Source organism: Corynebacterium sp. HMSC075F02 (genome assembly GCF_001838335.1).
In the GTDB taxonomy this organism is placed as follows: domain Bacteria; phylum Actinomycetota; class Actinomycetes; order Mycobacteriales; family Mycobacteriaceae; genus Corynebacterium; species Corynebacterium jeikeium_D.
On sequence record NZ_KV836311.1, the window covers coordinates 173,578 to 231,248 of the forward strand.

General features: G+C 58.7%; 50 protein-coding genes and 1 pseudogene. 3 read left to right on the forward strand and 48 right to left on the reverse strand.

Annotation, left to right across the window (positions count from 1 at the left end; genetic code table 11):
* Nucleotides 1-139: 139 nt before the first annotated feature.
* The 3 genes from HMPREF2920_RS05335 to HMPREF2920_RS05345 are packed head-to-tail and all read right to left on the reverse strand — an operon-like array spanning nucleotide 140 to nucleotide 1,934.
* The gene (locus HMPREF2920_RS05335; RefSeq protein WP_070547097.1) at nucleotides 140-859 is read right to left on the reverse strand and encodes a hypothetical protein; all 720 of its coding nucleotides are present in this window, start codon (nucleotides 857-859) and stop codon (nucleotides 140-142) included.
* Nucleotides 856-1,575 (reverse strand): AAA family ATPase, encoded by a 720-nt coding sequence (locus HMPREF2920_RS05340; protein ID WP_070854077.1) that lies wholly within the window; start codon nucleotides 1,573-1,575, stop codon nucleotides 856-858. The genes HMPREF2920_RS05335 and HMPREF2920_RS05340 overlap by 4 nt, the downstream gene beginning before the upstream one ends.
* The gene (locus HMPREF2920_RS05345) at nucleotides 1,572-1,934 is read right to left on the reverse strand and encodes a GntR family transcriptional regulator (RefSeq protein ID WP_070549601.1); all 363 of its coding nucleotides are present in this window, start codon (nucleotides 1,932-1,934) and stop codon (nucleotides 1,572-1,574) included. Before HMPREF2920_RS05345 ends, HMPREF2920_RS05340 begins: the two co-directional genes overlap by 4 nt.
* A 134-nt stretch (nucleotides 1,935-2,068) precedes the next feature.
* Here HMPREF2920_RS05345 and zwf point away from each other — a divergent pair, with 134 nt between their 5' ends.
* The 3 genes from zwf to pgl are packed head-to-tail and all read left to right on the forward strand — an operon-like array spanning nucleotide 2,069 to nucleotide 5,504.
* Complete coding sequence (gene zwf / locus HMPREF2920_RS05350) at nucleotides 2,069-3,673, forward strand: glucose-6-phosphate dehydrogenase (RefSeq protein ID WP_016422737.1); 1,605 nt, start codon at nucleotides 2,069-2,071, stop codon at nucleotides 3,671-3,673.
* 50 nt (nucleotides 3,674-3,723) lie between these two features.
* Entirely contained in the window at nucleotides 3,724-4,740 is a 1,017-nt protein-coding gene (locus HMPREF2920_RS05355; RefSeq protein WP_016422736.1) for a glucose-6-phosphate dehydrogenase assembly protein OpcA, read from the forward strand.
* Nucleotides 4,737-5,504, forward strand: coding sequence for a 6-phosphogluconolactonase (gene pgl / locus HMPREF2920_RS05360; RefSeq protein ID WP_070854078.1), 768 nt, complete (start codon nucleotides 4,737-4,739; stop codon nucleotides 5,502-5,504). The genes HMPREF2920_RS05355 and pgl overlap by 4 nt, the downstream gene beginning before the upstream one ends.
* A 117-nt stretch (nucleotides 5,505-5,621) precedes the next feature.
* Here pgl and secG read toward each other — a convergent pair whose 3' ends face one another.
* The 45 genes and pseudogenes from secG to aspS all read right to left on the reverse strand — a co-directional run bounded on the left by secG (nucleotide 5,622) and on the right by aspS (nucleotide 57,456).
* Complete coding sequence (secG, locus tag HMPREF2920_RS05365) at nucleotides 5,622-5,858, reverse strand: preprotein translocase subunit SecG (protein ID WP_005510775.1); 237 nt, start codon at nucleotides 5,856-5,858, stop codon at nucleotides 5,622-5,624.
* Nucleotides 5,859-5,947: 89 nt separating this feature from the next.
* Nucleotides 5,948-8,776, reverse strand: a complete 2,829-nt coding sequence (gene ppc / locus HMPREF2920_RS05370; protein WP_070854079.1) for a phosphoenolpyruvate carboxylase — start codon at nucleotides 8,774-8,776, stop codon at nucleotides 5,948-5,950.
* Between the two features lie 202 nt (nucleotides 8,777-8,978).
* Complete coding sequence (tpiA, locus tag HMPREF2920_RS05375) at nucleotides 8,979-9,767, reverse strand: triose-phosphate isomerase (protein WP_049190741.1); 789 nt, start codon at nucleotides 9,765-9,767, stop codon at nucleotides 8,979-8,981.
* Between the two features lie 69 nt (nucleotides 9,768-9,836).
* Nucleotides 9,837-11,048 (reverse strand): phosphoglycerate kinase, encoded by a 1,212-nt coding sequence (gene pgk, locus HMPREF2920_RS05380; RefSeq protein WP_048731880.1) that lies wholly within the window; start codon nucleotides 11,046-11,048, stop codon nucleotides 9,837-9,839.
* A gap of 110 nt (nucleotides 11,049-11,158) precedes the next feature.
* Nucleotides 11,159-12,163, reverse strand: a complete 1,005-nt coding sequence (gene gap / locus HMPREF2920_RS05385; RefSeq protein WP_048731894.1) for a type I glyceraldehyde-3-phosphate dehydrogenase — start codon at nucleotides 12,161-12,163, stop codon at nucleotides 11,159-11,161.
* A 183-nt stretch (nucleotides 12,164-12,346) separates the two neighbouring features.
* A complete protein-coding gene (gene whiA / locus HMPREF2920_RS05390; RefSeq protein ID WP_048731892.1) occupies nucleotides 12,347-13,345 on the reverse strand; it encodes a DNA-binding protein WhiA in 999 nt (332 codons plus the stop codon).
* A 191-nt stretch (nucleotides 13,346-13,536) separates the two neighbouring features.
* Nucleotides 13,537-14,484, reverse strand: a complete 948-nt coding sequence (gene yvcK, locus HMPREF2920_RS05395) for a gluconeogenesis factor YvcK family protein (protein WP_048731879.1) — start codon at nucleotides 14,482-14,484, stop codon at nucleotides 13,537-13,539.
* A gap of 23 nt (nucleotides 14,485-14,507) precedes the next feature.
* Nucleotides 14,508-15,398: an RNase adapter RapZ gene (rapZ, locus tag HMPREF2920_RS05400; RefSeq protein ID WP_005510809.1), complete on the reverse strand. Its 891-nt coding sequence runs from the start codon at nucleotides 15,396-15,398 to the stop codon at nucleotides 14,508-14,510.
* A 112-nt stretch (nucleotides 15,399-15,510) separates the two neighbouring features.
* Nucleotides 15,511-17,559: an excinuclease ABC subunit UvrC gene (uvrC, locus tag HMPREF2920_RS05405; protein WP_049193720.1), complete on the reverse strand. Its 2,049-nt coding sequence runs from the start codon at nucleotides 17,557-17,559 to the stop codon at nucleotides 15,511-15,513.
* A gap of 29 nt (nucleotides 17,560-17,588) precedes the next feature.
* Nucleotides 17,589-18,083 carry a PH domain-containing protein gene (locus HMPREF2920_RS05410; RefSeq protein ID WP_069358696.1) on the reverse strand — a complete coding sequence of 165 codons (495 nt, stop codon included), beginning with the start codon at nucleotides 18,081-18,083 and terminating at the stop codon, nucleotides 17,589-17,591.
* A gap of 2 nt (nucleotides 18,084-18,085) precedes the next feature.
* The gene (ribH, locus tag HMPREF2920_RS05415; protein WP_016422726.1) at nucleotides 18,086-18,568 is read right to left on the reverse strand and encodes a 6,7-dimethyl-8-ribityllumazine synthase; all 483 of its coding nucleotides are present in this window, start codon (nucleotides 18,566-18,568) and stop codon (nucleotides 18,086-18,088) included.
* Nucleotides 18,569-19,831, reverse strand: a complete 1,263-nt coding sequence (locus HMPREF2920_RS05420; RefSeq protein WP_016422725.1) for a bifunctional 3,4-dihydroxy-2-butanone-4-phosphate synthase/GTP cyclohydrolase II — start codon at nucleotides 19,829-19,831, stop codon at nucleotides 18,569-18,571.
* Nucleotides 19,832-19,842: 11 nt separating this feature from the next.
* A complete protein-coding gene (locus HMPREF2920_RS05425) occupies nucleotides 19,843-20,430 on the reverse strand; it encodes a riboflavin synthase (RefSeq protein ID WP_048731872.1) in 588 nt (195 codons plus the stop codon).
* A 69-nt stretch (nucleotides 20,431-20,499) separates the two neighbouring features.
* A complete protein-coding gene (gene ribD, locus HMPREF2920_RS05430; protein ID WP_016422723.1) occupies nucleotides 20,500-21,552 on the reverse strand; it encodes a bifunctional diaminohydroxyphosphoribosylaminopyrimidine deaminase/5-amino-6-(5-phosphoribosylamino)uracil reductase RibD in 1,053 nt (350 codons plus the stop codon).
* 16 nt (nucleotides 21,553-21,568) lie between these two features.
* Complete coding sequence (rpe, locus tag HMPREF2920_RS05435) at nucleotides 21,569-22,237, reverse strand: ribulose-phosphate 3-epimerase (RefSeq protein ID WP_016422722.1); 669 nt, start codon at nucleotides 22,235-22,237, stop codon at nucleotides 21,569-21,571.
* 11 nt (nucleotides 22,238-22,248) lie between these two features.
* Nucleotides 22,249-23,706, reverse strand: a complete 1,458-nt coding sequence (locus HMPREF2920_RS05440) for an RsmB/NOP family class I SAM-dependent RNA methyltransferase (RefSeq protein WP_016422721.1) — start codon at nucleotides 23,704-23,706, stop codon at nucleotides 22,249-22,251.
* A complete protein-coding gene (fmt, locus tag HMPREF2920_RS05445) occupies nucleotides 23,707-24,681 on the reverse strand; it encodes a methionyl-tRNA formyltransferase (protein ID WP_070604553.1) in 975 nt (324 codons plus the stop codon).
* Between the two features lie 94 nt (nucleotides 24,682-24,775).
* Nucleotides 24,776-25,279, reverse strand: a complete 504-nt coding sequence (def, locus tag HMPREF2920_RS05450; RefSeq protein ID WP_016422719.1) for a peptide deformylase — start codon at nucleotides 25,277-25,279, stop codon at nucleotides 24,776-24,778.
* Between the two features lie 60 nt (nucleotides 25,280-25,339).
* A complete protein-coding gene (locus HMPREF2920_RS05455) occupies nucleotides 25,340-27,376 on the reverse strand; it encodes a primosomal protein N' (protein WP_070604551.1) in 2,037 nt (678 codons plus the stop codon).
* Nucleotides 27,377-27,425: 49 nt separating this feature from the next.
* Nucleotides 27,426-28,643, reverse strand: a complete 1,218-nt coding sequence (metK, locus tag HMPREF2920_RS05460) for a methionine adenosyltransferase (protein ID WP_070438390.1) — start codon at nucleotides 28,641-28,643, stop codon at nucleotides 27,426-27,428.
* A gap of 118 nt (nucleotides 28,644-28,761) precedes the next feature.
* Nucleotides 28,762-30,042 carry a bifunctional phosphopantothenoylcysteine decarboxylase/phosphopantothenate--cysteine ligase CoaBC gene (coaBC, locus tag HMPREF2920_RS05465; protein ID WP_070547083.1) on the reverse strand — a complete coding sequence of 427 codons (1,281 nt, stop codon included), beginning with the start codon at nucleotides 30,040-30,042 and terminating at the stop codon, nucleotides 28,762-28,764.
* A gap of 27 nt (nucleotides 30,043-30,069) precedes the next feature.
* Nucleotides 30,070-30,348 (reverse strand): DNA-directed RNA polymerase subunit omega, encoded by a 279-nt coding sequence (gene rpoZ, locus HMPREF2920_RS05470; RefSeq protein ID WP_005510796.1) that lies wholly within the window; start codon nucleotides 30,346-30,348, stop codon nucleotides 30,070-30,072.
* A gap of 117 nt (nucleotides 30,349-30,465) precedes the next feature.
* A complete protein-coding gene (gene gmk, locus HMPREF2920_RS05475; RefSeq protein ID WP_070438382.1) occupies nucleotides 30,466-31,038 on the reverse strand; it encodes a guanylate kinase in 573 nt (190 codons plus the stop codon).
* 5 nt (nucleotides 31,039-31,043) lie between these two features.
* Nucleotides 31,044-31,370 carry an integration host factor, actinobacterial type gene (mihF, locus tag HMPREF2920_RS05480; protein ID WP_016422714.1) on the reverse strand — a complete coding sequence of 109 codons (327 nt, stop codon included), beginning with the start codon at nucleotides 31,368-31,370 and terminating at the stop codon, nucleotides 31,044-31,046.
* A 421-nt stretch (nucleotides 31,371-31,791) separates the two neighbouring features.
* On the reverse strand, nucleotides 31,792-32,661 hold the full coding sequence (gene pyrF, locus HMPREF2920_RS05485; RefSeq protein WP_070438379.1) for an orotidine-5'-phosphate decarboxylase: 870 nt from the start codon (nucleotides 32,659-32,661) through the stop codon (nucleotides 31,792-31,794).
* 1 nt (nucleotide 32,662) lies between these two features.
* Complete coding sequence (gene carB / locus HMPREF2920_RS05490; protein WP_049193726.1) at nucleotides 32,663-36,022, reverse strand: carbamoyl-phosphate synthase large subunit; 3,360 nt, start codon at nucleotides 36,020-36,022, stop codon at nucleotides 32,663-32,665.
* Between the two features lie 24 nt (nucleotides 36,023-36,046).
* On the reverse strand, nucleotides 36,047-37,279 hold the full coding sequence (gene carA / locus HMPREF2920_RS05495; RefSeq protein WP_255465687.1) for a glutamine-hydrolyzing carbamoyl-phosphate synthase small subunit: 1,233 nt from the start codon (nucleotides 37,277-37,279) through the stop codon (nucleotides 36,047-36,049).
* Between the two features lie 38 nt (nucleotides 37,280-37,317).
* On the reverse strand, nucleotides 37,318-38,679 hold the full coding sequence (locus HMPREF2920_RS05500) for a dihydroorotase (RefSeq protein ID WP_070854080.1): 1,362 nt from the start codon (nucleotides 38,677-38,679) through the stop codon (nucleotides 37,318-37,320).
* The gene (locus HMPREF2920_RS05505) at nucleotides 38,680-39,633 is read right to left on the reverse strand and encodes an aspartate carbamoyltransferase catalytic subunit (protein WP_016422709.1); all 954 of its coding nucleotides are present in this window, start codon (nucleotides 39,631-39,633) and stop codon (nucleotides 38,680-38,682) included.
* The gene (gene pyrR / locus HMPREF2920_RS05510) at nucleotides 39,630-40,199 is read right to left on the reverse strand and encodes a bifunctional pyr operon transcriptional regulator/uracil phosphoribosyltransferase PyrR (protein ID WP_016422708.1); all 570 of its coding nucleotides are present in this window, start codon (nucleotides 40,197-40,199) and stop codon (nucleotides 39,630-39,632) included. The genes HMPREF2920_RS05505 and pyrR overlap by 4 nt, the downstream gene beginning before the upstream one ends.
* A 434-nt stretch (nucleotides 40,200-40,633) precedes the next feature.
* Nucleotides 40,634-41,155: pseudogene (gene nusB / locus HMPREF2920_RS05515) on the reverse strand (transcription antitermination factor NusB); the annotation flags it as partial.
* Nucleotides 41,156-41,203: 48 nt separating this feature from the next.
* On the reverse strand, nucleotides 41,204-41,767 hold the full coding sequence (gene efp, locus HMPREF2920_RS05520) for an elongation factor P (RefSeq protein WP_016422706.1): 564 nt from the start codon (nucleotides 41,765-41,767) through the stop codon (nucleotides 41,204-41,206).
* Nucleotides 41,768-41,854: 87 nt separating this feature from the next.
* Nucleotides 41,855-43,027 carry a M24 family metallopeptidase gene (locus HMPREF2920_RS05525; RefSeq protein ID WP_016422705.1) on the reverse strand — a complete coding sequence of 391 codons (1,173 nt, stop codon included), beginning with the start codon at nucleotides 43,025-43,027 and terminating at the stop codon, nucleotides 41,855-41,857.
* Nucleotides 43,024-43,500, reverse strand: coding sequence for a type II 3-dehydroquinate dehydratase (aroQ, locus tag HMPREF2920_RS05530; protein ID WP_070854081.1), 477 nt, complete (start codon nucleotides 43,498-43,500; stop codon nucleotides 43,024-43,026). Before aroQ ends, HMPREF2920_RS05525 begins: the two co-directional genes overlap by 4 nt.
* Nucleotides 43,497-44,606 carry a 3-dehydroquinate synthase gene (gene aroB, locus HMPREF2920_RS05535; RefSeq protein ID WP_069358704.1) on the reverse strand — a complete coding sequence of 370 codons (1,110 nt, stop codon included), beginning with the start codon at nucleotides 44,604-44,606 and terminating at the stop codon, nucleotides 43,497-43,499. The genes aroQ and aroB overlap by 4 nt, the downstream gene beginning before the upstream one ends.
* Before the next feature lie 87 nt (nucleotides 44,607-44,693).
* The gene (locus HMPREF2920_RS05540; protein WP_048731844.1) at nucleotides 44,694-45,215 is read right to left on the reverse strand and encodes a shikimate kinase; all 522 of its coding nucleotides are present in this window, start codon (nucleotides 45,213-45,215) and stop codon (nucleotides 44,694-44,696) included.
* A gap of 40 nt (nucleotides 45,216-45,255) precedes the next feature.
* On the reverse strand, nucleotides 45,256-46,443 hold the full coding sequence (aroC, locus tag HMPREF2920_RS05545) for a chorismate synthase (protein ID WP_187269731.1): 1,188 nt from the start codon (nucleotides 46,441-46,443) through the stop codon (nucleotides 45,256-45,258).
* 94 nt (nucleotides 46,444-46,537) lie between these two features.
* Complete coding sequence (locus HMPREF2920_RS05550) at nucleotides 46,538-47,149, reverse strand: prepilin peptidase (RefSeq protein WP_016422700.1); 612 nt, start codon at nucleotides 47,147-47,149, stop codon at nucleotides 46,538-46,540.
* 26 nt (nucleotides 47,150-47,175) lie between these two features.
* On the reverse strand, nucleotides 47,176-47,991 hold the full coding sequence (locus HMPREF2920_RS05555) for a shikimate dehydrogenase (RefSeq protein WP_016422699.1): 816 nt from the start codon (nucleotides 47,989-47,991) through the stop codon (nucleotides 47,176-47,178).
* Between the two features lie 14 nt (nucleotides 47,992-48,005).
* A complete protein-coding gene (gene mltG, locus HMPREF2920_RS05560; protein ID WP_048731838.1) occupies nucleotides 48,006-49,232 on the reverse strand; it encodes an endolytic transglycosylase MltG in 1,227 nt (408 codons plus the stop codon).
* Nucleotides 49,233-49,493: 261 nt separating this feature from the next.
* Entirely contained in the window at nucleotides 49,494-49,997 is a 504-nt protein-coding gene (gene ruvX / locus HMPREF2920_RS05565) for a Holliday junction resolvase RuvX (protein WP_016422697.1), read from the reverse strand.
* 37 nt (nucleotides 49,998-50,034) lie between these two features.
* Complete coding sequence (gene alaS / locus HMPREF2920_RS05570; RefSeq protein ID WP_016422696.1) at nucleotides 50,035-52,695, reverse strand: alanine--tRNA ligase; 2,661 nt, start codon at nucleotides 52,693-52,695, stop codon at nucleotides 50,035-50,037.
* 128 nt (nucleotides 52,696-52,823) lie between these two features.
* Nucleotides 52,824-54,149, reverse strand: coding sequence for a replication-associated recombination protein A (locus HMPREF2920_RS05575; RefSeq protein WP_224433708.1), 1,326 nt, complete (start codon nucleotides 54,147-54,149; stop codon nucleotides 52,824-52,826).
* Nucleotides 54,150-54,297: 148 nt separating this feature from the next.
* Nucleotides 54,298-55,479: a phosphotransferase family protein gene (locus HMPREF2920_RS05580; protein ID WP_016422694.1), complete on the reverse strand. Its 1,182-nt coding sequence runs from the start codon at nucleotides 55,477-55,479 to the stop codon at nucleotides 54,298-54,300.
* A gap of 147 nt (nucleotides 55,480-55,626) precedes the next feature.
* On the reverse strand, nucleotides 55,627-57,456 hold the full coding sequence (gene aspS / locus HMPREF2920_RS05585; RefSeq protein ID WP_016422693.1) for an aspartate--tRNA ligase: 1,830 nt from the start codon (nucleotides 57,454-57,456) through the stop codon (nucleotides 55,627-55,629).
* Nucleotides 57,457-57,671: the final 215 nt, after the last annotated feature.

The following is a 57,671-nucleotide window of genomic DNA, read 5'->3' on the forward strand; positions in this document are numbered from 1 at the left end:
ATAAACTTGCACAGTTTCACATCTGCAGCCCGTAACTTTTGGGGTTGTCAGTTTCGGTTCGCCTGTTGTGTTACTTAACCCGCATGTTCAACGTTGGACATGAAAAAGCTCCCCTGCGCGGGGAGCTTTTCTATTGGTGCTAGGACGTGGCGAAGGTGGGACGCACAGAGGGCAGTGGGCGTTTGTCTTCCTTTAAAGCCCAGGCCATCACGAACGCAGAGATTACGGCGATGATTGAGGCAAAGATCGGCACAGCCGGCCAGGGGGCACCCGGTACGGAGTCGGTCACGTCCAGCAGATAGCTGAAGAGGAAGAGCGTGGCCAGGGCCAGGCCAATGGTAATTGATCCTGCACGAGTGCCCTTCGCGCCGGCGACGGTGCCGACTGCGGTGCTCGCCACGGTAGTCATGAGGAAGCTCAAGAAGACGCACAGCGCGGTGAGCAGAACTGTGGTGTAGTTCTGCCCGGAATCCTCAATCATGTACAGCTCCCCGTTAGTGTCCGGAAACAGGGCCGGTCCGGAGGTGACAATGAAGCTATCGAATCCGCGGTAGTAACCGGACTTGTTCTGCTCGATGACCATCGCCGTGACGATGAAGGCGGTAGCCACCAACGATGTGCCCAAGATTGCGATGATTGCGGAGCGTACCCAGCGGGCGGTGCTCACGCCGTAGTCACGCAGGGTGACCGAACGCCGGGCTGTGATGAGGAAGAGGATGCCCAGCGCGATAATGCCAAGCAAGGTGTTGCCGGTTCCGCTGCCTACGAGCATGCGCCCGAAGGCCGAGTACAGGATGGCCACGGCGGCAACACCGAGGAAGGTTTTCTTGTTGGTCGCGATGAAAGCTCCGGTGCTCATTTCTTGCTCCGTTCGATGTAGGAGGAGGTGCTTGCGAGGTCGATGAGGGCCGCGGGGTCGAGGTAGCTCACCTCAACGCCGAGGGCGCGGGCATGCGCAGCGGCAGACGAACTGAGCTCTGTAGCCAGGATTGCCTCGCAGCGCTCGCCGAGGGTTTTCTTAGCGAGCACTGGGCCGGCCACCTGCGCCACGAGATCCGTAGGGCCTCGCAGCACCGGATGGCTAGCGCGCAGCTTATCGACGTCATAGGGCCCGTACGCATCCTGCTTGTGGATGACAATCAAGGTGTCGACTAGGCCGGCTAGATCCTGGGAGTGCTGCGAGGTGACCACAAGGTTGGCCGATTCGGCCGAGTCGATAAGCATGCCGCGCAATGTGGCGCGGTGCTCGACATCGAGGCCGTTGAAGGGCTCGTCGAAAAGCAATGCTTCCTTGCCCGATGCCAGGGTGGCAGCGGCGATAAGCAGCTGGCGCTGGCCCAGGCTGAGCTTTTTGATAGGGGTGTCAGCGGGGAAATCGAGGAGGGACTCCGCGTGGGGCACATCGAGCTGATCCCAGCCGGTGCGCAGGATCTGGAAATATTCGCGCGGGGTGGCACCGAAGACCTGGGTGTCGGGTGCAGCCTTCGCCAGGGCCGCCGTAGGCATCTGCGCGAGGGTACGCAGGTAGTAAGTCTTGCCGGCGCCGTTGGGGCCAATCACGCCGTAGATGCTCATTTCTCCTCCTCCAGCATGGCGATGATGTCGTGGAGCGTGAGGCCGAGAATGCCGGCCTCCACTTTTAATGGCTCGATGTAGGTGCGCTGGAACGCTTCACGACGCTCAGCGCGAATGCGCTCACGGGCATCTGGAGTGACAAACATGCCGAGTCCTCTTTTCTTCTCCACAAGCCCCACCATCGACAGTTCCGTCATGGCCTTGGCGGCCGTGGTTGGGTTGACCTGATAGAACTCCGAGAGCTCCTTGGTTGAAGGGGCACGATCCTCAGCCGAGAGCTCCCCGGACAAAATCATTGATTTCAGATCCTCGGCGATCTGGACGTAGATGGGCCGAGGGTCCGCCTCCTTCGCCTGCATATCCACCTCCGTGGTTTATGGGTATACCACCTAGGTCATAAACCTATGGCAGAAGAAAGGGGTCCGTCAAGGCCCCATCGGAGGAATCGGAAACGATTCCACCGGACTTTTCTCGATATGACATTATGTAAACCGTGAGTGATTCTCTGCAACGCAACGATTCGAACTCCCCTACTGCCAGCTCTCCGCACAACGGAGACGACAGCACCAACCACGACGGATACATCAACCCGCTGCGCGACCCGCAGGATAAACGCCTGCCGCGTATTGCCGGCCCGGGTGGCATGGTGATTTTCGGAGTGACGGGCGATCTGGCCCGAAAGAAGCTTCTGCCTGCCATCTATGATCTGGCCAACCGCGGTCTACTGCCTGCCTCCTTCGCGTTAGTTGGCTACGGTCGTCGCGAATGGTCGAAACAGGACTTTGAGGATTATGTGCGCACCGCAGTGGAACAGGGCGCCCGCACAGACTTCCGTGAGAGTGTCTGGCAGCGCCTGGCTGAGGGCATTCACTTTGTCACCGGTACCTTCACCGATGACGAGGCCTTCGATCGCCTGGCCGCACAACTTGAGGAGCTCGATCGCTCCCGCGGCACCGCTGGCAACTGGGCCTACTACCTGTCCATTCCGCCAGCTAACTTCCCCGATGTCTGTCATCAGCTCGATCGTTCGGGGCTGGCGCAGTCGGGCGAGGATTATTGGCGTCGCGTGATTATTGAGAAGCCATTCGGACACGACCTGGCCTCCGCTCAGGAACTCAACCGGATTGTGAACTCGGTCTTCCCAGAAGACGCTGTGTTCCGCATCGACCACTACCTGGGCAAGGAAACCGTCCAGAACATTCTGGCCATGCGTTTTGCCAACCAGTTGTTCGATCCGATGTGGAATTCTCACTACATTGACCACGTTCAAATCACCATGGCCGAGGATATCGGTTTGGGCGGTCGCGCCGGCTACTACGATGGTATCGGTGCAGCTCGTGACGTGATTCAGAACCACCTACTCCAGCTCCTGGCGCTGGTGGCAATGGAAGAGCCCATCGCCTTTACCCCGGAAGAGCTGCAAGCGGAAAAGATCAAGGTTCTGCGTGCCGTCGAGCCAGTGCGTCCGTTTTCGAAATACACCGCTCGTGGCCAGTACACGGCGGATTGGCAGGGCAGCAACTTCGTGCCAGGGCTGCGCGATGAGGAAGGCTTCGACCCCGAATCCACGACCGAGACCTACGCCGCCTGTACGCTGCAGATCAACTCCCGTCGCTGGGCCGGTGTCCCCTTCTACCTGCGCACCGGCAAGCGCCTCGGCCGCCGCGTCACTGAAATTGCGCTGGTCTTTAAGTCCGCACCTCACCTTCCCTTCGCAGAGACAATGACTGCCGCTCTCGGCCAGAACGCAATGGTCATCCGTGTTCAGCCAGACGAAGGCGTGCTCATGCGCTTCGGCTCGAAGGTCCCGGGCTCGGCCATGGAGGTGCGCGATGTCAACATGGACTTCTCCTACTCCGAGGTGTTTACCGAGCAGTCGCCAGAGGCCTACGAGCGCCTGATTCTGGATGCGCTTCTCGACGAGGCCAGCCTCTTCCCCACCAACGAGGAAGTCGAGCTGTCCTGGAAGATTCTTGACCCCATCATCGAGTACTGGGCCAAGCGCGGTCGTCCCGAGGGCTACCCCGCAGGTTCGTGGGGGCCTTCCTCCGCTGACCACATGCTCGAGCGCGACGGTCGCGCTTGGCGACGGCCATAGGCCGCCGACCTCTCAGTTCTTAAGAATTTTCTGACAGAAAGAACACTTTCATGATTGTCAATTTGCCAGACACTGACACCGCGAGCATTGCTCGTCAGTTGGTGCAGCTTCGAGAGCAGGGCGGCATCGTTACCACGGGCCGTGTCCTCACCCTGATTGTTTTGGCCAAAAGCGAAGACGACCTGGAAAACATTATTTCCACGGTCAACTCCGTTTCCCGCGAGCACCCATCCCGTGTGCTGGTATTGGTCTCCGATGATCCACGCCTGGACAATCGCCTTGACGCGGAGCTCCGCGTCGGTGGTGATGCCGGTGCCGCTGAGATCGTCGTTATGCACATGTCCGGAGAGATTGGTCAGCACCACAGCTCTGTGGTGACTCCCCTGCTGCTGCCGGATACGCCGGTCGTGGCGTGGTGGCCTTCTGAGGCGCCGCAAGTCCCAGCGGCGACACCAATCGGCCGAATTGCCCAGCGCCGTATCACCGATTCACTCTGTGACCCGAATAGCAACGCTATCTACACGCGCCGTACGGGCTACACGCCCGGCGATTCCGACCTGAGCTGGTCGCGGCTGACGAACTGGCGCGGTGTGTTGGCATCCGCTTTCGACTTGCCGCCGCACTCGCCGGTGACCTCCGTGTCCATCTACGGCCCACAGGACTCGCCATCGGTCGAGGTCGCCGCTGGATGGTTGGCAGATCGCCTGGGGCTGCCGGTCAACCGTTACTCCACCGGTGAGAAGAAGATTCCGGTGGACGAAAAGGGCCGCGCCAAGCCACCGGTGACCTCCGTCGCCTTTGAGCGTGAAAATGGCCAGACTTTGCGCATCGATATTGAAAGCGCCACCACTGCATCGGTCACCAACGGAGAAAAGCCCCCGTTCAAGGTTGCAGTATCGCGTCCAACACGCTCCGAATGTTTGGCAGAGGAGCTGCGTCACCTCGACCACGATACTGCCTACGGACGTGCCCTGCGTGGCCTCAGCCAGATTCACACGGTGGGAATGCAACCTCCGACGTCCACAACAACTAGCTTCGCTAACGAACCAGGAGTCTCTGACAAGTGACCACCGATAACGCGTCGAATACCGTCCCTGCCCCTCAGTTCCACCGCGCCGCTGACCAGGCGGGTATCGTCGAGGCTGCACGTCAGCGCTTCATCGATGCGGTTGTCGCCGTCCTACATGGCAACGCCTCTCCGGTCACCGATGACGGTTTCGTACGCGTCGTTCTCACCGGTGGCGGCGCGGGTACCGCTTTGCTCAGTGCGCTTGCCGACGATTCCGGAGACATCGACTGGAACCGAGTCCTGGTGTTCTTCGGAGATGAACGTTTTGTCGCTGCCGACTCGGCAGATCGCAATGCGTTGGCTGCTCGTAAGCGTCTCTTGTCCCCTGTCGGCGTGCCGGAGGAAAACATCTTCGAGTTTGCCGCTGCCGACAGCGGCGTGACCACCACGGAGGCCGTCGAAAGCTACGAAGCTATCGTTCGGGAGATGGCTCCAAATGGCTTTGACCTTCACCTTCTCGGTATGGGCGGAGAGGGACACATCAACTCGATTTTCCCACATACCGCAGCGCTGGCTGAGCAGGAACGCTTGGTCGTGGACGTGCATAACTGCCCGAAGCCACCGCCGACCCGCATCACGTTGACGATGCCGGCCATCGCCAGCTCTCAGCGTGTGTGGCTACTTGTAGCGGGCGGCGAAAAGGCTGAGGCAATTGCAGCTATCGCTCAGCAGGACGACCCAGCGCAGTGGCCGGCGGCCGGGGTTCGCGGTGTTCAGGAAACCGTTGTCTTTGTTGACGATGCTGCGGCTGCGCGGCTCTAGGCTTCCGCTTCACCGCTAACAGCCCAGAAACAGCAAATTCCCGTCGATAAGCGAAATGCTATCGACGGGAATTTTTATTGCTTAAAGGCCTGCGGTGGGGCGTGCTGCGTGCGGAACCTACCAGCCGAAAGTATTGAACAGCAGCAACAGGACAATGCAGAGCAACCAGATAATCACGGTCACAATAGTGACACGGTCAAGGTTCTTCTCCACCACAGTCGAACCGGACAGATTCGACTGCATGCCGCCACCAAAGAGGCTGGACAGTCCGCCACCCTTACCCTTGTGGAGCAGGATGAACAGCGTCATCAGGATGGATGTGATGACCAGGACAATCTGAATGGCGAGGTACACGCGCACTTCCTTTTGAAACGTCGCTTCTTTAAGAACTCCAACTATACTAGCGCAATTGCTCCGCTGGCTAGGTATCCCTAGCCGTATCCCTAGCCGGAGTTGCGCAGTGCAGTTGCCAGACCATTCATGGTCAGCTGAATGCCCCGACGCACCTTGTCGCGATTATCGCCGGCACGGTAGCGACGCAGCATCTCAAGCTGGATGATGTTCAGCGGCATAAGGTACGGGAAGCGCATGTCCACCGAGCGCCTGAGCAGCGGGTTGTCCTCCAGCAGGTGCTTGTACCCGGTTACCTTCAGGAACATCTCCAAAGTCAGGTCGAACTCAGCCTTGATGATGCCGTAGATGCGCTCACCGTCGGCCTTATCTTGGCACAGGCTAGCGTAGGCGCGCGCCAGGTTCAGGTCAGCCTTGGACATGACCTGCGCCATGTTCGACAGCACCGAATTGAAGAACGGCCAAATCTCGTTGAGCTGACGGAGCTCAGCCAGGCGGGAACCGTCTTCGTCCTCGCCGATCCACTCCTGCAGTGCAGAGCCGACACCAAACCAGCCCGGCACCATAGAACGCTGCTGCGACCAGGACAGTACCCACGGAATTGCGCGCAGGTCAGAAATGGTCTGGGTCTGCTTGCGTGAGGTCGGACGCGAACCGATGTTCAGGCTGCCGATCTCATCGACCGGGGTCGACGACGTGAAGAAGTCAATAAAGCCCGGGTCCTCGTGCATGAGCTTCGAGTAGGCCTCGCGAGACAGGTCGGAAATCTCCGACATAATCTCGTGGGCGCGAGCTGGGTTCTTCAGGTCATCGACGTCGAGCAGAGTCGACTCAATCGTTGCCGAAACCAGCGCGGCGAGGTTCCTGCGTGCCGCTGCAGGGTGACCGTACTTTGCAGAGATAATCTCGCCCTGCTCAGTGATACGCACGGACCCCTGGACTGCACCCGACGGCTGCGCCAGGATTGCTTCGTAGGACGGACCGCCACCACGGCCGACAGTACCTCCGCGGCCGTGGAAGAGACGCAGGTGAATGTCGTTGTCCTTCGCGGCTGCCACGATGGCGACCTCCGCGTCGTAAAGCGCCCAGTTTGCAGCGAAGTACCCGCCGTCCTTGTTGGAGTCGGAGTAGCCGAGCATGACTTCCTGCAGATCTCCGCGTGCGGACACGTATGCGCGGTAGACCGGAATGTCCCACGCAGCACGCAGCACGTCGGCACCAGCCTGCAGGTCTTCGATGGTTTCGAACAGCGGGATGACGTCAACAGAACCGGTCGGCTGGGAGCCATTCGGGCGAATCAGACCGACTTCCTTGAGCAGAATCATCGGCTCCAGCAGGTCGGAGACCGATGTACACATCGAAATGATGCAGTGCGGTACCGCGTCGTGACCGTACTTGCGCACCGCACGAGATGCCGCACGCATAATGCCTAGCTCGCGAGCCGTAGCTTCGGAAAGATCTGCGGAAGTCGAAACCAGCGGACGGGAGGACTGCAGTTCCTTGGTCAGCAGCTCGACCTTGTCAGCTTCCTTCAATCCCGCGTAGTTGTCCACCACACCGGCAGCGGAGAACAGCTCGGTGAGGATTTCCTCATGAGAGTCCGAATTCTGGCGGATATCAATCGAGTACAGGTGGAAACCAAATACCTCCACTGAATCCATCAGGTCGCGCAGGCGGTGATCGGCGATGAGGTCATCGTGGCTGGACCGCAGGGAGTCGTCGATAATCGAGAGCTCTTCAAGTAGCTCCTCGGCGCTGTCATACGGAGTGAATTCCGACCAGTCGCCCTCGATGATGGACTCGTCGAAGAAGTTCACCGCTGTTGCCGCCACGCGACCGCGGATACCGTGAACCGCACGACGGTACGGCTCATCTTCGCGGTTAGGAACGTCATTGTGGCCGCGGCTGGCCAGAGCGACCAAATCCACGGTGACCTTGGTCAGGCGGTCGCTGAGACTGAGCTCGCGCTCCAGCAGGTGCAGCTGCGAGAAGTAGTGACGCAGGATCGTACCCGCCGCCCTATCGGAGGCATAGCGCAGCGTCTCCTCTGTCACGTATGGGTTGCCGTCGTGGTCACCGCCAATCCACGAGCCCATGCGAATCGTTGGGTTAGCCGGCAACTTGTCCCCGCCGAGCTGACGCAAGTGCTTGACGACGTCTCGGTTAATCTGTGGCACAGCTTCCAGCAGAGAAAGCTGGTAGTAGCGAAGACCAACTTCGACCTCGTCGCGAATATCCGGGCGGTTCATGCGAATCAGAGCCGTTTGCCACAGCGTCAGGATCCGGCGACGGATATCGGCATCAATCTCAGCGAGTCGGTCCGCGGTGCGCGCATTCATCGGGGCTGCCTGGATCTCGTGGCGGCGCCGCATTGCGGCCGTGATGTGCTTCTGCACATCGAACACTGTGCGACGACGAGTTTCCGTTGGGTGCGCGGTCAGAACCGGGACGACCTCAATGTGGTCCATCATGTCCGCAATCGCGCCGCCGGAAACCTTGGCGTCGCGAAGCTTCTGCCATGTTGCCTCCAGCGTGGAGTCCTGCGGTGGATCGCCAGCATCGAGAGATGCCTCGATGCCCAGCTCCTCGTGCAAATCCTCAGCGAGGTTGGCCAAAAGTGCGAAGTGCGTGAAAGCACGGATGACAGGGCTTGCCTCGGCTGGGTCAATATCGCGGAAGAGGCCGGTGAGCTTCTCGATGTCGCCATCGCCACGATGGAGTTCGAAGGCTGCACGGCGAGCATTTTCGACCAGGTTAAAGACCTCGTCACCCTCTTGCTCGCGGATTACCTGCCCAAGAATTCGACCCAGGTGGCGAATATCCTCCCAGAGCAAGTCCTGCTGCTTCGCGGTAGCGGTCGATGAGGATTGCTCATTGCTTGCAGTGTGTCGGTCAGTGTCACCATGTACTTGTTCGTTCATTGAGCACGTCCTTTGAAAATTGCCGGGCATTCCAAGTGGAAAGCCTCGGGAAATGTATCGCGCTAAAACATTGCCAGTCGGTGTGCCTGGATTGAGTCCGCCTAAAGGCAATAACCCCGAATCGGTTTTATGAGAATCAATAAAACCAATCCGGGGTCGCGCATGGCGCCTATCTTATCAGTTGTTCTGAATTTATATGCACTTAGGCGTTCTGAGCGGCATCTGCAGCAAGTGCGCAGAGCTTCGCGAATGCTTCACCGTCGAGCGAAGCGCCACCGACGAGGCCGCCGTCGACGTCGGGCTTGCCGACGATCTCAGCGACGTTCTCGGCCTTGACGGAACCACCGTAGAGGATGCGCATCTCCTTTGCGATGTTCTCGTCCGCAATTTCTGCGACGGTCTCGCGGATAGCTGCACAGACTTCCTGCGCGTCTGCAGCCGATGCGACCTTACCGGTGCCGATAGCCCAGACAGGCTCGTAAGCGATGACGGTCTTGGCCAGCTCAGCGTTGGTCAGGTTAGCCAGGGAGCCCTTGACCTGAGAGACAACGTACTCGACGTGCTCTTCGGCCTCTCGGACCTCCAGCGGCTCGCCGACACAGACGATTGGGTTCATGCCCTCGCGCAGTGCTGCCTTGGCCTTCTTTGCGACCAGCTCATCGTCCTCTGCGTGCATATCGCGACGCTCGGAGTGACCGACGACGACCCAGGTGCAGCCGAGCTTTGCCAGCATCGATGCGGAAATCTCGCCGGTGTAAGCGCCGGACTCGTGGACTGAGACATCCTGCGCGCCGTAAGTGACGCCGAGCTTATCGCCCTCAACCAGAGTCTGGACCGAACGCAGGTCGGTAAACGGCGGGATGACAGCGACGTCAACCTTGTCGTAGTACTCCTTTGGCAGAGCGAACGCGAGTTTCTGCACCACACCGATAGCTTCGAGATGGTTCAGGTTCATCTTCCAGTTACCAGCAATAAATGGTGTACGTGCCATAGTGGTGGAATTCACTTCCCTATCAATTAGCGGATTTTTAAGCGATGAAAATCCGGTGGTGGAAAAATCTTAGTCTTCCAGGACGGAGACGCCCGGCAGAGTCTTACCCTCGAGGAACTCCAGCGAAGCGCCACCACCAGTGGAGATGTGGCTGAAGCCGTCCTCGTTCAACCCCAGAGTACGTACTGCTGCTGCGGAGTCGCCGCCACCGACGACGGAGAAGCAACCGTTGTTAGTGGTGGCATCGATGATGGCCTGTGCAACCTCGCGGGTACCAGCTGCGAAAGCCTCCATCTCGAACACGCCCATCGGACCGTTCCAGAACACAGTCTTGGACTCAGCCAGCACCTTGCCGAATGCCTCAGCGGAAGCCGATCCGATGTCCAGGCCCATCCAGCCTTCCGGAATCTCGGTGGCATCGACGACCTTGTTTTCAGCGTCAGCAGCGAACTTGTCGGCCACGACTACGTCGGTTGGCAGAACAATCTTTTCGCCGTAGCGGTCCAGCAGATCCTTACAGGTGTCAATCATCTCTTCCTGCAGCAGGGACGCACCAACGTCGTAGCCCTTGGCAGCCAGGAAGGTGAAGCACATGCCGCCGCCGATGACCAGGGAGTCAACCTTCGGCGCGAGAGCCTCAATAACGCCCAGCTTGTCGGAAACCTTGGAACCGCCGAGCACGACGGTGTACGGCTTCTCCGGGGTCTCTGCGACCTTGCGCAGAACTTCAAGCTCAGCCTGAACCAGGTTGCCGGCGTAGTGCGGCAGCTTCTTAGCGACGTCGAAGACGGAAGCCTGGGCGCGGTGAACAACACCGAAACCGTCGGAAACAAATGCTCCGTCCGGAACAAGTGCGGCCAGCTCGGCTGCGAATTCGGCGCGTTCTGCCTCGTCCTTGGAGGTCTCGCGCGGATCGAAGCGGACGTTCTCCAACAGGAGTACATCGCCCTCGGTCAGACCATTTGCGCGCTCGTGCGCGTCCTCACCGGAGACATCACCGGCGAGCGCGACGTACTGCTCCAGGCGCTCAGATAGCGCCTCAGCGACCGGGGCCAGGGAGAACTCGGACTTAACCTCGCCCTTCGGGCGACCCAGGTGAGCCATAACAACGACCTTGGCGCCGGCCTCGACAAGCGCGGACAGGGTGGGCAGCGAAGCATCGATTCGACCCGGATCGGTGATAACGCCGTCCTTCAACGGAACGTTAAAGTCGGAGCGGACGAGGACGTAACGGCCTTCAATACCTTCGTTGATCAGGTCTTTGACAGTCTTAACAGTCATCTCAATGAAATCCTTGTGAAAGTGTGTAAAAAACGGGCCGTGGGTGGCGTGCCCTACTCAGGCGCAACCACCCCGGCCCGTTCGGGGTCTGGGATTAACCAGGTGAGTTATTAGAGGCGCTCACCGACGTAGACAGCCAGGTCGACGAGGCGGTTGGAGTAGCCCCACTCGTTGTCGTACCAGGAGACAACCTTGACCTGATCGCCGATGACCTTGGTCAGCGGTGCGTCGAAGATCGAGGAACGCGGGTCGCCCTCGATGTCCTTGGAAACGATTGGGTCCTCGTTGTAGCCCAGAACACCCTTGAGCTCGCCCTCAGCAGCTTCCTTGATGGCAGCATTGACGGACTCGACGGTGACCTCGCTCTTCGCAGTGAAGGTCAGGTCGGTGACAGAGCCGGTCGGGGTCGGAACACGCAGTGCGTAGCCGTCCAGCAGACCCTTGAGCTGCGGCAGAACCAGAGCGACTGCCTTTGCAGCACCGGTGGAGGTCGGAACAATGTTCAGTGCAGCAGCGCGGGCGCGACGCAGGTCCTTGTGCGGAGCGTCGTGCAGACGCTGGTCACCGGTGTATGCGTGGATGGTGGTCATGAGACCGCGCTCGATGCCGAACTTGTCGTCCAGGACCTTAGCCATCGGAGCCAGGCAGTTGGTGGTGCAAGAAGCGTTCGAAATGATGTTGTGCTTCTCCGGGTCGTAGTCAGTGTGGTTAACACCGACAACGAAGGTTGCGTCTTCGTTCTTAGCCGGAGCGGAGATGATGACCTTCTTGGCGCCAGCCTCGATGTGAGCCTTGGCAGCGTTGGCATCGGTGAAGAAACCGGTGGACTCAATGACGATGTCGACCTCGTGCTTGCCCCACGGCAGGTCCTTCGGGTCGCGCTCAGCGTATGCCGCGATGCGCTTGCCGTTGACGGTGAGGGACTCATCGTCGTAGGTGACCTCTGCGTCAAGCTTGCCCATGATGGAGTCGTACTTGAGCAGGTGAGCCAGGGTCTTGTTATCAGTGAGGTCGTTTACAGCAACGACTTCCAGGTCAGCGCCCGCAGCGAGCAGGGAGCGGAAGAAGTTGCGGCCAATGCGACCAAAACCGTTAATACCTACACGAACCGTCACAATAATCTCCTTAATGGATTGGCGAATCGATGCCACTTGTCAGGGCGCTGATTGCGCTCCAACAGGTTCACTACAGAAGTGTACGTTGGGTTTTTCATTCGCGCAGCGGTGGTTTGGTGCGAAAATCCCAAATAAACGGAGATTTATCAAAAATTACGCACCTGACTAGGCATAACAGGTGCTTTACTCGTCAACTTCTTTGTCAAAAAGTTCGTCTGTAACGACTGCAGTTGTGGGGGGAATTCCGAGTTCGTTTGCTCTTTTGTCCGCCATGGAGAGCAAACGGCGGATGCGTCCTGCGACGGCGTCCTTGGTCATTGGCGGATTTGCCAGCTGCCCAAGTTCTTCCAGTGAAGCCTGCTTGTGCTCGATGCGCAGCTGTCCTGCAGACACCAAATGGTCTGGTACATCGTCACCGAGAATCTCTAAAGCACGCTCTACTCGCGCTGCTGCAATAACGGCCGCACGAGCCGAGCGCCGCAGGTTGGCATCGTCGAAGTTTGCCAAACGAGTGGCCGTCGCTCGCACTTCACGACGCATTCGCTGTTCTTCCCACTGCAGGCGAGTAGTCTGGGCTCCCATTCGCGTCAGCAGCGCACCGATTGCATCGCCCTCCCGGATGATTACACGATCGCCACCGCGGGATTTATTCTCCTTGCTCTTAGCCGTAATTCCGAGCCTACGAGCACATCCCACCAATGCGAGTGCCGCTTCAGCAGAAGGAGCAGTGACTTCCAAAGCTGAGGAACGCCCCGGCTCAGTCAGTGAACCATGTGCCAAAAAAGCACCCCGCCATGCAGCTTCTTGATCAATTTTCTGCCCCATGATCAGCTTGCGTGGTAGCCCACGTACGGGACGTCCCGCAGAGTCAATCAGGCCAGTTTGCCTAACGACGAGTTCCGCGCCATCAGTTACCCGCACGATGTACTTCGAGGTCTTTCGCAACCCACCGGGAGATAAGACATTGAGGCTGGCTTTGACATCGTAGAGTTCGGCCAGCATGGAGCGTAGGCGGCGTGCGACAGCGCCGGAATCCAACTCAGCCTCCAGCACAATCGAACCTGCCACCAGGTGGAGTCCTCCTGCGAAGCGGAACAGGGTCGAAATCTCCGCTGCCTGAGCGCTTTCCTGCGAAACTGACACGCGGGCTAGTTCGTCTTTGACCTTCGCCGTCAATGCCACGATGCTGTCCATCCTCATTTCATGTGTGCGAGCTGGGTTTGGGCCTGGTTAATTTAGGTAAAATTAACCCCATTTGAGCTTTAGCAATAAACCTCAAGGATAGTATCCGGTACCAATCGAGTGGCAATTAGTTGATTGTCTATTGCATCCTCGCAGGAGAATGCATTAAAACCCTCGACTGGCCGGACGCTTTAGAGGAACTGACGAAGTGCGACAGCTAGTTTCTCCGGCGAATGCCGACCCGTCAGAGCTCCGTGGTCATCAACTTCTTGCACATCGGCGAAGACAACCTGCGCGTCTAGGCTATCCGCCGCTCGCTGCAGGTATTCTCGTTCGGTATCCGCGAGCGGCGTGTTGTCGTCGACAAGCACGTAATTGAGCTTCAAGTTAGGTGCATGCTGCGTGAGCATATGGATGTGCCGTTCGGAAGAAAAACCGGCGGTCTCCCCCGGCTCGGCGACAAGATTCAGCACCACGACGGTTGTGGCATTGGTTTCTTGCAGAGCATCCCGCAGCCCGGGCACCTGAAGATGTGGCAGAACCGAAGTAAACCACGAACCCGGACCCAGCGTCACCAAATCGGCATTGAGGATAGCTTCAATGGCCTCCTCGGATGCCGGCGGAGTCTCAGGAATCAGCCGGATTCGGCGCACCTGGCCAGGTGTCGTGGCCACTGCGACCTGGCCACGGACCTGGCGCACAACGCGAGCATCCTGCTCCAAGCCAACGACTTCGGCCTCAATCTCTAGCGGGATCGGCGACATGGGCACGACTCGACCCCGGATTTGCAGCAACCGGCCAATTTCGTCAAGCGCGTCGACTTCATTTCCCATCACACTGGTGAGGCCAGCGATAATCAGATTGCCAATCGCATGCCCTGCCAGTGCGCCAGTTCCGCCAAAGCGGTGCTGCAGTGTCTTTTCCCACAGATCGCCTTTTTCCGTATCTGCGGAAAGCGCGGCGAGTGCCATGCGAAGGTCTCCAGGGGGAATCTGCCCCAGCTCACGACGAAGGCGACCCGAGGATCCGCCGTCGTCGGCAACTGTGACCACCGCTGTGACATGGTCCGCAACCTGACGGTCAGCTCTCAGCGTGGCAAATAGACCATGACCGCCACCCAGACTGGTAATTGATGTCAATTTCTACACCTCCACTAAAACCGCTAGTTGCGGTCAATATCGCGGTGGACGACGTTGACGTTGATCCCGGAAACTCCCTCGAGCTTCTTAGCCAGCGCCTCCGACATGGCCACACTTCGGTGATGGCCTCCGGTGCATCCCACAGCGATAGTCATAAAACCCTTGCCCTCACGGCGGTACCCGGGCAAAACCAATTCAATCAAGTTTGTGACGTTGTCCAAAAACCCCTGAGACTCAGGTTGGGACAGCACGTAGTCGGCCACGGCTTTGTTGGTACCGCGGCCCGCACGCAGCTCAGGTACCCAATAGGGATTGGGGAGAAAACGGACGTCGAAAAGCATGTCGGCATCGCGCGGCGCACCGTGCTTAAACCCAAATGATTCGATGGTGATCTGCTGAATCTTGCTAGCGGTATCCGACAACTGATGCTCTAACTCACGGCGCAAATCGTGCACGCTCATGTCAGAGGTATCCACTACTAAATCCGACATGCCCTTTATTGGCAGCAACATCTGACGTTCAGCGGCAATACCCTGTGAAAGCGTGCCATTTTCCTGCAGCGGATGGGTGCGGCGGACAGAGTCGTAGCGGGCGATGAGGGTGTCGTCGTTGGCATCAAAGAAGATGACATAGGGCTGGCGCCCCTCATTGCGGAGTCCGTCGAGCACCTCCCCCAAACTGCCGGCGAACGCGCGCGAGCGCACGTCGGTGACGATAGCGAGGCGCTCTACTGGAGAGTCCGCTTCAAACGACAACTCGACCATGCGCATAATCAACTCCGGGGGCAGGTTGTCTGCGACATACCAGCCCATCTCCTCCAAGACGCTGGCGGCCGTATTGCGTCCGGAACCGGACATGCCGGTAATCAACACAAGTGACTTTTCAGCCTGAGGGGAATAACCCGAAGTAATCATGCCATCACTCTAATACAATTCCGCCCAACCGCTCTCGGTTTTACTAGCGGAAGTAAACCCCCTAGCACTGTTTCAAGTGCGGTTTTAGCCACTTGTTTACCTACTTCTACGCCTACTCTCCCGGACCGACATCCGAGTTTGGCTCTGACGACTTCTCGTCTGGATGGAGGTAATCGTAAACAGTTTTCGCGAGCATCGGCCCGAAACCAGCCACTTCTTCGATCTGCTCGACGCTGGCCTTCTTCAGCGCCGCAACGGAACCAAAGTGCTTGACCAACTCACTGCGGCGTGCTGGCCCCAGCCCCTTAATGCCATCAAGCACCGACGAGCGCATGCGTTTAGATCGCTGCTGACGGTGATAATTAATGGCAAAGCGGTGCGCCTCATCACGAATTCGCTGGATTAGGTACATCGCTTCCGAATTACGCGGCAGAATGAGTGGCTCATCATCGTCGGGAATCCACAGCTCTTCTAAGCGCTTGGCAATTCCCACCAACGTCACATCGGTGACCTCGAGTTCATCGAGGACCGCCTGTGCGGCTGCGACCTGCGGTGCACCACCGTCGACGATGAACAACTGTGGCGGGTAGGCAAACTTGCGGTTACTCCGCGACTGCTCATCGACGGCATCAGTCGTCTCTTCGACGAACATCTCGCTTGCATCATCGGGCATGGCGAGCTTGTCCTCGTTATGGCGCAGAAAACGACGGCGCACCACCTCAGCGATAGAACCGACGTCGTCCGAGCGACCGTCACCCGCTGCATCTTTGATTCGGTAGCGGCGGTAGTCGGACTTCTTGGGCAATCCATCCTCGAAGACCACCAACGAGGCCACCACATCGGTGCCCTGAATATGCGAGATGTCAGTGCACTCGATGCGCAGCGGCGCTTCATCCATAAATAGCGCGTCCTGGAGTTCGGAGAGAGCCTGCGATCGAGTAGTTAGATCTCCACTTCGCTTTAGCTTGTGCTGGCGTAGCGCTTCAGCTGCATTTTTCTGCACGGTCTCCATGAGCGTCCGCTTGTCACCGCGTTGTGGGACGCGAATATCTACATTGGTGCCACGAATATCGGCCAAAAATGCAGTAACCTCGTCAAGATCGTCGGGCGTGGCCTGAACGAGAATTTCGCGTGGCACAACCTGGGCGGCAGTGGTTGATTCATCGCCGTCGACATCCGCGTGCTTGGCGGCGTCGCCATAGAACTGTGTCAGGAACTGCGTTAGCAGCCCACCCAAGCTGGGGTCAGTTTCTCCCTCTCGAAACTCCGTAGTCGCGTACTCGCCGGACTTCTCCACTACCCAGCCGCGCTGACCGTAAATACGTCCCGCCCGAACATGGAAAATCTGCACGGCCGCTTCCAGTTCGTCGGTTGCTAGCGCAATAAAGTCGGCATCGGCGGCGTCGGAAAGCACGACTGACTGCCGCTCCATGACCTTGTCGATGGCAGCGAGGTTGTCGCGCAGACTAGCGGCGCGCTCGAAGTCTAACTCGCCGGCAGCTTCCTCCATTTCCTTCTTTAAGCGCCTCGTGACCGGGCCCGTATTTCCCGACATGAAGCTGGTAAAACCACGGACAATTTCGCGGTGTTCCTCGGCACTGACACGGCCGACACAAGGCGCCGAGCATTTGTCGATATAGCCGAGCAAACAGGGCCGCCCCAGGGCTTGCTGCCGGTTGAAGACTCCCTTTGAACAGGTGCGGGCTGGGAAAACTCGTGTAAGCAAGTCGAGCGTTTCTCGGATAGCCCACGCGTGTGAATAAGGCCCGAAATAACGCACGCCCTTCCGGCGCGGTCCTCGGTAGAGAAAGAGCCGCGGGTACAGCTCTCCAACGCTGACGGCCAACATCGGATACGACTTGTCGTCGCGGTACATCACGTTGAACCGCGGATTAAAGCGCTTGATCCAGGTGTACTCCAACTGCAGCGCTTCGACTTCATTGTGGACGACAGTCCACGTCACCTTCGAAGCGGACTGCACCATTTGGCGGGTGCGGGGATGAAGCCGAGTTAAGTCCTGGAAATAGTTAGACAAACGCGCACGGAGATTCTTCGCCTTGCCGACGTAGAGAACGCGCCCGGTTGAATCGAGAAAACGGTACACCCCCGGCTCCGTGGGAATGGTGCCGGGGGCGGGACGGTACTGAGAAGGGTCAGTCACTTACGGTGTCCTTAAAACGTGTCCTTGGGTTAGTCCTCCGGCATGAACTTGTCTTCAAGTTCACGGAACCGGCGGATGTCTTCCACGACGCGGCTGCCGTCGGCCGACTGGATCGCGAGCATCGGCACAAACTCAAAGTCAGGCAGCTCCAAGCGAGCCCAGCGGGACTTCTTTGGAAAACTCAGGCCGTAGATATCGACCCACGGGTAGAACTTCGCATTGAGCAGATTGCGGACTTCCACGCCCCTGGCATTGACGCGAACGCGAGCCCGAGTCAGTAGCAGAATCACCCCGGCGATAATCAAACCAATCATCGGGAAAGCCAGCTGGTCAATAATGGTCACCGAAGCTCCGGTGTTACCAAAGTCCACCACGATACCCATGAAGATATGGATAGCGAAAACCACAACTGCAGCGATAATCGCCCACAGACGCAGCTTTTGCGAGGTGATTTCCAACAGCCATTTGTCTTCGCTACCGGTGTCGACGGCAGTCGAATTGCTGTGGCGTTCGGAGTTACCCATTCTTACTCAGCTCCACCTTCACGAAGGGACTTCAACACTGCGACGGTATGCAGCGCTGCGGCCATGGCCTCGCGACCTTTATTCTCCGCGGCGCCCTCACCGCCGGCACGATCAATTGCCTGCTGTTCAGTGTTGCAGGTCAACACACCATTGCCAACTGGCGTTTCACAGTCCAGTGCGATCCGCGTCAGGCCCTCAGTCACCGAGTCGCAGACATAGTCGAAGTGCGGCGTACCACCGCGGATAACGCACCCCAGCGCCACCACGGCGTCGTGAGTTCGGGCGAGCTGTTGCACCACAACCGGAATCTCCAGAGCACCGACGACAGTCACATCCGTGACTACAGCGCCGACCTCCTCGGCCTGGGACAGCGCTTCACGACGAAGCTGCCCAGTAATCTCCTCGTTCCAGTGAGAGGTGACCAGACCGACGGTCACACCAGTGGAATCGGGAACGGAAATTTCAGGAAGACCTGCGCCACTCATCTACTGTGCTCCTTCTGTCGAAATGCCGTGGGTCTCCATGTACTCATCCAACCAAGGAAGTTCATGGCCCATGCGTTCGCGCTTTGTCAACAAGTATTTCAAGTTATCCTCGTTGACCTCAACTGGCACCGGGACTCGGCGGCTCATCTCCAACCCATATCCGCCTAGGCCGGCACGCTTGGTCGGATTGTTCGTCAGCAGCGCCATAGTGGTGACTCCAAGATCCTGCAGAATCTGTGCACCAGTGCCGTACTCACGTGCATCCGACGGCAAACCGAGCGCAAGATTGGCATCAACGGTGTCAGCGCCTTCATCTTGCAAGTGGTAGGCCTGCAGCTTCGGCATCAGACCAATGCCTCGGCCTTCGTGACCGCGCATGTAGAGGATGACGCCACGCCCCGCTTCGTGAACCATGCGCATGGAGTTGTGCAGCTGCTGACCGCAGTCGCAGCGGCGAGATCCCAGTGCGTCGCCAGTGAGGCATTCGGAGTGCACACGCACGAGGACGTCCTGACCATCGTTGGAAGACACATCCCCCACAACGAGAGCGACATGCTCAACACCGTCGATAAGGCTCCGGTACCCAATGGCACGGAACTCGCCGTAGTCGGTCGGCAGCTTGGTTTCGACAACGCGTTCAATCAAGTGCTCGTTGTGGCGACGGTATTCGATCAGCTGCTCAATGGAGATCAGCGCTAAATCGTGCTTGTCGCAGAAGCGACGCAGTTCCTCCGCGCGCGCCATACCGGTCGGGTCTTCCTCGGAGACAACCTCACACAGCACGCCAGCAGGACGAAGCCCTGCCAGGCGGGCGAGATCGACCGCAGCCTCGGTGTGGCCGGCACGGACGAGGACGCCACCATCGCGAGCTCGCAACGGGACCACGTGTCCTGGTCGGGTGAAATCGTGCGGGCTCGACGTGGGATCAGCCAGAGTACGAATGGTGTTCGCACGATCTGTGGCGGAAATACCGGTCGTACCGGTGTTGGCATCCACGGTCACTGTGTATGCGGTACCGCGGGCATCCTCATTCTCTGACACCATCGGTGGCAGATTCAGACGCTCGCAGTCCTCGGCGGTCAGCGGCGCGCAGATGTAACCAGAGGAATAGCGAACCATAAAGGCAACAAGTTCAGGCGTTGCCTTCTCGGCGGCGAAGATGATGTCGCCCTCGTTCTCACGATCTTCATCGTCGACGACGACCACGGCCTTACCGGCTGCGATGTCCGCAATGGCCCGCTCTACAGAATCGAACTTAATCACAGTCTTGTAGCTTATCTTTCCAACATTTTCTCGACGTACTTGGCTAGCACATCGACTTCCAAATTGACCTTGGTGCCTACCGCGGTCGAACCAATAACGGAGTCCGTCAGCGTCGTCGGTATCAGGCTGACTTCAAAGAACCCCTCGCCTACTGCAGAGACGGTCAACGAAGTACCATCCACGGCAATTGAGCCCTTTTCCACGACATACTTGGAGAGATGCTCCGGCAGCGAAATCCGCACTACTTCCCAGCGCTCCCCTGGCGTGCGCGAAATAACCTCGCCGGTGCCATCGACATGTCCCTGCACGATATGGCCGCCAAGGCGTTGACCGACTGCGGTTGCACGTTCGAGGTTGACCTTGGAGCCGACCTCAACTTGGCCGAGGCTCGACCTAACCAGAGTCTCTTGCATGAGATCAGCGGTAAAGAAATCATCGCCAAACTCCACGACGGTCAAACAAACGCCATTGACAGCAATGGAATCACCGTGGTGCACGTCGTCAAGCACGGTGGTCGCGCGAATGGTCAGAGTAATCGAATCGGCTTCGCGGTGGATTTCGCGAATTTCGCCGAGTTCCTCAACAATTCCCGTAAACATAGTGGTCAGGAAAATCCTTTACCGTTTGTTATAAATTGAAAGATTTTTACAAAATTAACTCTAGCCGGTCTACCCGCGATCTTTGCCACTGCGGAGAGCCGTAATCAAAATGTCATCTCCCAGAGTCTCGACCGCGACGGTACGAAAGCGCGAGATGTCAGTGATGGTGGTCTCATGGTTGGCCGATGTCACCGGCAGACCAGCTCCGAGAAACGCCGGGGCAATGTAAGACTCAATCGCGTCGACAGCATCGGCTTCTAAGAAAGCGCTGGCGAGCCGTGGGCCGCCTTCTACCAGCACGTCAATAAGTCCCATATCCGCCATTGTCTCCAGCGCCACTTCCACATCGTGAGTGCGAATGTGGCGGAAGTTATCGCCGCGGATATTCGCATCGGCGGCGACCTCCGAGGTGCCGATCGCGATGCGCAGGGGTTGCGTTGACAGCTCCTCGCCGTCTGGTGTGCGCGCGGTCAATCGCGGATTGTCAGCGAGCACTGTTCCCGTTCCGACGACAATCGCTTGCCGACGTGCACGATCGATATGTACCCGTGCCCGCGCCTGCTCCCCCGTAATCCACTGCGAGGTGCGGTCGGTAGCGGCGGCGAAACCATCCAGCGTGCCCGCCGTCTTCAGCGTGATGTGTGGGCGCCGAGTGCGCTGCCAGTGTAACCATGGACGCAGATAGCCATCCGCCACACGATTGCGTTGGAACTCCTCGACCACGTCGATTCCCTTGTATCGCAACCACTCGCTGCCGCCAGCGGCCACGGGATTAGGATCGGCGACCGCAAATATGACGCGGGAAACTCCGGCTGCCGCAAGTGCCTCGGTGCACGGTGGTGTACGGCCGATATGATTGCACGGCTCTAGTGTGACCACTGCAGTACCGCCCTGAGCTCGTGCCCCCGCCATTTCTAATGCTTGTGGCTCTGCGTGTCGGCCACCTACCGGCTCAGTTCCGGCCACTCCTACCGCAATCCCTGCGGTATCGAGGATGACGCAACCAATCGGTGGATTGGGATAGGTGGTGCCCCGAACTCGCTGGCCGGCTTCTATGGCCAATGCCATAGCTTGAGCGTCAGTCAGCGGCTGTGCGGAGACGAGATCCGGAAACTGTGCCACCGTGCTTCACCGCCGTCTACTTAGTTGCAGCAGTAGTGGCCAATGCGCGCAGCTCATCGACAGCCGCCGCACGATCATCAGCGCCGAAAACGGCCGACCCTGCAACGAAGGCGTCGCAACCGGCGGCGGCAGCGGATTCGATGGTCTTGGCGGAGATACCACCGTCAATCTCGATCAGAGTATCCAGACCTTCGGCATCAATGCGCTGACGCAGCTTCTCGACCTTGGTTAGCTGATCCGGCATAAAGGACTGGCCCCCGAAACCGGGTTCGACACTCATGACCAGCACCTCGTCGAATTCGGCGAGGTGATCCAGCCACGGCTCAATTGGGGTACCCGGGCGCAGCGAGAACCCGGCCTTCACGCCCTGGGAACGAATGTGGCGTGCCAGTGCGATGGCATCGTCGACGGCTTCCACATGGAAAATAACGGAGCTCGCCCCCGCCTTAATGTAGGTGTCGACCCACTTCTCCGGGTTCTCAATCATGAGATGGACATCCAAGTACTTGTCCGTCACCGCAGCTACGGCCTCCAGCACCGGAGCGCCGAAGGACAGGTTGGGAACGAAGTGGCCATCCATGACGTCGATATGCAGCCAATCTGCATTGGCTACAGCCTCAACCTCGCGGTCGAGGCGAGCGAAGTCAGCAGCGAGAATGGACGGGGCAATAATTGGTGCGCTCATAACCTCTGAGCCTAGTCGTTCTTGCGCAAAACTGAGAAGAACATCGCATCGGTACCGTGGCGGTGTGGCCACATCTGCACAGATGGATACGGTCCGACATCAGTCATCGGCGCTACCAACTCGTGTGCATTCAGCTCCGTCACCGGCAATTCCGTCACTGCCCTATCGACAATGCCCCTGGTTTCCCGCAGATGCGGAGAACACGTGGAATAGACGATGATGCCACCCGGCCGTGCCAGACGCACAGCTTCACTGAGCAGTTCAAACTGCAGCGCAGTCAAGGAGTTCAGATCGGACGGCGACTTCCGCCAGCGCGCTTCCGGGCGACGGCGAAGCGAGCCCAAACCAGAGCACGGCGCGTCTACCAAAATGCGGTCAAAGCCTGCCTCCAGCCCGGTATCGCGACCATCCGCAACGGTTACAGTCACTGGCAGCCCGGCCGTGGCCTTCTTCACCAGTTCTGCGCGAGTCGCAGATACCTCAACAGCGTCGAGCTTCGCGCCCTCAATAGCTGCGATGCCGCCGATGAAAGCTGACTTACCACCGGGGCCGGAACACAAATCTAACCAGCGGCCGCTGTCTTCACCGGCAACGGGTGCCATGGTGACGGCACGCGCAATGAGCTGAGAACCCTCGTCCTGCACCGCAGCCAAGCCCTGTCGGACCGGCTCCAATTCTCCTGGGGCACCGGAATCCAAGCGCACGCAGTACGGCGACCACGGTCCCTCTTCACCGCCGGTGATCAGTGCCAATTCCTCAGCAGTAATCTCGCCCGGACGAGCGACCAAGTGCACCAACGGGCGCGCATCGTCGGCAGCGAGTGCCTGCTGCAGCTCACCGGCTTGTGCACCGAGTGCGCGGGCAAACTCCATCGCAATCCAGCGCGGGTGGGCATGCTTCATCGCTACGTAGCTAATCGGATCGGTCGCAGGATCCGGCGCGACCTCAGCCACCCATTCGCCTTCGGTCTTCGAGGAAACTTTCCTCAAAATGGCATTGACAAAGCCGCGCGCACCAGGTCCCGCTACCTTCGCCACCGCCCGCACCGAGGTATCGACCGCCGCGTAGGCATCGACGCGCGTACGCAGCAGCTGGTACGTGCCCAGGCGCAACACATCCATCACCGGTCCAGCAATATCGTTTAACGGGCGTGACGACGATGCCTCAATCACGGCATCCAACAGGCCTTCCGCCCGCAGTGTGCCGTACGTCAGCTCAGTTGCAAAAGCAGCATCCCGACCCTTGAGCTTGTGTGCCTTCAGCAACCTGGGCAGCAGCAGGTTCGCGTAAGCATCATTCTCGCGAACGTCGGCTAGTACCTTCAGTGCGACCTTGCGCGGTTGGTCAATGCCACCGCGATTGTCCCCACCTCTGTTGTCACGGTTACGGTTGCGGTCATTGCGGTTCTGTCCGCTGCGGTTGCCGCGCTGCCGTCCGCCACCGGTGTGGCGGGGTTTGTCGTTGCCCATTTACTCGCAGACCTTTCCGCCGGGTTGGCTACCTCGCGCCCAGTCGGACGCATCCATCATCTTCTTACCCTGTGGCTGCACCTTCACCAGCTGCACATAGCCATCGGCACAACGCACAGATACTCGGTGCTTCTCCACTACCAACTCACCCGGTGTGGCGGCTGCCGCCTCCGGAGCAGCTGCCTTTCGCACCTCGTCGACCGCGGCGCTGTCCTCGTCGGAAAGCGGGGTGAGCTCTCCGACCTTCAAACGTGCGCCGTCGAGAGTTGTCCACGCACCTGGGGCAGGCGTGAATGCACGAGCGCGGCGGTCAAGAAGATGTCGCGGCTGAGTCCAAACGATTCGGGCATCCTCCGGCCCGAACTTAGCGGCGTAACTGACATCCTGTTCTGGCTGAGCGGTCGGACGCAACGCACCGGCTTCGATGCCGTCCATGGTGGCGGCTAGAAGATCCGCGCCGGAGTATGCCAGGCGGGTCAAAAGGTCGTCGGCATTATCGGTCGGGCGAATCGCTTCGGTGACGGTACCGAAAACTGGTCCGGTATCCAGACCCTTTTCAATCCGGAAAGTACTGGCACCCGTGACTTCATCGCCGGCAGCGATAGCTGCCTGCACCGGCGCGGCACCTCGCCAAGAAGGAAGCAGCGAGAAATGCAGATTGACCCAGCCGTGCGTCGGTACATCGAGCAAATCCTCCGGCACGAGATTGCCGTAGGCGACCACCGGGATGCAGTCGGCGTTTAATTCGCGGATCTGCTGCTGGATCTCTTCATCGCGCAGGGTCGTCGGGGTGAGCACGGGAATGTCGTGTTCCAAGGCCAGAGCCTTCACCGGCGAGGGCGAAAGCGACTTACCGCGGCCACGGCGGGCATCGGGGCGAGTGAGAACAGCGACGATTTCATGACGGGAGTCTTCGAGCAACTTCTTCAGTGCAACGACAGCAGGTTCCGGGGTTCCGGCAAAAATCAGGCGCACAGTAAGTGGATTCCTTCCTGGTGGACCTAGTTGTTCTAGTTAATCTAGTGATGAAACTCGGGGCGCCACACCCAGGGGTCTAGGCGCAGGTGAGTTAACCGCGGTTGAGGAACCAGTCCTGCTCACGCAGAGAACGCATCGCGGTCTTGCGCTCGTCGCCCTCGAGACGCTTCAAAAACAGCACACCATCCAGGTGGTCGCTTTCATGCTGCACACAGCGAGCCAGCAAATCATCAGCTTCGAAGCTCACCGGTGTGCCGTGGCGATCCTGGCCAGTAACGCGCACACGTGCGTGTCGAGTCACGGGTCCATTAATACCCGGGATAGATAGGCATCCTTCGATTTCGTGGACAGTCTCGTCGCCGATGGCTTCCCATTCCGGATTGACGATGTGCCCGCGGGTGCCGTTGCAGTCGTAGACGAAAACGCGCTGCAGCACGCCGACCTGGTTTGCCGCGAGCCCGACGCCCTGTTGCTCGTCCATCGTGTCGAACATGTCATCAATCAGGTGCGACAGCGTCGCGTCGAAATCAGTGACGGTATCCGCCTTGGACAGCAACACCGGATCGCCGAAAAGACGTACCTCACGAACTGCCATGAACTTAGAGCCTCCAAGAAAACTGGTGTGAATCAAGCGATAACGCGCTCATTTTAGCAGCTAGCCGAAATTAATCGGATCGACGACAACGCGCACCGGCGTCGGGTCCTTCCTGGTCGCTCGAACGACCTGTGCTGCCTTCAACGCCGCTCCCACCGCCCGTGCTTGCCGACGGTCACAGCGCACCAACATCCGCTGAATAGGTGTACCCGGTTCCACGCCTGCTGGTGGTCTGGCGTTGCGGGGAAGGTCTACCGGCCCCAGGATTTCCGCGCCCGATGGAACCTCCAGGGACTCCATGAAGTTACGCAGGCCCTCTTCAGTCCCGTCCACCGCTGCCACGTGAAAGGCCGGAGGCAGAGCGGCGGCTGTACGGTCGGCCAATTCCCTGTTCGCAGCGCCTACCGCGTCCCATGCCAGAAGATCGGCCACAGTCGGGACTGCAGCATCCGCATCGATAACCACTGCCCCTCCTCGCTCCCGCGGGCGCGCAAGCGTGACAGCTCGAGACCAATGCGCATAGGCCTCTTCATGAGCGCGCAAGTCCTGCCGGCCGAGCATCGCCCAAGTGTCCAGCAGCATCACTGCTCCGTAGCCCTCCGGCGCATAAGGCTCGGCTCCCGGCGTGGCCACCACGACCCTCGGGCCTTCGGGAATGTCGTCAACAATCCGTTCGCCAGAGGAAGCGACGACTGGGAATGGACTGAAAATACGACCAAACTCTTCCGCCGTACGTTCACTGCCGACCACGACTGGCCGAATCTTGGTGGAACCGCAGCTATGGCAACGGTGGTGGATGTCGATGCGGCCACACCACCGACAGGTCGGCGGCGCCGGATCGTCCGGGTTATCGGACGGTGGAATTCCCAGTGGACCGTTACACCAGCGACAGCGCGCAGGCGCGCCACAGGAGCGACACGACAATGTCGGTACATATCCCTTGCGGGGTACCTGGACCAGAATCGGAAGCTCTTCGCGCAGCGCGGCTTTTGCCCGTCGAAAAGCGATGGCAGGAAGGCGTCCCCTACTCACGTCATCCGGGTCTTCGGAAGTGTCCGTGGAGGCAATCATCTCCGGCATGGATTCAGCGAGGGCGTCGGCGCCTGCAACCAGATTGTGCGCCCAACCTGAGGAGACCAGCAGCTGCACCTCTGCTGTACGGCTATACGATGCAAAAATAAGAGCGCATCCCTCCTGCGCACTTCGCGTGACCAGCACCTCGCGAGAGTGGACGTAGGGTGCGCGGGGGTCTACGAGGTTGTCATCGCCATCATCGACAATCACTGCTAAACGCAGATTCTGCACTGGGGCGTACGCTGCCGAGCGCGTTCCGACGACTATGCGCCCCTGGCCGTGCAGGATATCCAGGTAGCGGCGATAGCGGGACTCGGGACCGAGACCAGCCCCGAGAAGAGTGAGCTGACGGGCAGAAATGAGCTCGCGAAAAGCGCTCTCGAAGCGTGCCTGCGTGCGTGCGTCCGGCACAATGATGAGAACACCGCCACCATCGCGGGCGACCAAAACGCTGAGCGCGGCGAGCATGGCTGCCACCTGTTCCCCTGGAACTGGCTGCCACGCTGCGCGTGCCGGGGCGCCCTTGCGGACGGAATCGACAAAGGATTCGCCGAAGACATAGTTGCCCCACGCGGAAAGGTCCGGATCCTCGGTGGCAAGCTTTCCCAATTCCTCCCACGTTGGGGGCATCTTCTCCTTGCGGGCACGTTCGGCCCGTGCATGACGGGTTGGGATGGCGGATCGAATGATGTTTGAGCGTGTTGCGCCGTAATACTCCGCCAGAGAATCCACCAACCGTCGAAGCTGTGGCGGATAGACAACCTCAGTGCTGATGACATCCTTGAGATAGGACAGTTTGCCGTCGTGAGTGGGCGTGGCACAGCGCTCCAGCACCAGCGCATTGACCAATTGGCCGTGGAATCGAATCCGCACCCGGCAACCGACAACCGCTTCCTCCGCTAGCGCGCGCGGAACCAGGTAATCGAAGGGGCGATCCAACTGCGGCAGCCCCAAAAGTGGAAGCACCCGCGCGACAGGCAGCTTCTCAGCTGCGGCGGCGGGTGCGAAAGGGGCGTCGGTCATAGAGTCTTACTCTACTTCCCCACCCCAGGGTCATGCTGGCGGGTGGTGTTTATCCCAGGCCAGCGGCTGCGCGGAGCTCTTCAACACGGTTGAGTTGCTCCCACGGCAGGTCCAAGTCAGTTCGGCCGAAGTGACCGTAGGTGGAGGTCTGCGCATAAATCGGGCGCAGCAAGTCCAGGTCACGAATAATAGCGGCCGGACGAAGGTCGAAGACCTTGTTGATAGCCTCGCGGATGGCGTCGTCCGAAACGTGACCGGTGCCGAAAGAGTCGACGTAAAGGCCTACCGGGCGAGCGCGGCCGATAGCGTAGGCGACCTGAATCTCCAGGCGGTCAGCCAGACCCGCAGCCACGGCATTCTTCGCAACCCAACGGGTGGCATAAGCGCCGGAGCGGTCCACCTTTGACGGGTCCTTACCCGAGAATGCGCCGCCACCGTGACGAGCCATACCGCCATAAGTGTCGACGATAATCTTGCGGCCGGTCAGGCCGGCATCGCCCATCGGGCCACCGATAATAAACTGGCCAGACGGGTTGACCAGCAGATTCAATTCTTCGGTAACAAAGCGCTCGCGCAAGTTAGCGTCGTCGAGCACCCAATCGACTACGTGAGTCTTAATCTGCTCGGTAATCCACTCCTGGGTCACATCCGGGTCGTGCTGCGTGGACACCACAACAGTGTCCAAGTACACCGGGTTATTGTCTTCGTCGTAAGCGAAGGTGACCTGAGTCTTACCATCCGGTCGAAGCGATGGGACGATGCCTTCCTTGCGTACCTGCGTCAAGCGGCGAGCCAGGCGGTGTGCCAGCGCAATCGGTAGCGGCATGTACTCCGGAGTTTCGTTGGTAGCGTAGCCGAACATCAGCCCCTGGTCGCCAGCGCCCTTGAGATCTTCTGCTTCGACTTCGCCATCAGAGCTGCGTGCTTCCAGAGAAGTGTGCACACCGTCGTGAATATCTGAGGACTGCTCACCGATCGAAACGGAGACGCCGCAGGTCTTGCCGTCAAAGCCCTTTTCAGAAGAATCGAAACCGATCTCCTTCAGTCGACTCCGGACAATACCGGGGATGTCAACGTAGCTCTTCGTGCGAACTTCGCCAACAACATGGACTAAACCGGTAGTCACCACAGTCTCAACGGCGACCATCGATGCAGAATCCTGCGCGAGCATAGCGTCAAGGATGGAGTCCGAAATCGAGTCGCAAATCTTATCTGGGTGCCCCTCGGTAACAGATTCACTGGAAAACAGCCGAAGATTAGAGGCCACGAGCAGTACAACTTTCTTCTAGATCATTTCCCCAGCCCTGCGATGTCGCTGCGGCGTGGGTTTTCGTTTGATTCGATAATTATAGACCAAGCGGTTCAGTCGCCGTAGTAGGCACCGGCTACTCCGCTGGCTGAGGTTCCTGTCGCAGCTCGGAGACTGCATCCAAAATCGAACCGGCTACCGAGAACTTTGAGCCTCGCGGCACGTCCCACTGCTCGCCATCGAGAGACAGCAACCATCCGACATTGTCCGTCGCACCGAAAGTTTGCCCACCTGAGACGTCGTTACACATGAGCAAATCGCAGCCCTTGCGCACAATTTTCTGCTTCGCAAGCTCGAGTGGCGTCGTCGTCTCGTCGCCGGTCTCAGCCGCAAAGCCCACCATCGTCGTGGTTGCCGGAATCTCGCCCGCTTTACGCCGCTCCACAGTGGTAGCCAGAATGTCAGGGTTTTCTACGAGCTGGATGTTGCTCAAAGCGTCGTCTGCGACGCCCTTCTTCATCTTGGCCCCAGCGGTCGATGCCGGACGGAAGTCGGCGACGGCAGCGGCAAAAATGCAGACATCGGCCAACTTGGAGTGTTCGTGGGCGGCCTTGGCCATCTCCAAAGTGGAATCAACCTTTACAACATTCGCGCCCAGCGGTGTCGGCAACTGATCTGTATGTCCTGCCACCACAGTGACCTGAGCGCCACGCTGTGCTGCCATCTCAGCTAGCGCGAAGCCCTGACGCCCTGAGGAGTGGTTGCCGATAAAACGTACCGGGTCGATAGCCTCACGGGTGCCACCGGCAGTAATCATGAAGCGCACGCCCTCGAAGTCGCGGCGGAAGTGGCGCGGATTCTCGACTGCCGCTAATGCCAGCGAAACTATCTGCTCTGGCTCCGGCAGACGACCTGGACCAGTGTCCTTACCAGTCAAACGGCCATGGGCCGGATCGAGGACAATAGTGCCATGGCGACGAAGAATCGCGACATTATCGCGCGTAGCTGGATGGTTCCACATCTCAGTGTGCATGGCAGGAGCCAGAACCACCGGGCAGGTCGCCACAAGCAAAGTTGCGGTGAGAAGGTCGTCGGCACGCCCGTGTGCGGCACGCGCCATAAAGTCGGCAGTCGCGGGAACCACGACGACGAGGTCGGCCTCCTGCCCCACGCGGACATGCTGAACTTCATCGACTGCGTCAAAAACCGTAGTCGACACCGGGTTCCCCGACAGCGCCTCGAAAGTAGCCGCACCTACAAAATTCAATGCGGACTCGGTGGGAACGACGCGAACATCGTGACCGAGTTCCTTGAAGCCACGAACAACGTGTGCGGCCTTATATGCAGCGATGCCGCCGGCAACCCCGACGACAACCTTTAAACATTCGGATACGTCAGCATTACCGGCGGCATGCATACAGATATCTCCCCTTAAGGAAATGCTCTAGCCCTCAGTGTGGTCCAGCAGACCAGCGTTGATTTCACGAAGAGCGATGGACAGAGGCTTCTCAGCGACCCCCGGAGTAACCAGCGGGCCAACGTACTCCAGCATGCCTTCGTCAATCTGCTGGTAGTAGTCATTAATCTGGCGTGCACGCTTGGCAGCGAAGATAGCCAGAGCGTACTTCGAAGAAGCCTTACCAAGCAGCTCATCGATCGGCGGATTGGTAATACCAATTGGCGGGTCGAACACTGCCTCGGTGGCGGTATTTTCCTGGGTCACGAGAAATCTTTCCTCAATAGAACGTGAGTTACTGGGGTGACAATAGAAACCGTCGGAGCAATAGAAACACCATTGCTTGGAAACGATTTCTACTATCGATGATGTGGAGTCGCCCTGTTACTTGCCAGTAGTCAGCGCCTGAGCGATGGCCGCCACAGCATCATCGACATTGTCGTTGACAACAACCTCATCGAATTCGTGCTGAGCATCCATTTCCACTCGCGCGGTTTCCAGGCGACGCTTGACTTGCGCCTCGGTTTCCGTGCCACGACCAGTGAGCCTGCTGACGAGAATCTCCCAGCTTGGCGGAGCCAAGAACAGCAGGTGAGCATTCGGCGCTACCTTACGGATGGAGCGGGCTCCCGCCAGATCCACCTCAACGAGTACCGGACGTCCCTCGGCGAGAGCTTTATCCACCGGGCCACGCGGCGTTCCAGAACGCTGCAGACCACCGTGGATTTCAGCCCACTCGAGCATCTCTCCTGCATCAATATGCTGTTGGAACTTCTCCGGGGTCACGAAGAAATAGTCGCGGCCATCGACCTCACCCGGCCGTGCGGCGCGGGTGGTCATGGAAACGCTGAAGTACAGTCCGGGAACCTCGGCACGGAGCCGACTGACAACAGTGGATTTTCCCACACCGGCAGGGCCGGCAAGGACTACCAGCTGACCGTTTTCATTCCCGGCCACTGCGACTAGTCCTCCACTGCGTAGCCGAAGCGCTCCAGCAGAGCGCGACGCTGACGGTCACCCAGGCCACGCAGGCGGCGGGTCTGAGCAATCTCCAGGTCATTCATGATGTCCTGTGCCTTGACCTTGCCGACCTTCGGCAGAGCCTCGAGCAGAGCGGAGACCTTCATCTTGCCGATGATCTCGTTCTCGTCAGCCTGCTTGAGAACCTCTGGCAGGTCGATAGCGCCACGCTTCAGCTTGTCCTTGAGCTCTGCGCGTACCTTGCGGGCCTGAGCTGCCTTCTCGAGTGCTGCTGCACGCTGCTCCGGGGTCAACTGCGGAAGGGCCACGTGTTCCTCCGTAAAAATAGATTGGTTAGTTTCTTATTTACTTGCACGAGCCTCGCGTCCACCAAGGGCAGGCAACGACACCGTGCTTAACGATTGGAGACCGTACCGCACTTACCGGTTGTTGAGGCAAATGCTGACGGGGTGTCGATAAAAATGACACCAGGGCTTTATCCGCCCCACCTTTCGGTCGTGGTCAACCAACTCCGGCGATTGTAGCACCGTTTGCCCAGGAGAATGGAAATTGACCACGGTTTTTGTACGAAATCTCCCAGGAATCGTCACAGTAACTTGCCTATACCTACTCCGCCGCCACCTGAGGCTCATTAGGAAAATCTCGGCAGCTAGGTACGGAAGAAGCCCGCAGGGGCACCTGTTCTATGAGGTGCGCCCTGCGGGCCTCTGCCAAATTGTCGATTCGCTGCTAACTCTCGGATAGGAACGGAGCCGCAGCTTCAATAGTTGCGCGCCGCAGCGCAGCAGGATCAGGCCCAGCGGAGAGAATTGCACGCGAAATATTTGGCAGTGCAAGCCCCTTGGATTCCCCTGCCAGACGATCTACATCGGCCGGGGTTCCACCCTGAGCTCCCACACCGGGCATGAGAATGGGACCACGCAGGTCACTGAGCACCGGGGCGTCGTCAAGCGTTGCGCCAACAACAACGCCGATGCTGCCCGCCTTTGCACCAGCGTCAATCTGGCGGGCATTAATAGCGGCTGCCTGGTTGACCATGGTCTGAGCCAGACTCTCACCCGAAACCGTCGCCTTCTGTACGGACGCACCTTCCGGATTGGACGTTGCGGCCAGCACGAACAGGCCGCGTCCGTTCTCCAACGCCAACGAAAACGCCGGATCAAGAGCACCGAACCCAAGGTACGGAGATACCGTCAGTGCGTCGGCGGCTAGCGGCGAGCTATCCGACAGCCAGGCATCAGCGTATGCAGCCATCGTCGAACCGATATCGCCCCGCTTGGCATCTGCAATCGACAGCGCACCGGCGTCCTTCAGATCCGCCAACGTCCGCTCCAGGACGGCAAAGCCCTTGGAACCGTAGGCTTCGAAGAACGCCACCTGGGGCTTGACGACGGCAACGATGTCACCGAACGCCTCGACGCATGTGGCGGCAAAACGCTCTAGACCGTCAGCCGAATGCGGCAACTGCCAGGCATCCAGCAGCCCCGGGTGCGGGTCGATGCCCACGCAGAGCCGACCGCGCTCGGCGACAACCTCGCTGAGGCGATCGCCGAAACCTTTGACTGTCCGCACTGCGGAACCTTCAGCCTTCGCGGTCATGTTAGGCCTGCTCCTGAGCAGCCAACTCTGCCGGGTGGAGTTCCTGCAGAGCCTTAACGCTCATCTCACCGTTGCGCAGTGCCAGAATGCCCTGCAGTGCGGCGACGGCCCCCTGAGCGGTGGTCACACAAGTTACGCCCTGGCTCACAGCAGCAGCGCGAATCTCATATCCGTCAGAGCGTGCGCCAGCAGAACCGGACGGGGTGTTGATAATGATGTCAACCTCACCGTCGCGAATCATGTCGACGATGTCGCGCTCGTCCGTCGGCGCATCGGAATCAGTCGTACGCTTTGCGACGACCTCACACTCAACACCGTTGCGGCGCAGCATACCGGCCGTACCCTCCGTTGCCAGGATGCGGAAGCCCATATCCGCCAGCGTGAGGATCGGGAAGACCAGAGTGCGCTTATCGCGGTTGGCCAGCGAGACGAAGATCGTGCCCTCGGTCGGCAGCTCACCGAAACCGGCCAGCTCGCCCTTGGCGAAAGCGGCACCAAAGTTGTCTGCCAAGCCCATGACTTCACCGGTGGACTTCATCTCCGGGCTCAGCAGGCTGTCGAGAGCGCGGCCCTCGAAGTCGCGGAAGCGGTTGAACGGCAGGACGGCTTCCTTAACCGCAATCGGAGCGTCAGCAGGCAGAGAGCCACCGTCGAAGTTGGACGGAATCATGCCCTCTTCGCGCAGTTCCGCGATAGTAGCGCCCATCATGACGCGGGACGCGGCCTTAGCCAGCGGAACTGAGGTTGCCTTGGAGACAAACGGTACGGTACGAGATGCACGCGGGTTGGCCTCGATGACGTAGAGCGTCTCGTCCTTGAGTGCGTACTGAACGTTCATCAGGCCCTTGACACCGATGCCGTGTGCCAGTGCCTTGGTGGATTCACGCACCTTGTCGATGATGCCTGCAGACAGAGTCATCGGAGGCAGCGCACACGCGGAGTCGCCGGAGTGAATACCGGCTTCCTCAATGTGCTCCATAACGCCGCCGAGGTAGACCTCTTCCCCATCACACAGTGCATCAACATCAATCTCGATGGCGCTGTCCAGGAAGCGGTCAACCAGTACCGGGTGCTCATTGGACAGCTCGGTAGCGCGGTTGATGTAGTCCTCCAGAGTGGCCTCATCGTAGACGATTTCCATGCCACGGCCGCCGAGGACGTAGGACGGACGGACCAGCACCGGGTAACCGATACCAGCGGCAACCTGGCGAGCTTCTGCGAAGGAGGTGGCGGTACCGAACTCCGGCGCCGGCAGCTTCGCCTCAGCCAGCACCTTGCCGAACTCACCGCGGTCCTCAGCCAGGTCGATTGCCTCTGGGCTAGTGCCGACAATCGGAACGCCTGCGGCCTGCAGACGCTCCGCCAGGCCCAGCGGAGTCTGGCCACCGAGCTGAACAATGACGCCTGCGACCTTTCCGGACTGGCTCTCAGCGTGGTAGACCTCGAGGACATCCTCGAAGGTCAATGGCTCGAAGTAGAGGCGATCTGCGGTGTCGTAGTCGGTGGAAACCGTTTCCGGGTTGCAGTTGACCATGACGGTCTCGTACCCAACCCGGGAGAGCTCGAGCGCCGCGTGGACACAGGAGTAGTCGAACTCAATACCCTGGCCGATGCGGTTAGGACCGGAACCGAGGATGATGACCTTTTCCTTCTCGGTCTGCGGGGCGACCTCGGACTCAGCAGCCGGGTCCAGCTCGTATGCCGAGTAGTGGTACGGAGTCTGTGCTTCGAACTCGGCGGAGCAGGTATCGACAGTCTTGAATACGGGGTGGATGTTCAGGCGCCAGCGCAGCTCGCGCACGCCGTCTTCCCCGGCCAATTCCGGACGCAGCGCAGCAATCTGAGCGTCGGACAGGCCCCAATACTTAGCCTCACGCAGCAGGTCGGAGGTCAGCACCGGAGCGTCGATAAGCTCCTTGCGGATATCCTGCAGGTTTTCCATCTCGGCGATAAACCACGGATCCAGGCCGGAAGCTTCGTGGATCTGCTCGATGGAAGCACCCAGACGCTGAGCCAGCTCAACGTCGTAGATGCGACCTTCAGTCGGACGCTTCAGATCCTCAAGGACAGCGTTGACATCGTTTGCGCGCTCACCTGCGAAGTCCTCATCCGGAACAGTCCAGAAACCAGCTGGCTTGTTCTCCAGCGAACGCATGACCTTACCGAGCGCGCCGATGTAGTTACGGCCGATAGCCATGGCCTCACCGACGGACTTCATGGTGGTGGTCAGCGTATCGTCAGCACCTGGGAACTTCTCGAAAGCAAAGCGTGGAGCCTTGACAATCACGTAGTCCTGCACCGGCTCAAACGCTGCCGGGGTTTCACCGGTGATGTCGTTGGTGATCTCATCGAGGGTGTAGCCGATAGCCAGCTTGGCAGCAATCTTTGCAATCGGGAAACCAGTTGCCTTGGAAGCAAGCGCCGACGAGCGGGAGACACGCGGGTTCATCTCAATGGTGATGATGCGGCCGTCATTCGGGTTGATGGCGAACTGGATGTTACAGCCACCGGTGTCAACGCCGACCTCACGCAGAATTGCGATGCCTTGGTCACGCATGGTCTGGAACTCGCGGTCGGTCAGAGTCATCGACGGGGCGACAGTCACCGAGTCACCAGTGTGGACACCGAGGGCATCAACGTTTTCAATGGAGCAGACCACGACGACGTTGTCGTCGCCATCGCGCATGAGCTCGAGCTCAAATTCCTTCCAGCCGAGGATGGACTCCTCGATCAGAACATTGGCCTCGGGCGATGCGGCCAGGCCGCCACCTGCAATACGGTCGAGGTCTTCCTGGTTGAAGGCCAGACCGGAACCCAGACCGCCCATGGTGAACGAAGGGCGAACAACGACCGGAAGACCGAGCTCTGCAACAGTCTCATGGACTTCTTCCATGTTGTGGCAGACGCGGGAACGAGCGGATTCGCCACCAATCTTGGCGACGATGTCCTTGAACATCTGGCGATCCTCACCGCGCTGAATGGCCGGAATATCAGCACCAATCAGCTCGACATTGTACTTCTCCAGAATGCCCTCGCGGTCCAGCTGAATAGCTGCGTTCAGTGCAGTCTGGCCACCGAGAGTTGCCAGGACAGCGTCAATCGGGTTGCCCTCTGCAGCTTCCTTGGCCAGAATCTTTTCGATGTACTTGGTTTCAATCGGCTCGATATAGGTGGAGTCTGCGAACTCCGGGTCAGTCATAATCGTTGCCGGGTTGGAGTTGACCAGCGTGACTCTCAGGCCCTCTTCGCGCAGCACGCGGCAAGCCTGGGTGCCGGAGTAGTCGAACTCGCAGGCCTGACCGATAACAATCGGGCCGGAGCCGATAACCAGTACGTGGTTGATGTCTGTACGACGTGGCATGGTGTTAGGTCCCTTAGCCCTTTCCTACTTGTTCGAGTTTCCGGTTGCGGACTTGTTGAAATCGACCTTCTGGATCAGCGCCAGGAAGTCATCAAAGAGAGAGTGCGCATCGTGCGGGCCGGCTGCGGACTCCGGGTGGTACTGCACAGAAAAGGCCATGCCGTTCTTCAGTGCGACACCTTCCACGACGTCGTCGTTAAGGCAGGTGTGCGTAACCTCTGCCTCGCCCCACGGGGTATCGAAACTCTCGCCGGCCTTGCCTTCAAGTGCGAAACCGTGGTTCTGAGCGGTGATAAAAATACGGCCAGTGCGGTGGTCCTTCACCGGAACATTGACGCCGCGGTGACCGAAGACCAGCTTGTAGGTATTCAGGCCGAGTGCGCGACCAAGAATCTGGTTACCGAAGCAGATACCGAATAGCGGCATGCCGTCATCGAGGGCAGCCTTGGCGACCGCAACCATCTCATCAGCAGTTGCCGGGTCACCCGGGCCGTTGGACAAGAAGACACCGTCCGGCTGGTATTCCTTCTTAATATCTTCGTACGGAGTGTTCGCCGGAACAACTACGACTTCCAGGCCACGCTTAGCCAGCTCACGCGGGGTGTTGGACTTGATGCCCAGGTCGTAGGCCACAACACGTGCCTTCTTCTCCCCCTGCGGTTCCACGACATAGGCCTCATCGGTGCTGACCTCGCGAGCCAGATCCGCGCCCTTCATCGCAGGCTGAGCGCGAACGATTTCCACCAGCTTATCGACGGGCTGCTGTGCGTCCTCACCGGAGAAAATACCAGCGGCAATCGAGCCATTGTCGCGCAAATGGCGAACCAGCGCGCGGGTATCAATCTGGCGGATACCGATGATGCCCTGTGCCTTCAGTTCATCTTCCAAGCTGCGCTCCGAGCGCCAGTTGGAGGGAATGCGCGACAAATCGCGGATAATAAAGCCAGCTGCCCAAATCTTGTTTCCGCGGGACTCGTAGTCCTCATCGTTCCAACCGGTGTTGCCGATCTGTGGTGCGGTAGCCACAATCAGCTGGCGGTGGTAGGACGGGTCCGTCAGGGTTTCCTGGTAGCCCGTCATAGCGGTGGTAAAAACTGCCTCACCCAGGGTTGTACCGGTGGCGCCGAAACCGCGTCCGCGGAACACTCGGCCATCTGCCAATACCAGGACTGCCGCTGTAGCGGCCGCGGCCTGCGACTCGTTGCTCACGTTATTGCCTTTCAGTTGGGTAGCGTGCGAGGAATTTACATTAATCATACGGGACGCATGTGAATTTTTATGCGTTGACATGAATATTATCCAGCGACCTCTCCGTTAAGAGCGGTCACCTTACCGCGCAGCACGGTAGCTGCCACGGACACGGCCATCTCCATTTCCTCATATGGAGTGTTCTCAGACTTCGACGCCAGGTCTTCGCCGCGGACCGTCCACTTTTTGCCCGGGTCAACAACGGTCAGGTTGGCAGGCTCACCGACAGCAATCGGACGGCCGTGCCCCGGTAGCTTCACGATTTGAGCGGGACGCTCACTCATGACCTTGGCCAGCCAGCGCCAATCACAATCGCCCTTCAAAACGAACTCTTCGGCGATGATTGGCATCGAGGTCTCCAGACCAAGCATGCCGGGCTTAGCGTGCTCGAACTCGCAGCACTTTTCTTCAGAGCCGTGCGGAGCGTGGTCGGTAGCGACACAGTCAATGATCCCGTCAATCAGAGCCTGACGCAGAGCCAGGGTGTCGCGCTGCTCACGCAGCGGCGGATTGACGCGGTAGATGCCGTCGTAGGTCTCCAACTTCTCATCGGTGAGGATCAGGTGATGCGGGGTAACCTCGGCGGTCAGCGGAATATCATGCTCCTTTGCCCACTTGACCAGCTCAACCGTGCCTTCGGTGGAAGCGTGGCAGATGTGCATGCGTCCGCCGTAGTCGCGAGCCATAATGGCATCTCGGGCCACGATGGACTCCTCAGCTACGCGCGGCCACCCGGTCAGGCCGAGTCGTGCGGCGGTCGGACCTTCGTGAGCCGATGCATCTGCGGTCAGACGCGGATCTTCGCAGTGCTGCGCCAGCAATACGTCTTCGCCGCGGGCGTATTCAATCGCGCGGCGCATAATCAGCGGATTGTCAACGCACTTACCGTCATCGGAGAACATGCGTACCTTCGCCTGCGAGTCTGCCATCATGCCGAACTCAGTCAGCGTCTCGCCCTTCAGCCCCTTAGTAATGGATCCGACCGGGTGAACGTCGCAGAGGTTCAGCGCCTGGCCCTTGAGCCACACCGACTCAGCAATCGAGGGGTCATCGGTTACCGGCGCGGTATTGGCCATAGTGAACACTGCGGTGAAACCACCGCGTGCTGCGGCAGCGGAACCAGTGGCCAGGGTTTCCGTATCTTCACGGCCCGGCTCCCGCAGGTGCACATGGATGTCAACCAGGCCTGGCAAGAGAACGAGGGAGTCGAACTCCAGGACCTCTACCCCGTCCTCGGCCGTGAGATTTTCTCCAATCTCAGCGATAACGCCATCTTCAATCAAGACGTCGACGTCTTCGCCTTCACCGTAGGGACGCACACCCTTCAGCAGCAGCTGTCCCCGTGCGGGTGCTGCCAATGGTCCTACCTCGGGGTACGAGGCTTCGTCATACTCATTGCGATTCGACATTTATGCCTGCCCTTCCAAGTTGGCGGAAACACCTGAGGTCAGCAGTGTGAAAAGAACTGCCATGCGGACGTGGACACCGTTGGCTACCTGCTGCAGCACGGCAGTGCGCGGCAAATCAGCGACGGCATCGTTAATTTCCATGCCACGAAGCATCGGGCCTGGGTGCATCACAATGCAGTCGTCGCGAAGCATCTTCTCGCGAGCCTTCGACAGCCCGTAGCGAGTGGCGTATTCGCGATGGGATGGGAAGAAGCCTCCGTTCATGCGCTCCTGCTGAACGCGGAGCATCATCACGGCATCAGCATCGCGAATCTCGTCTTCCATGCGGTAGGCAACACGCACCGGCCAGGTCTCGATGCCAAACGGCAGCAGCGTCGGTGGCGCGACGAAGACGACCTCGGCGCCGAGCTTGCTTAGCAGATCGGCGTTAGAGCGAGCGACGCGAGAGTGCAAAATATCGCCAACGATGACGACCTTGCGCCCCTCAATTCCACCGAGGCGCTGACGCAACGTCACCGCGTCCAGGAGAGCCTGCGTCGGGTGCTGGTGCTTTCCGTCACCCGCGTTGATGATCGATGGGCCGTTGCCAAATTCCTCAGTCCACTTGGCGATCAGCTGTGCCGCGCCCGACGATGGGTGCCTAACGACGATGGCATCGCCGCCGATAGCATCCAAAGTCAGCGCGGTGTCTTTCAGACTTTCGCCTTTCTTCACAGAGGAAGAGGAAGCCGAGATATTAATAACATCGGCGCTCATCCACTTACCCGCAGTCTCAAAAGAAGAGCGGGTACGCGTGGAGTTCTCGTAAAAGAGGTTATAAATAGTGCGGCCGCGCAGGGTCGGCAGCTTCTTAATTTCCCGACCGCGGATGACCTCCTTGAAACGATCGGCCTCATCCATCAGGCCGACAATTTCATCCTTGGTCAAATCCGCAATGCTAATCAGGTGTTTCACTGTTCCTCCGCCCGGGTGAGAATAACCGCGTCACGGCCGTCAAGTGCCTCTACCAGCACATCGACGTCTTCGTCGCGGGAAGTTGGCAGATTCTTACCGACGTAATCGGCGCGAATTGGTAGTTGACGATGACCACGATCAACCAGCACTGCAAGCTGAATTACTCGCGGGCGACCGATGTCAGCAATAGCGTCGAGTGCGGCACGAATTGTGCGACCTGAGAAGAGGACATCGTCTACGAGAACAACGGTGGTGCCGTCGATTCCGGAGTTTGGAATGTTCGTGGGCTGCAGGGCGCGGTGCGGGCCCTTGCGCAAGTCATCCCTGTACAGGGTGATATCAAGCGATCCAGTTTCCGGGCGAATGCCGGAGAACTGTTCAATCAAATCGGCTAGCTTCTCCGCCAGCGGTACGCCACCAGATGGAATACCGAGGAGAACTACGCGCCCAGCATTTGGGCTATCCAGCGCAGTTTTTTCAATAATTTGGTGCGCGATGCGCGCGATGGTACGTGCAACTTCGTCTGCATTGAGCAGCTCGGTTGTTTGCGGCGTTCCTTCGCTCATCGTGACCTCCTTCCCCGCCTCTCAGTGCGGTCCGTTAAAGGATGTCTTGATTGTGGATATTTGATTATCAGTTTGCATGACTCGCAACTACGGGCGCGGTGCAAACTTCCGCTGACCAGAATAGCACTCACACTTAAATTGCCTCTAAATGCAACAAAACTCCAAGCCCCCAAAAAAGGGACTTGGAGTTTCAGACAATCCGCGAGAACCGACTGTGATCGGCTCGCAGTGAGCCCGGCCGCTTTGATTGGCTAGGACCCGTTCTCGCTCTTAGCCACGTCTTCAGCCACCAGCTTGGCAATATCGCTCATGTCCAGGCCGGTAATCTTAGCCATCTCATCGGAGTCAGCCAGTGCCTTGTCAGCTTCCTCATTTGCAGCAGCCTGTGCCTGAATAGCCTCGTCGAACTGGGACTCGCCCACCGAAGTGCTAACAGCTGCTGCTGCCAGGCGTGCCTGGTCGGCAATCTTGGCCTCGGCATCGAGAACTGCGTTGATGTACGGTGCCGCCACATCAGTGGAGTATTCCGATGCCAGCTCAACGCCTTCCACCACGGCCACACGCGGAGGCACGTCGGAGTTGTAGAACAGCTCCCAGGTGGAAAGACGCAAGATAGCACGGTCGACTGCCGGTAGGCGACGCAGCGGCCACTCCTCCGTCAGGTACGAAGAAATCGTCGAGTCGATACCGATAATTTCCGCAGCTACACCGCGCACGATCTGCTCGGTGTACTCCGCAATTGGATTCACATCCAGATCGGGATTACGGACCATTTCCAGCCGCTCTTCAAGAAGCTTGACGACGTCGACGCCTCGCTGCTCGGCCTCAAATAGCAGATCTACCGCACGACGGCGCGCACGGTAGCGCGCGCCGTGGCGCTTGTAGTTAGGTTCGCGAACTTTCGCGGACTCCTGCGCATCCGGGGTCTCGACGGACTTGTGATCCTTTTCAGTCATGGATGTGTATGTATCGCTCTCAACAAAAGGGTGAACTAGATGAGGGAATTAGTGGTTGACGCGGGACAGGTAGGAGCCGTCACGGGTGTCGACCTTCAGTACGTCGCCGGTTTCGATGAACAGCGGCACCTGAATCTCAGCGCCAGTCTCCAAAGTTGCCGGCTTGGTGCCACCGGTGGAGCGGTCGCCCTGCAGACCCGGGTCGGTCTGCTCAACCTTCAGTTCAACCGAAACAGGCATTTCAGCGAAAAGAACGTTGCCCTCATGGAAGGACACCTGGCAGGTGGTTTCCGGAAGCAGGAACTTAGCACCCTCCGGCATCTGAGCGTCCAGGATGGAAATCTGGTCGTAGGTCTTGTCGTCCATGAAGACGTATCCTTCACCGTCGTGGTACAGGTACGTCATGTCGCGACGGTCGACGGTAGCAGTCTCAATCTTGACGCCAGCGTTGAAAGTCTTGTCAACAACCTTGCCGGTCAGAACGTCCTTCAGCTTGGTGCGGACGAATGCCGGACCCTTACCTGGCTTGACGTGCTGGAACTCCACGATCTGCTGAAGCTTATTGTCGTGCTTGATAACTAGACCGTTTTTAAAATCTGCGGTGGTAGCCAACTAAACTCTCCTGAAATTGTTAAAAAGCTCTCTGACGAAACCACGATACTCCGTATCTCATCGAGAGAAAAATAAAACGCCGTGATGTTAGGCCCGCGGTTTCGGCAGCTGCGTAATAATTTCCGGCTCGGTGTCGGTGATAATCAACGTATCTTCGATGCGCACACCGCCGAACCCCGGCACATAAATACCAGGCTCGATGGTCAACGTCATGCCAGCTGCCAACTTCCCCTTGCCGGTGCGAGCAGCAAATGGAGCCTCATGCACCTCAATACCGATTCCGTGGCCGGTGGAATGAACGAAGTGCTCCCCATAACCAGCCTTTTCAATAATGTCCCGGCATGCTGCGTCTACAGCCACAACATCAGCCCCTGGCACGGCCGCTTTTACGCCAGCCAGCTGGGCTTCCAGCACGACATTGTAAATCTCTCGGGCCTTCTCGTCTGCGAACTCCACCCCGGCAACAATCGCGCCGTCCAAATCTGACGACGTATTGTTCGGATCGTTTTCGCTTGACGACGTTCCCGCCTCACCGGCAAAGAGGGTACGTGTCATATCTGAGTTGTAGCCCCCGGCAAAGGCGCCAAAGTCAATAGTGACCAGGTCACCTGCCTCGATTACGCGATCTTCCGCCCCGTGGTGTGGCTTGGCGGAATTCGGGCCGCTCGCGACAATCGTGTCGAAGCTAGGCCGATCGGCGCCATGCATGCGCATGCGGTACTCCAACTCTGCGGCGACTTCGCGCTCCGTGCGGCCGGCGACCACGATGCCGTCGTGAAGCAAGTCCTCGAATGCGCAGACCGCGATGTCGGCGACATGGCGCAGAGCGACGAGTTCCGTATCGGACTTGACCTCCCGCAGTTTAGAGACGACGCCCGTAGTCGATACCAGCTCGAGTGCCTGTGGCCGGGCATCCTCTAGCTCTTGATAAGCGGCCATAGTGAGGAACTCAGATTCAACACCAAGACGCGAGATATCCAGCTTTCGGCATTGACCGACGAGTGCCACGCCGGTGTTGCGGGCGGTGAGTAACTCCACGTCCGGTGCCTGTTTGCCAGCCTGAACCGTATAGCGGCCGTCGGTGGAAAGCAGCGCTTCCCCACTGGCCGCAACAATCAAACCAGCATTCGAGCCGTGGAAACCTGTAAGCCAACCAACATGCGTCGGATCGACTGTGAGGAAACCGTCGCAGTCGTTGTCGGACAATGCGTCGATAAGAGCGGCTCGGCGGGCGGCGTAGTTCGTGGAGATATCTGTCATAGTTTCGTACTCACCCTTCTCAGTGCCATGGAATACCCATCAGTTCCGCATCCGACGATAACGCCCGCGGCAAGCGCCGACAGGTACGAGTGGTGCCGAAAATCCTCCCGGGCGTGAATGTTTGAAATATGGACCTCCTGGAAGCCCGCGCCGTCGGCAATTTCGGCAAGCGCGTCACGTAGGGCGACGGAGGTGTGTGTCAACCCCCCTGGATTGATAATGACTGGCCAACCGTAGTCGGCAGCTTCATGAACCCACTCGATGAGTTGACCTTCATAGTTGGATTGGCGGCAATCCACCACGACGCCAAGCTCCTTGGCTAGGGTGCGAAGTTCAGATTCGACATCGGCCAAAGTAGTGGCACCGTAAATTTCTGGCTGACGCTTGCCCAGACGATCGAGGTTCGGGCCGTTCAGAACAAGCACGGTCGGAATCGCCGCTGTGGCATCAGTTGCTGCGCGAAGAGAGGTCATGAGCGGGCTGACTCCTCCGATGCGGCGTGCCCATTGTTGCAGAGCAGTTCGTATGCACGCTCGAGGTCATCCATTCCCGGGCCTTCAAGACGGGCTGTTTCACCGGGGTTTTCTAGAATAACGAATCGGATCGCACCGTCGCGGTTCTTCTTATCCCTGGTCATCGCATCGTAGAGCTCGGTAAAACGACCTGTCTGGTAGGTCGTTGGCAGACCAATGGACTCTAGGATGCGACGGTGGCGGTCTACGAGTTCCTGATCAATATGTCCGGTGATCTTGGCCAGCTCGGCAACATAAACCATGCCTACAGCTACGGCATGGCCATGGCGCCAGCGGTAGTTTTCAAAGTGCTCAACGGCATGACCGAAAGTGTGGCCATAGTTCAGGATCTCACGGAGGCCAGATTCCTTCAGATCCTCAGCGACAACGCGTGCCTTGACAGCAATCGCGCGCTCGACCAGTTCTGGCAGGTCACCGTCAACATCGAGGCAGGCCTGCGGGTTTGCCTCGTAAAGATCGAGAATCTTCGTGTCCGCGATAAATCCGGCCTTGATAATCTCTGCCGAGCCCGCGATCAGCTCGGCCTTCGGCAAGGTGCGCAGGACATCAAGGTCACAGAACACCGCGGCAGGCTCGTGGAAAGCGCCGACCAGGTTCTTGCCGGCTGCAGTGTTGATACCGGTCTTACCGCCGACAGCTGCGTCGACCATGCCGAGCAGCGTCGTCGGGACCTGGATAACCTTCACTCCACGCATCCACGCGGCGGCGACGAATCCACCGAAGTCTGTAGCTGCACCGCCGCCAATCGCGATTACCGCGTCACGCCGGCCCAGACCGCGTTCACCAAAAGTGTCCCAAACTGTTTCAGCAACTGCGAGCGTCTTGCCCTCCTCCGCATCCGGAACCTGGATGCTAAAGGCGTCGACTCCTTTGTCCGCCAGAGCCTTGATGACGCCGAAGCTCAGCTCTTGAACGCTCTCCTGGTGAATCACCGCAACCTGGGAGGCAAACGTAGCGGCCTCCGCAATCTGCTCGGTGAGTCCATGCCCCATGGCTACCGTGTACGGGGATGGGCCTTCAACACGGATTGTGCGGGTTGAGTTCATTGTCAGTCCCTAGTCGTTAGCGTAAGAAATGTATGGAGTTGCTGGTTATACGGCAGTGATTAGCTGCCGCCTTTTAAGAGTCGCCAGTTAAGCCTCGTCGCAGGTTTCATCGAGGTAGCTGAGGATCTCGGCCACAACGCGCTGCGGGGAACGTTCGTCGGAACGCACCTTGAAAGTGGCTGCATCTTCGTAAAAAGCTCGGCGAGCCTCATAGAGCGCGCGGTAATGAGCCTCAGGGTCATCCGCCTGGAGCACCGGGCGCGAATTGTTACCCGCTGTACGACGGACCCCCTCTGCAATGCTGATCTCGAGGTAGACGACGTTATGGTCTGCCAGCAGGTCACGGGTCGCCTGCGAAATCACGGCACCACCGCCAAGTGAGACGATTCCGTCGTGGGTCAGAGCCTCCGCCACGATTTGTTCCTCGATACGGCGGAATTCCGGCTCTCCCAGCTCGGAAAAGACTTCCCCACAAGTCTTGCCCATGCGCTGTTCAATCATCTCATCGGTATCGGTGAGTCTTGTGCTCAATGCACGAGACAGTCGACGACCGATGGTGGACTTTCCCGATCCGGGCGGTCCGACAAGGACAATAGTAGGAACGGACATTCCCCTCGTTTTACCCTTCTTCGTGTGCGCGACTGTGGCGCTATTTCCAATCAAGGCGACGTCGAGTCTGCTCCAAGTAGCCCTCAACGTTACGCTTGGTTTCCTCCAGGCTATCGCCGCCGAACTTTTCCATCACTGCACGCGCCAGTACCAGCGCGACCATTGCCTCTGCGACAACACCGCCGGCCGGGACCGCGCAGACATCAGAGCGCTGGTGGATTGCGGTAGCTGCATCGCCGCTGGCCATATCGACGGTCTTCAGCGCACGCGGAACGGTCGAAATTGGTTTCATCGCAGCACGCACAACGAGAGGTTGAGCATTAGTCATGCCACCCTCCAGGCCACCGGCGCGGTTAGTTTCCCGATCCACGCCGTCGTCGGTACGCACCATTTCATCGTGAGCCTCGGTGCCACGGCGACGGGCTTCCTCAAAACCGTCGCCGATCTCCACGCCCTTGACGGACTGAATTCCCATCAAGGCAGCCGCAAGCTGCGAATCCAGACGGGCATCACCGGAAATGTGCGATCCCAGACCCACCGGCAGACCGTGGACAACGACCTCGACGATGCCACCGAGGGTGTCGCCCTGCTTCTTGGCGGCCTTGATTTCGTCAATCATCGACTCCTCCGCAGCTGCGGAGAATGCACGCACTGGCGACTCGTCAATCTTGTCCTGATCAGCGAAGGTCGGCAGTGGCCCCTCGTAGGGCTCCGAACGACCGATGGAAATAACGTGGCTGACAACTTCCACACCGAGAGTCTCACGCAGAATTAAGCGTGCCACAACCGATGCCGCCACACGTGCTGCAGTCTCGCGAGCCGATGAACGCTCCAGGATGTTTCGAGCATCGGTGTGGTTGTACTTCAGCATGCCGTTGAAATCGGCATGCCCCGGGCGCGGGCGGGTTAAGGTGGCGCCACGAGCTGTATCCAAAACAACTGGGTCAACTGGATCCGGGCTCATGACCTCAGTCCACTTGGGCCATTCGGAGTTGCCGACCATAATGCCAATCGGCGATCCCAGCGTCTCACCATGTCGAATGCCAGTCAGCAGGGTGACCTCATCAGCCTCAAACTTCATTCGCGCCCCGCGACCATAGCCGAGGCGGCGGCGTGCGAGGTGGCGTGATACGTCATCTGTAGTCAGGGGAAGTCCGGCTGGCGCGCCTTCTACGAGAGCGATAAGCGCTTTGCCGTGAGATTCACCCGCGGTAGTCCAACGAAGCATAGGTATCATAATGTCACGTTTGCCGTACTTCTTGTGCATTTGGGGGCATACAAGTTTCAAATATGCCCCATTTCATCGCCCCTGGTCTACCGCTTCAGGGGACTTGTAGGTACCCTCCGCTTATCCCCCACACAATGGCGGTTGCTGCAAGCATCGCAGGCCCATGAGGCACGCTCGCCGGTACAGGCGCTGTTTTTGCTTTACGACGGTCACCCCAGCCCCGCTTTCCCGCGGTGACTCCTGCCATGAGGAGAGTGAGTCCGGCAGCCAACAGAATTGCCACTGCAATCCAAATTGCTGTCGCCACTGGCTCGCCCGATACCAGACCGACACCGCCCCCGAGAATTGCTGCGAGCTTCACATCTCCAGCCCCCATAGAGCGTGGGTTGAAGATGAAGACTGCTACATAGAGGCCAAACCAGAGGCCTATTCCTGTTCCTATGGCTGCGACTGCACTGGCGAGATTGTCAGCCAAGGTGCTCTTTTGCTGGAGCACCATTCCAGTGGTTGCTATCAGACCCACTGCCCCTAGCACTAACCACCAGTTCGGTAGTCTTCGCCGAGTCACATCCAACCAGCAGCCAATACCGCCCCAGCCGAGTACAAGCATCACGACTAGGAAATAGAAAACCCGGTCAAGGTAGACCGGGGCAATCCTGTGCTGTCCAATCGGAGACAGCCCTATCTCAGTTATTCCCCACCCCATAACTTTGGGATTGTAACGGTTGTGAGCTAGTTCGGCAGCGCTGCACGCATCGCCTCGACATCGGGAGTGCGTCCAGTAAACTGCTCAAACTGTCCCACCGCTTGATGTAGCAACATGGACAATCCACCGACCGCCTGTGTCCCTCCGCGTTCCGCTGCTTTCACAAGTGGGGTTGGCCAGGGATTGTAAATGACGTCGAGAATCTTCGGTGCTCGAGCGAGGTAGCCAGCAACCGACTCAATTGCGGCTGACGGCACCGTAGAGACCAGCACGTCGGCATTACCAGCAATATCTGCCAGGTTTGGAACATCAAAAGTCACCCAAACAAATTCCATCCCCAGCGCGGCAGCTAATGGTTCAATGTCATATGCGCGCTCGGAGCGCGCTACCACGGTCACATGATTGACCCCCAGCTGCGACAGCGCCCAAAGTGCCGGCCGTGCTGTGCCACCGGCACCAACAACAACGGCGCGGCCACGTGGTGCGTTCGTGCAGTCTATCTCGCGCAGTGCTCCCAGTACGCCGTCGCCATCGGTGTTGTCGGCAAACCAATCCGAATCGCGACGGACCAGAGTGTTCGCTGAACCAATGAGCCTCGCGCGCTCACTGACTTCATCGGCGAAGTCCAGCGCGGCAAACTTGCCGGGCATCGTGACGGAAAACCCCTGGAAACTGGGGTCTGCGCCACCAACGACGTCGGCAAGCTCTTCGGCGTTGCATCGGATGCGGTCATAGTGCCAGTCATTCATTCCCGCAGCGCGGTAACCGGCGTTGTGAATAGCCGGCGAGTACGAGTGATCAATCGGATCTCCCAGCACGGCTGCGCGATGAGTTATAGGCATAGGAGTTCTACCTCTTAGCGGTTGGAATCCAGCACGCCATTGTTGCGTGACTCGTCGATAGCGGCCTCGTGCTCTTCGAAGGTCGTGCTAAAGACAGTATTTCCTTCCTTGTCCACCGTGACAAAGTACAGCCAGGTGCCGTCAGCCGGATTTTCCATGGCACGAATCGCCTCGATGGAGGGCGAAGCAATGGGGGTTTCCGGCAGCCCCTCCTTGGCGTAGGTGTTCCACGCGGTCTTTCGCGCGCGGTCCTCATCCGTGGTTGCGATTTCCTGATCTGGCAGGTCGTAGTTGACTGTCGAGTCGAACTGCAGCTGCATCGGTTCGTCGAGACGGTTGAGAATAACGCGAGCGACCTTATCGAAGTCGCCATCTGGCGCCTCCATCTGGATCAAAGAAGCTGCGGTAATCAGCTCGTATGGAGTAAGACCAACCATGTCCGCTGAAGCCATGAGACCCGTGTCCTCATAATTCTTCACCGATTCCTTGACCAATTTTGCAAGCATCTGTTCGGGCGTCTGCTGCGGGTCAAGGTGATGAATACCCGGCGTAATGAGTCCCTCAAGACGACGAGGGTCGTTGCCACGCGCAGCTACCGCGTCCCGTGCCCATTCTGGAACACCCAGCGCGGCCAAATCGGCCTCGCCAGCAGCACGTTCGAGATCGGCCTTGGATACGCAGTCATTGTCTTCAACACAAGTGGCCTCAGAAATAAGCGAGAAAATTCCCTTACGTACATCCGATGAGGACACAATGCGGGTATCGGCGAAACGGGCGCCAGTCGGAATGTCAACGGTACCGACCTGATTTTCGACATCCAGAAGAGCCTCGACGGTCTCGTCGGCCTTCATCCGCTGATGGAGTCGGTAGAAACCAGGCTGCAATTCACTTGAATGAGAGTTCTCATTCGCGGCCTGGATGAACGCACGGGAAGACTTGACGACGCCGCTTTCCACCAACTGGTTGGACAAATCAGTAAGTGACGTGCCTTCACTGACCTCAACAATCGTCAATGGCCCCTCAGCTTTGCCATCGTAATCGTCAACAATGCCGCCACGGTTCCAGACGAGGCCAATCACTCCGAGGACCAACACGCATAACAGGACAGAAGTCACATTGATTGCCACTGCCGTTTGGCGGTGACGAACTCGAGACTTTGTCCCACCGCTGCGAGCACCAGCGCGGTCCCGGTCGGCACCGCCGCTATCAGTGCGGCGCGCAGTCTGCGCGTCTTTACTCATCAATAATCTCCTCGAATGCAGCTCACTCTCCCATCGGTATCAGCAAGGAGTCTTCCCGTTCGGGTACGACACGCGACTGATAACGACTGGTGCGACATAGCTTTACGACGAAGTCGTAGCACTAGGTTGCATTGTAGGTGTGAATCGCCACTTCAACTTTTCAAATCCTATGCACGCGACAAACGTGCTTAGGTATTACACACTTAATAATTGCGCAAAGGTGGGTGAATTGTCACCTTTCGGTAACTTTTGTGTGCCCCCTTAGTCGGTATTTCCGTCCAAAGCTTTTGCCCGTCTGTCCAACCAGGACTGCAGAATTTCTACTGCCGCAACCTGGTCAATAATCTTCCGCCCGGACTTAACATCAATACCTGCTGCGTGCAGCCGTGATTGGGCCATTACCGTCGTCATCCGCTCGTCGGCGTAATGCACTACGACTCGGTCACCGAGTCGGCGCTGCAGCCGGAATCCAACGTCAGTAGCTTTCCGCGCAGAAGTCCCGAACGAGCCGTCGAGCATGAGGGGCATGCCGAGAACAATCTCGACGACCTCAAGTTCAGTGGCAAGTTCCACGAGCCGGTCAATATCCGGCCCGTCAGGATCTTTTCGCCCCGTTGCTCGAGTGACTGTTTCAACCGGGGTCGCCAGGATACAGTCGGGGTCAGAGACCGCGACGCCAACGCGGACATCGCCGACGTCGATTCCGAGCCGTCGACCCCGACCGGGATCATCCTGACCGGGGGTATCAATACGGGGCTTAGCCATTGTTTACTGCTCTTCCGATAGCACAGCCGTTAATTGGCTACTTGGACAGTTCGGCCTCAACCGCGGCCAATGCTGCGTCGATTCCGGAAGCATCAGAGCCGGAGCCCTGTGCCATTGCCGGTTTACCGCCGCCCTTGCCGCCGACCTCAGCGCCCATCAGCTTCACCAAATCGCCGGCCTTAATACCGCGATTGACGGCTTCATCCGAAACCGAGGCCACAAACGGAACCTTGCCGCCAGCGTTGGAAATCAACGCAATGACGCTTGGGCGATCCGCAAGGCGCTTCGCCAAGTCATTAGCCAGCGAACGGATGTCCTTCATCTCCGTACCGTCGGGAAGCTTAAGGCCGAGGTAGGTGACATCGCCGATGGTGCGAGCGGACTCCAGGTGAGACGCGGCATTGGCCAGCAGCTGTCCGGCCTTGAAATCAGCGAGCTGCTTCTCTGCAGCCTTGAGCTTTTCAGCCAGTGCTGCAATGCGGTCTGGCAGCTCAGCAGAAGGAGCCTTGAATTCAGTGGCCAGTCGTTCAGCCAGGAGACGCTCGGTGGACAGGTAGCGGAAGGAATCCATACCCGAGTAAGCCTCAATACGGCGCACGCCCGATCCGACCGAGGACTCGCCCAGCACAGCTACCGGACCAATCTGCGAAGAATGCGAAACGTGGGTACCGCCACACAGCTCAATTGAGAACGGGCCACCGACCTCGACAACGCGGACGATGTCGCCGTAGTTCTCGTTGAACAATGCCATGGCACCAGCTGCCTTGGCCTCTTCCAAAGGCATCTCGGCAGTATTGACAGCCCAGTCGTTGTCGACAGCCTCATTGGTGATCTGCTCAATCTCACGGAGCTGTTCCGGTGTGAGCTGCTCACCGTACTTGAAGTCGAAACGGAGGTAGCCCGGCTTATTCATGGAACCAGCCTGAGTTGCAGTATCCCCCAGTACCTGACGCAGAGCACCGTGAATCAAGTGAGTTGCAGTGTGCGCCTGACGAGCACCGTGACGCCACTGCTCGTCGACCAAAGCTTCAGCGGAGACACCCGGAGTGAATTCACCAGCGGTGACAATGCCTTTGTGCAGCCACAGCTTCTTGCCCACCTTTTGAACATCGTTGATGTGGACCACAGCGCCGGAATCAGTCACGATACGACCACGGTCAGCCAGCTGACCGCCGGCCTCGGCGTAGAGCGGAGTGCGATCGAGGATAACCTCAATCTCATCGCCCTCTGCGGCAAACGACTGCTTCTGGCCATCGGCAATGATGCCAAGAATCGTGGATTCGTCGGCAAGCCGATCGTAACCAGTGAAGGACGTCGGGTGTTCATCGATGAACTCGCGGTAGACATGCAGGTCGGTGTGAGACTGCTTCTTTGCCTGGCTGTCGGCCTTTGCGCGCGCACGCTGCTCAGCCATCTCGCGATCGAATTCCTCGCGGTCGATGGTCAGGCCGGCCTCTTCGGCCATCTCGATGGTCAGGTCGATTGGGAAGCCGTGGGTGTCATGCAGGGTGAAGGCGTCGTGACCGGATAGAACGGTTTTACCCTCTGCCTTGGCCTTGGTGGCAGCACGTTCGAACAGCTCCTCACCGGCGGACAGAGTCTTGGTGAAGGTCTTTTCCTCGGCGACGGCGACGCGGCGAATACGGTTCCAGTTCTCCGCGATCTCTGGGTACGACGGGGTCATGGTCTCGGCCGCAATACCAATCAGCTTCTCCAGCACTGGACCGTTAGCGCCGAGCAGACGCGCAGAGCGGATGATGCGGCGCAGCAGGCGACGCAGGATATAGCCACGATCGGAGTTCGAGGGGGTGACACCGTCGAGCATCAGCATCAAGCCGGTGCGGCTGTGGTCGGCGATGACGCGGAAACGGATGTTGTCCTGGTGGTTGGAGCTGTACTTCGAACCGGTGAGCCGCTCAGCTTCGTCGATAACCGGACGCAGCAGATCGGTTTCGTAGACGTTGTCGACACCCTGTAGCAGGAAAGCAACGCGCTCGATGCCCATACCGGTATCGATGTTCTTCTTCGGCAGTGGGCCAAGAATCTCGAAAGAGTCCTTGCCTGTTCCTTCGCCACGCTCGTTTTCCATGAAGACGAGGTTCCAAATCTCGATGTAGCGATCCTCGTCCGCCTCTGGGCCACCGTCAGCACCGTACTCCGGGCCGCGGTCGTAGAAAATCTCTGAACACGGGCCACACGGGCCAGGCACACCCATGGACCAGTAGTTGTCCGCCATGCCTCGGCGCTGAATGCGCTCTTCCGGCACACCAACCTTCTCGTGCCAGATGTCATGGGCCTCATCGTCATCGAGGAAAACCGTCACCCACAGCTTCTCAGCCGGGATGCCAAAGCCGCCGTCCTCAACAGCACCAGTCAGAAGGCTCCATGCATGAGTGATGGCACCTTCCTTGAAGTAATTTCCGAAGGAGAAGTTACCCGCCATCTGGAAGAAGGTGTTGTGGCGGGTGGTGATACCCACCTCTTCAATGTCCAGTGTGCGCACGCACTTCTGAATTGAGGTCGCGGTGGAGAAGTCCGGAGTCTCATTGCCGAGGAAGTAGGGCTTGAACGGCACCATGCCGGCATTAACGAACAGCAGGTTCGGGTCATCCAAAACCAGGGAGGCACTGGGGACCTCGGTGTGTCCCGCCTTTACGAAATGCTGGATGAAGCGATTTCGAATTTCATGAGTCTGCACGGTGTTCTACTTCCTCGTTTCACGTCGAGCGTCCGAGATGTTTAATACAAAACTAGCAGTCTACCCGCTCGGTTCGAGCAACTTTAAAACCACCCCACCGGCACCCCGTAGATTCCGACCGATCTCGCCTACTTCGATTTCCGGCGGCTCCCCCGGATAATTCGGCGAATGCGTCCGAGGTATTCAGCCATGCCGTTTTCACGACCGTGATTGGATGGGACGAAATAATCAGTGCCCACCAACTGATCTGGTGGATACTGTTGGGCGACGACACCCATGGGGTCATTGTGCGGGTAGATATAGTCCACCGCGTGACCAAGGTCCTTAGCCCCGCTGTAATGTCCGTCCCGCAAATGTGGTGGCACCGGTCCGGTCTTCCCGGAACGAACATCCTTCAATGCCCCGTCGATTGCGCTTATGACCGAATTCGACTTCGGTGCTGTTGCCAAGTGAATCGTGGCCTGCGCCAGCGTCAGCCGGGCTTCCGGCATCCCTATCAAGGCAACTGCCTGCGCCGCGGCGACGGCGGTTTGCAGAGCTGTCGGGTCGGCCATACCGATGTCTTCGCTGGCCAGAATAACGATTCGGCGGGCAATAAACCGAGGGTCTTCCCCACCCTCAATCATCCGCGCCAGGTAATGCAGGGCAGCATCGACATCAGATCCGCGAACGGACTTAATAAACGCGCTGGTGACGTCGTAATGCTGGTCGCCGTCGCGGTCATAGCGAACCACGGCTCTGTTGATCGAATTGGCAAGCGACTCAGCGGTAATCTGCTCACCATCGGCGACGGCTTCTGCGGCTGCCTCGAGGTACGTGAGGGAACGACGAGCATCACCAGCTGCCAGCGCAATGAGCTGTTTACGTGCATCGTCTGTCATACTGACGCGACCATTCAGGCCGCGCTCATCGGTAAGTGCTCGATCAATGAGCGTGCCGACGGCTTCGTCGTCCAGTGACTGCAACTGCAACAGCAGTGACCGACTGAGCAGCGGGGACACCACTGAGAAGGATGGGTTTTCCGTCGTTGCCGCGACGAGAAGGACAATCCGGTTTTCCACGGCACCCAACAGGGCATCCTGCTGGGTCTTGGAAAAACGGTGCACCTCGTCGATGAAGAGCACCGTTTGAATGCCCTGGTTAACGAGCGTGCGACGAGCAGTGTCGATAACCGCACGCACTTCCTTTACCCCGGCATTAAGCGCGGAAAGCGCTTCAAAGTGTCGTCCAGTCGCCGCGGAAATCAAACTGGCGAGAGTGGTCTTGCCAGTTCCGGGAGGGCCAAACAAAATAACGGAGGTGTCGCCGCCACCTTCGACCAGACGGCGCAACGGTGCTCCGGGGGCTAACAGGTGGTCTTGACCAACGACTTCATCGAGGTTTCGCGGTCGCATCCGAACCGCCAACGGCGCGTGTGCACCTGGGTGAAAATAGGCGCTCGCATCGGAGTTCAGGCCAGTGCTTGCTGGCCCCGCACTCCGACCTTGGCTCTTGGCCGCTGTAGGTCCGGCGACCGAAGGCTCGTCGAAAAGCCCTGGAGCGTCATCGGCGGAGCCGTTTGCACCGCCTGACGGCAGCTTATTCGGATCCGCCACGTGTGCCCTAGCCTTCCTCTTGCTCTAAGAAATCGATGACTGCATGCGCGAACTGTTCCAGCTCGTCGGCACGATCGTCCTCACACTTATGGGCGAACTGTGCAATCGCGCGAGCCGTGTTAGCCATGTCGCGCCGCTCCAGTGCTGAGCCGCCAACTTCCGGCTTCAGGTCCGTGCGTCCTTCATGCCCCACCCACAGCGCTTGTTTTGGAGAACCGAAGAAGGAAACCGTTGCGGAGATGAAAAACCAACCGAGCAACGCCGCAGCGATGAACGCCATCAAACGGCGGTCGCTCGTGCCGCGATACCAATGGTCACGAATCTCTTCCATCCAGGCACGGACAAACACGTCGACCTCTGCCTCCGATGGACGCTCCACGAAAACGTGCAGCGGGAAGCCTGCGACGACGCTGGCCACGTCGAAGATGACATCGCGGTAACCAGCCCACTCATAGTCGAGGAACTGGACCTTATCCGCCAGCAGAATGTTGTCCGGGGCGAGGTCAAACGGAGTAAACGCCCTATGCGTGCCCTTCTCAATTCGACGAGCAGCATCCTCACCGAAAGAGCGCACAGCGTCGGGAACAGGAATGCCGGACCCCTCGACAGCTCGCATACCAAAGCGAATCCCCGACACAATGCCGTGGTCACGCGCCTCGAGAGCCTCGCGATCGACCTTGTTCTTCACCCACATACGACGACGCAGGGTCTCAAATCCCTCTTCACGAGTATGCGTGTGAATATGCATCCGACCCAGCGAAGCGCCGAGGCTGCGGAATGCGCGCAATCGTCGCTCTTCATCGCCACGAAAGAGTACGTCCGCAAGAGTGTCCACGACACCGACGTCGCTGAGAACCAATAGCTGCTTTGAAACATCGTAAGCAAGAAGCTGAGGCCCCGGGCGGACGTCGTCAGGCAGTGTATTGATGAACTGGTACGCCACGACTTCCCGTAAAACGGCGGGATCGACGCCTTCAGTCGTCGTAGGAATTTGCTTTACGACGACCGTGCGTTCCTGCATAAAGGGATTTGTGGCGACCCGTACGCGGACAACAAGAGCGTTTGACTGACCTGTAAGTACTTCTGGATCCGACAACACTGGAGTGCCGCCGAATCGTGCGGAAAGCAGTGTCTCTGCATCTTTAACTACGCTGTCAACTTCTGCTGCAGCGTCGTCCGAGTACTCCATTGAATGCCCTTTCAATGAGCCAGTTTCAGTCAGGCGATACGGATGTTGCGTTGTGGCCAGTACCGCCTTGGTTAGGAGGAATTGGCGCCACTCGCGCTGTTCACGCTGGAGTGGCAGATCACATTCCTCGCAATGTGATTTCTTTGTTTACTTGCTGTCGCCTGCGTCGGCTGCTGCCTTAACGCCGTCTGCCTTCTGCTTTGGCTTCGGCTTGAAGTCGATACCGGTCTCCTTGCGCTGCTGAGCGGTAATCGGAGTCGGGGCGTCAGTCAACGGATCAACGCCGCCACCGGACTTCGGGAAGGCGATAACTTCGCGAATGGAGTCAACGCCGGCCAGCAGGGAAACGATACGGTCCCAACCGAATGCGATACCACCGTGCGGCGGAGCGCCGTACTGGAAGGCATCCAGCAGGAAGCCGAACTGCTCCTGTGCCTCTTCCTCGCCGATGCCCATAACATCGAAGACGCGCTTCTGGACATCTGGGCGGTGAATACGAATGGAGCCGCCACCAATTTCGTTACCGTTGCAGACGATGTCGTAGGCGTAAGCCAGTGCGTTGCCAGGATCCTTGTCGAAGGTATCCATGTGCTCTGGCTTCGGCGAGGTGAAGGCGTGGTGCACAGCAGTCCACTGCGAGTGGCCCAGGGCAACGTCACCGGAAGCGGTAGCGTCGGCAGCCGGCTCGAACAACGGTGCGTCGACGACCCAGGTGAATGCCCAGTCGCCTTCCTTGATAAGGCCGAGCTTCTTGGCAATCTCTCCACGAGCAGCACCCAGCAGTGCACGGGAGCTCTTAGCGTCACCTGCAGCGAAGAAGATGCAGTCACCCGGCTTCGCGCCTACGTGCGCCGCGATGCCTTCACGCTCTGCGTCAGTAATGTTCTTGGCAACCGGGCCGCCCAGAGTGCCGTCCTCCCCAACAAGGATGTAGGCCAAGCCCTTTGCGCCGCGCTGGCGGGCCCAATCCTGCCAAGCGTCGAGCTGACGACGAGGCTGCGATGCGCCACCGTCCATAACAACTGCACCGACGTAATCGTTCTGGAAGACACGGAAAGTGGTGTCCTTGAAGAACTCGGTGCACTCCACCAGCGGAATGTCGAAGCGCAGGTCCGGCTTGTCAGAACCGTACTTCTCCATGGCCTCCTTGAAGGTCATGCGTGGAATCGGGGTCTGAACAGTGACACCGGCCTCGGCGAAGATAGCAACCAGAATCTCTTCTGCCAGCGCAATGACATCGTCCTGCTCGGCGAAGCTCATCTCAACGTCGAGCTGAGTGAACTCCGGCTGGCGGTCAGCGCGGAAGTCCTCATCTCGGTAGCAGCGGGCGATCTGGTAGTAGCGCTCCATGCCAGCGACCATAAGCAGCTGCTTGAACAACTGAGGGGACTGCGGCAGTGCGTAGAAAGTGCCCGGCTTCAAACGAGCCGGCACCACGAAGTCACGAGCACCTTCCGGCGTAGAGCGAGTCAACGTCGGGGTCTCGATTTCGGTGAAGTCGTGGCTGTCCAGCACCTTACGGGCTGCGCGGTTGACAGCCGCACGGAGACGCATAATCTTGGCCGGGCCTTCACGGCGTAGGTCTAGGTAGCGGTACTTCAGGCGGGCTTCCTCGCCGACAGTGCCAGAAGTTCCAACATCCTCGAGCTGGAACGGCAATGCCGCCGACTCGTTGAGGATGGTCAGCTCCGTAACATTGACCTCAATTTCACCCGATGCCAGGTTCGGGTTTTCGGAGCCCTCCGGGCGCTTCTCAACGACACCGGTGACCTGAATGCAGTATTCGCTGCGCAGGTGGTGTGCACGCTCAGCAACTTCGCTGTTGCGGAACACAACCTGGGCGTAACCGGAGCGGTCACGCATGTCGATGAAGATCACGCCACCATGGTCACGGCGGCGTCCTACCCAACCGGTCAGGGTTACTGTGCTGCCGGCGAGGTCAGCGCGGAGGTCTCCGGCAAGATGCGTACGAAGCACTGCGAATTGGTCCTTCCAAAATTGGTGCTATAGGGATTAACGCTGTGGATAGCGGTTTCGTCCGTGTAGTCTACCTTGAAGCCAGAAAGGTGAGAAGAAGACCCCGGCTATTTTGCTTATTACCGGTCATCGCCTTGGGCCTACCTCGGGCTTCATGTACTCACTTAGACAAAGTTCTCCGTAGATCCTGACGTTGATTTACATGCGGATACTAT

What these genes read in the sequence shown, in the direction of transcription:
- rpe (WP_016422722.1), bottom strand. Translation starts at nt 22,237, where the DNA reads ATGAGCGCACCAATTATTGCCCCGTCCATTCTCGCTGCTGACTTCGCT.
- HMPREF2920_RS05340 (WP_070854077.1), bottom strand. Translation starts at nt 1,575, where the DNA reads ATGAGCATCTACGGCGTGATTGGCCCCAACGGCGCCGGCAAGACTTAC.
- HMPREF2920_RS05410 (WP_069358696.1), bottom strand. Translation starts at nt 18,083, where the DNA reads ATGGGTAACTCCGAACGCCACAGCAATTCGACTGCCGTCGACACCGGT.
- carA (WP_255465687.1), bottom strand. Translation starts at nt 37,279, where the DNA reads ATGATTAATGTAAATTCCTCGCACGCTACCCAACTGAAAGGCAATAAC.
- HMPREF2920_RS05580 (WP_016422694.1), bottom strand. Translation starts at nt 55,479, where the DNA reads ATGGAGTACTCGGACGACGCTGCAGCAGAAGTTGACAGCGTAGTTAAA.
- rapZ (WP_005510809.1), bottom strand. Translation starts at nt 15,398, where the DNA reads ATGATTACTTCGGGTTATTCCCCTCAGGCTGAAAAGTCACTTGTGTTG.
- HMPREF2920_RS05550 (WP_016422700.1), bottom strand. Translation starts at nt 47,149, where the DNA reads ATGGGGTGGGGAATAACTGAGATAGGGCTGTCTCCGATTGGACAGCAC.
- pgk (WP_048731880.1), bottom strand. Translation starts at nt 11,048, where the DNA reads ATGACTGTTAAGACTGTCAAAGACCTGATCAACGAAGGTATTGAAGGC.
- carB (WP_049193726.1), bottom strand. Translation starts at nt 36,022, where the DNA reads ATGCCACGTCGTACAGACATCAACCACGTACTGGTTATCGGCTCCGGC.
- pyrR (WP_016422708.1), bottom strand. Translation starts at nt 40,199, where the DNA reads ATGAGCGAAGGAACGCCGCAAACAACCGAGCTGCTCAATGCAGACGAA.
- mltG (WP_048731838.1), bottom strand. Translation starts at nt 49,232, where the DNA reads ATGAGTAAAGACGCGCAGACTGCGCGCCGCACTGATAGCGGCGGTGCC.
- HMPREF2920_RS05345 (WP_070549601.1), bottom strand. Translation starts at nt 1,934, where the DNA reads ATGCAGGCGAAGGAGGCGGACCCTCGGCCCATCTACGTCCAGATCGCC.
- HMPREF2920_RS05440 (WP_016422721.1), bottom strand. Translation starts at nt 23,706, where the DNA reads ATGGGCAACGACAAACCCCGCCACACCGGTGGCGGACGGCAGCGCGGC.
- aroB (WP_069358704.1), bottom strand. Translation starts at nt 44,606, where the DNA reads ATGAACTCAACCCGCACAATCCGTGTTGAAGGCCCATCCCCGTACACG.
- aroC (WP_187269731.1), bottom strand. Translation starts at nt 46,443, where the DNA reads ATGCTTCGTTGGACTACCGCGGGTGAATCTCACGGCAAAGCGCTTATC.
- def (WP_016422719.1), bottom strand. Translation starts at nt 25,279, where the DNA reads ATGGCAGTTCGTGAGGTACGTCTTTTCGGCGATCCGGTGTTGCTGTCC.
- aroQ (WP_070854081.1), bottom strand. Translation starts at nt 43,500, where the DNA reads ATGACCTCTCTTCGCGCAGCAACTGATGCCACAGCGGCGATTCCGACC.
- HMPREF2920_RS05425 (WP_048731872.1), bottom strand. Translation starts at nt 20,430, where the DNA reads ATGTTTACGGGAATTGTTGAGGAACTCGGCGAAATTCGCGAAATCCAC.
- HMPREF2920_RS05335 (WP_070547097.1), bottom strand. Translation starts at nt 859, where the DNA reads ATGAGCACCGGAGCTTTCATCGCGACCAACAAGAAAACCTTCCTCGGT.
- HMPREF2920_RS05525 (WP_016422705.1), bottom strand. Translation starts at nt 43,027, where the DNA reads ATGACAGATATCTCCACGAACTACGCCGCCCGCCGAGCCGCTCTTATC.
- HMPREF2920_RS05355 (WP_016422736.1), top strand. Translation starts at nt 3,724, where the DNA reads ATGATTGTCAATTTGCCAGACACTGACACCGCGAGCATTGCTCGTCAG.
- HMPREF2920_RS05500 (WP_070854080.1), bottom strand. Translation starts at nt 38,679, where the DNA reads ATGTCGAATCGCAATGAGTATGACGAAGCCTCGTACCCCGAGGTAGGA.
- HMPREF2920_RS05540 (WP_048731844.1), bottom strand. Translation starts at nt 45,215, where the DNA reads ATGTCCGTTCCTACTATTGTCCTTGTCGGACCGCCCGGATCGGGAAAG.
- ruvX (WP_016422697.1), bottom strand. Translation starts at nt 49,997, where the DNA reads ATGGCTAAGCCCCGTATTGATACCCCCGGTCAGGATGATCCCGGTCGG.
- pyrF (WP_070438379.1), bottom strand. Translation starts at nt 32,661, where the DNA reads ATGACCGCGAAGGCTGAAGGTTCCGCAGTGCGGACAGTCAAAGGTTTC.
- ribH (WP_016422726.1), bottom strand. Translation starts at nt 18,568, where the DNA reads ATGAGTGGCGCAGGTCTTCCTGAAATTTCCGTTCCCGATTCCACTGGT.
- HMPREF2920_RS05455 (WP_070604551.1), bottom strand. Translation starts at nt 27,376, where the DNA reads ATGACCGACGCCCCTTTCGCACCCGCCGCCGCAGCTGAGAAGCTGCCT.
- HMPREF2920_RS05555 (WP_016422699.1), bottom strand. Translation starts at nt 47,991, where the DNA reads ATGCCTATAACTCATCGCGCAGCCGTGCTGGGAGATCCGATTGATCAC.
- ppc (WP_070854079.1), bottom strand. Translation starts at nt 8,776, where the DNA reads ATGAACGAACAAGTACATGGTGACACTGACCGACACACTGCAAGCAAT.
- coaBC (WP_070547083.1), bottom strand. Translation starts at nt 30,042, where the DNA reads ATGCATGCCGCCGGTAATGCTGACGTATCCGAATGTTTAAAGGTTGTC.
- tpiA (WP_049190741.1), bottom strand. Translation starts at nt 9,767, where the DNA reads ATGGCACGTACACCATTTATTGCTGGTAACTGGAAGATGAACCTGAAC.